The sequence below is a fragment of the Leucobacter massiliensis genome (assembly GCF_002982315.1).
Lineage (GTDB): Bacteria > Actinomycetota > Actinomycetes > Actinomycetales > Microbacteriaceae > Leucobacter > Leucobacter massiliensis.
The window spans coordinates 341,549-396,771 of sequence record NZ_MWZD01000017.1 but is presented as its reverse complement, the minus strand read 5'-3'; the positions used below and the strand labels follow the sequence as shown (position 1 = coordinate 396,771).

Annotated in this window: 64 protein-coding genes and 1 pseudogene (2 of these 65 running past the window's edge); 55 read left to right on the top strand and 10 right to left on the bottom strand. The window is 69.5% G+C overall.

Going from position 1 to position 55,223, the window contains the following annotated elements:
- The 15 genes from B4915_RS14675 to B4915_RS08650 all read left to right on the top strand — a co-directional run.
- On the top strand, positions 1–93 hold the final stretch of the coding sequence (locus B4915_RS14675) for a hypothetical protein (RefSeq protein ID WP_105805411.1). Its footprint begins 147 nt before the window's first position; the window shows 93 of its 240 coding nt (coding positions 148–240); its start codon lies off the left edge, out of view; its stop codon occupies positions 91–93.
- Positions 94–97: 4 nt separating this feature from the next.
- On the top strand, positions 98–475 hold the full coding sequence (locus B4915_RS08715; protein ID WP_181158511.1) for a RusA family crossover junction endodeoxyribonuclease: 378 nt from the start codon (positions 98–100) through the stop codon (positions 473–475).
- A gap of 31 nt (positions 476–506) precedes the next feature.
- Positions 507–842 (top strand): hypothetical protein, encoded by a 336-nt coding sequence (locus B4915_RS08710; RefSeq protein ID WP_105805409.1) that lies wholly within the window; start codon positions 507–509, stop codon positions 840–842.
- Positions 839–1,897, top strand: coding sequence for a YqaJ viral recombinase family protein (locus tag B4915_RS08705; RefSeq protein ID WP_105805408.1), 1,059 nt, complete (start codon positions 839–841; stop codon positions 1,895–1,897). The genes B4915_RS08710 and B4915_RS08705 overlap by 4 nt, the downstream gene beginning before the upstream one ends.
- 538 nt (positions 1,898–2,435) lie before the next feature.
- The gene (bet, locus tag B4915_RS08700) at positions 2,436–3,305 is read left to right on the top strand and encodes a phage recombination protein Bet (RefSeq protein ID WP_105805407.1); all 870 of its coding nucleotides are present in this window, start codon (positions 2,436–2,438) and stop codon (positions 3,303–3,305) included.
- Positions 3,302–3,751: a hypothetical protein gene (locus tag B4915_RS08695; RefSeq protein WP_105805406.1), complete on the top strand. Its 450-nt coding sequence runs from the start codon at positions 3,302–3,304 to the stop codon at positions 3,749–3,751. The genes bet and B4915_RS08695 overlap by 4 nt, the downstream gene beginning before the upstream one ends.
- The gene (locus B4915_RS08690; RefSeq protein ID WP_181158510.1) at positions 3,748–4,134 is read left to right on the top strand and encodes a hypothetical protein; all 387 of its coding nucleotides are present in this window, start codon (positions 3,748–3,750) and stop codon (positions 4,132–4,134) included. Before B4915_RS08695 ends, B4915_RS08690 begins: the two co-directional genes overlap by 4 nt.
- Positions 4,131–4,316, top strand: coding sequence for a hypothetical protein (locus B4915_RS08685; protein WP_105805404.1), 186 nt, complete (start codon positions 4,131–4,133; stop codon positions 4,314–4,316). Before B4915_RS08690 ends, B4915_RS08685 begins: the two co-directional genes overlap by 4 nt.
- Positions 4,313–4,672, top strand: a complete 360-nt coding sequence (locus B4915_RS08680; protein WP_146120054.1) for an HNH endonuclease — start codon at positions 4,313–4,315, stop codon at positions 4,670–4,672. The genes B4915_RS08685 and B4915_RS08680 overlap by 4 nt, the downstream gene beginning before the upstream one ends.
- A gap of 5 nt (positions 4,673–4,677) precedes the next feature.
- Positions 4,678–5,430 carry a helix-turn-helix domain-containing protein gene (locus tag B4915_RS14440; RefSeq protein WP_146120053.1) on the top strand — a complete coding sequence of 251 codons (753 nt, stop codon included), beginning with the start codon at positions 4,678–4,680 and terminating at the stop codon, positions 5,428–5,430.
- Between the two features lie 4 nt (positions 5,431–5,434).
- The gene (locus tag B4915_RS08670) at positions 5,435–5,773 is read left to right on the top strand and encodes a hypothetical protein (RefSeq protein WP_146120052.1); all 339 of its coding nucleotides are present in this window, start codon (positions 5,435–5,437) and stop codon (positions 5,771–5,773) included.
- Positions 5,770–7,086 carry a replicative DNA helicase gene (locus B4915_RS08665; protein WP_181158509.1) on the top strand — a complete coding sequence of 439 codons (1,317 nt, stop codon included), beginning with the start codon at positions 5,770–5,772 and terminating at the stop codon, positions 7,084–7,086. The genes B4915_RS08670 and B4915_RS08665 overlap by 4 nt, the downstream gene beginning before the upstream one ends.
- A 3-nt stretch (positions 7,087–7,089) precedes the next feature.
- A complete protein-coding gene (gene ssb / locus B4915_RS08660) occupies positions 7,090–7,608 on the top strand; it encodes a single-stranded DNA-binding protein (RefSeq protein ID WP_105805399.1) in 519 nt (172 codons plus the stop codon).
- Positions 7,609–7,620: 12 nt separating this feature from the next.
- Positions 7,621–7,866 (top strand): hypothetical protein, encoded by a 246-nt coding sequence (locus B4915_RS08655; RefSeq protein ID WP_105805398.1) that lies wholly within the window; start codon positions 7,621–7,623, stop codon positions 7,864–7,866.
- Positions 7,863–8,507 carry a molecular chaperone DnaJ gene (locus B4915_RS08650; RefSeq protein ID WP_105805397.1) on the top strand — a complete coding sequence of 215 codons (645 nt, stop codon included), beginning with the start codon at positions 7,863–7,865 and terminating at the stop codon, positions 8,505–8,507. The genes B4915_RS08655 and B4915_RS08650 overlap by 4 nt, the downstream gene beginning before the upstream one ends.
- Positions 8,508–8,580: 73 nt before the next feature.
- On the opposite strand, the gene B4915_RS14435 is transcribed toward B4915_RS08650, so the two are convergent.
- Positions 8,581–9,114, bottom strand: coding sequence for a hypothetical protein (locus B4915_RS14435; protein ID WP_146120051.1), 534 nt, complete (start codon positions 9,112–9,114; stop codon positions 8,581–8,583).
- A 248-nt stretch (positions 9,115–9,362) separates the two neighbouring features.
- Between B4915_RS14435 and B4915_RS08640 the strand changes: the two genes are divergently transcribed.
- Positions 9,363–9,833, top strand: coding sequence for an XF1762 family protein (locus B4915_RS08640; RefSeq protein WP_105805395.1), 471 nt, complete (start codon positions 9,363–9,365; stop codon positions 9,831–9,833).
- Positions 9,834–9,841: 8 nt separating this feature from the next.
- Here B4915_RS08640 and B4915_RS08635 read toward each other — a convergent pair whose 3' ends face one another.
- Positions 9,842–10,336: a hypothetical protein gene (locus tag B4915_RS08635; RefSeq protein ID WP_146120050.1), complete on the bottom strand. Its 495-nt coding sequence runs from the start codon at positions 10,334–10,336 to the stop codon at positions 9,842–9,844.
- Between B4915_RS08635 and B4915_RS08630 the strand changes: the two genes are divergently transcribed.
- The 4 genes from B4915_RS08630 to B4915_RS08615 all read left to right on the top strand — a co-directional run bounded on the left by B4915_RS08630 (position 10,317) and on the right by B4915_RS08615 (position 12,190).
- Entirely contained in the window at positions 10,317–10,973 is a 657-nt protein-coding gene (locus B4915_RS08630; RefSeq protein WP_105805393.1) for a hypothetical protein, read from the top strand. The two genes, B4915_RS08635 and B4915_RS08630, sit on opposite strands and share 20 nt — an antisense overlap.
- On the top strand, positions 10,970–11,203 hold the full coding sequence (locus B4915_RS08625; protein WP_105805392.1) for a hypothetical protein: 234 nt from the start codon (positions 10,970–10,972) through the stop codon (positions 11,201–11,203). The genes B4915_RS08630 and B4915_RS08625 overlap by 4 nt, the downstream gene beginning before the upstream one ends.
- Positions 11,204–11,361: 158 nt before the next feature.
- On the top strand, positions 11,362–11,814 hold the full coding sequence (locus B4915_RS08620) for a hypothetical protein (RefSeq protein ID WP_105805391.1): 453 nt from the start codon (positions 11,362–11,364) through the stop codon (positions 11,812–11,814).
- Between the two features lie 76 nt (positions 11,815–11,890).
- Positions 11,891–12,190 (top strand): HNH endonuclease, encoded by a 300-nt coding sequence (locus B4915_RS08615; RefSeq protein ID WP_105805390.1) that lies wholly within the window; start codon positions 11,891–11,893, stop codon positions 12,188–12,190.
- Between the two features lie 27 nt (positions 12,191–12,217).
- Here the strand turns inward: B4915_RS08615 and B4915_RS08610 are convergent, their stop codons facing one another.
- Complete coding sequence (locus tag B4915_RS08610) at positions 12,218–12,676, bottom strand: hypothetical protein (protein ID WP_146120049.1); 459 nt, start codon at positions 12,674–12,676, stop codon at positions 12,218–12,220.
- 319 nt (positions 12,677–12,995) lie between these two features.
- Between B4915_RS08610 and B4915_RS08605 the strand changes: the two genes are divergently transcribed.
- The 23 genes from B4915_RS08605 (at position 12,996) to B4915_RS08495 (ending at position 32,671) form a co-directional block, all read left to right on the top strand.
- Positions 12,996–13,292, top strand: coding sequence for a hypothetical protein (locus B4915_RS08605; protein WP_105805388.1), 297 nt, complete (start codon positions 12,996–12,998; stop codon positions 13,290–13,292).
- Between the two features lie 52 nt (positions 13,293–13,344).
- Positions 13,345–14,787 carry a hypothetical protein gene (locus B4915_RS08600; RefSeq protein WP_105805387.1) on the top strand — a complete coding sequence of 481 codons (1,443 nt, stop codon included), beginning with the start codon at positions 13,345–13,347 and terminating at the stop codon, positions 14,785–14,787.
- A 13-nt stretch (positions 14,788–14,800) separates the two neighbouring features.
- Positions 14,801–16,243 carry a phage portal protein family protein gene (locus B4915_RS08595; RefSeq protein ID WP_105805386.1) on the top strand — a complete coding sequence of 481 codons (1,443 nt, stop codon included), beginning with the start codon at positions 14,801–14,803 and terminating at the stop codon, positions 16,241–16,243.
- Positions 16,240–17,445, top strand: a complete 1,206-nt coding sequence (locus B4915_RS08590; RefSeq protein ID WP_105805385.1) for a head maturation protease, ClpP-related — start codon at positions 16,240–16,242, stop codon at positions 17,443–17,445. The genes B4915_RS08595 and B4915_RS08590 overlap by 4 nt, the downstream gene beginning before the upstream one ends.
- 1 nt (position 17,446) lies before the next feature.
- Positions 17,447–17,812 (top strand): DUF2190 family protein, encoded by a 366-nt coding sequence (locus B4915_RS08585; protein WP_105805384.1) that lies wholly within the window; start codon positions 17,447–17,449, stop codon positions 17,810–17,812.
- An 11-nt stretch (positions 17,813–17,823) separates the two neighbouring features.
- On the top strand, positions 17,824–18,738 hold the full coding sequence (locus B4915_RS08580; RefSeq protein WP_181158508.1) for a phage major capsid protein: 915 nt from the start codon (positions 17,824–17,826) through the stop codon (positions 18,736–18,738).
- Positions 18,738–19,055 carry a hypothetical protein gene (locus B4915_RS14670; protein WP_181158507.1) on the top strand — a complete coding sequence of 106 codons (318 nt, stop codon included), beginning with the start codon at positions 18,738–18,740 and terminating at the stop codon, positions 19,053–19,055. The genes B4915_RS08580 and B4915_RS14670 overlap by 1 nt, the downstream gene beginning before the upstream one ends.
- Before the next feature lie 20 nt (positions 19,056–19,075).
- A complete protein-coding gene (locus B4915_RS08570; protein ID WP_105805383.1) occupies positions 19,076–19,432 on the top strand; it encodes a hypothetical protein in 357 nt (118 codons plus the stop codon).
- Positions 19,433–19,434: 2 nt separating this feature from the next.
- Positions 19,435–19,845 (top strand): hypothetical protein, encoded by a 411-nt coding sequence (locus B4915_RS08565; protein ID WP_105805382.1) that lies wholly within the window; start codon positions 19,435–19,437, stop codon positions 19,843–19,845.
- 17 nt (positions 19,846–19,862) lie between these two features.
- A complete protein-coding gene (locus B4915_RS08560; RefSeq protein WP_105805381.1) occupies positions 19,863–20,153 on the top strand; it encodes an HK97 gp10 family phage protein in 291 nt (96 codons plus the stop codon).
- Positions 20,150–20,569: a hypothetical protein gene (locus B4915_RS08555; protein WP_105805380.1), complete on the top strand. Its 420-nt coding sequence runs from the start codon at positions 20,150–20,152 to the stop codon at positions 20,567–20,569. The genes B4915_RS08560 and B4915_RS08555 overlap by 4 nt, the downstream gene beginning before the upstream one ends.
- A 66-nt stretch (positions 20,570–20,635) precedes the next feature.
- Positions 20,636–21,409 (top strand): hypothetical protein, encoded by a 774-nt coding sequence (locus B4915_RS08550; protein ID WP_105805379.1) that lies wholly within the window; start codon positions 20,636–20,638, stop codon positions 21,407–21,409.
- A gap of 84 nt (positions 21,410–21,493) precedes the next feature.
- Positions 21,494–21,883 carry a hypothetical protein gene (locus B4915_RS08545; RefSeq protein WP_105805378.1) on the top strand — a complete coding sequence of 130 codons (390 nt, stop codon included), beginning with the start codon at positions 21,494–21,496 and terminating at the stop codon, positions 21,881–21,883.
- Positions 21,884–21,948: 65 nt separating this feature from the next.
- A complete protein-coding gene (locus tag B4915_RS08540) occupies positions 21,949–22,242 on the top strand; it encodes a hypothetical protein (RefSeq protein ID WP_245907412.1) in 294 nt (97 codons plus the stop codon).
- A 15-nt stretch (positions 22,243–22,257) separates the two neighbouring features.
- Positions 22,258–25,545, top strand: coding sequence for a phage tail protein (locus tag B4915_RS08535; protein WP_105805377.1), 3,288 nt, complete (start codon positions 22,258–22,260; stop codon positions 25,543–25,545).
- Positions 25,538–26,383 carry a phage tail family protein gene (locus tag B4915_RS08530; protein ID WP_105805376.1) on the top strand — a complete coding sequence of 282 codons (846 nt, stop codon included), beginning with the start codon at positions 25,538–25,540 and terminating at the stop codon, positions 26,381–26,383. Before B4915_RS08535 ends, B4915_RS08530 begins: the two co-directional genes overlap by 8 nt.
- A complete protein-coding gene (locus B4915_RS08525; protein ID WP_146120047.1) occupies positions 26,383–27,246 on the top strand; it encodes a hypothetical protein in 864 nt (287 codons plus the stop codon). The genes B4915_RS08530 and B4915_RS08525 overlap by 1 nt, the downstream gene beginning before the upstream one ends.
- Before the next feature lie 17 nt (positions 27,247–27,263).
- The gene (locus tag B4915_RS08520) at positions 27,264–28,379 is read left to right on the top strand and encodes a hypothetical protein (RefSeq protein ID WP_105805374.1); all 1,116 of its coding nucleotides are present in this window, start codon (positions 27,264–27,266) and stop codon (positions 28,377–28,379) included.
- Complete coding sequence (locus B4915_RS08515) at positions 28,373–28,903, top strand: hypothetical protein (protein ID WP_105805373.1); 531 nt, start codon at positions 28,373–28,375, stop codon at positions 28,901–28,903. Before B4915_RS08520 ends, B4915_RS08515 begins: the two co-directional genes overlap by 7 nt.
- Before the next feature lie 21 nt (positions 28,904–28,924).
- Positions 28,925–30,991 (top strand): right-handed parallel beta-helix repeat-containing protein, encoded by a 2,067-nt coding sequence (locus B4915_RS08510; RefSeq protein ID WP_105805372.1) that lies wholly within the window; start codon positions 28,925–28,927, stop codon positions 30,989–30,991.
- A gap of 213 nt (positions 30,992–31,204) precedes the next feature.
- Complete coding sequence (locus tag B4915_RS08505; protein ID WP_105805371.1) at positions 31,205–31,861, top strand: M23 family metallopeptidase; 657 nt, start codon at positions 31,205–31,207, stop codon at positions 31,859–31,861.
- A gap of 103 nt (positions 31,862–31,964) precedes the next feature.
- The gene (locus B4915_RS08500) at positions 31,965–32,339 is read left to right on the top strand and encodes a hypothetical protein (RefSeq protein WP_105805370.1); all 375 of its coding nucleotides are present in this window, start codon (positions 31,965–31,967) and stop codon (positions 32,337–32,339) included.
- Positions 32,336–32,671, top strand: a complete 336-nt coding sequence (locus B4915_RS08495) for a hypothetical protein (protein WP_105805369.1) — start codon at positions 32,336–32,338, stop codon at positions 32,669–32,671. Before B4915_RS08500 ends, B4915_RS08495 begins: the two co-directional genes overlap by 4 nt.
- Positions 32,672–32,738: 67 nt before the next feature.
- Here the strand turns inward: B4915_RS08495 and B4915_RS08490 are convergent, their stop codons facing one another.
- Positions 32,739–33,026, bottom strand: coding sequence for a hypothetical protein (locus B4915_RS08490; protein WP_105805368.1), 288 nt, complete (start codon positions 33,024–33,026; stop codon positions 32,739–32,741).
- A gap of 56 nt (positions 33,027–33,082) precedes the next feature.
- Between B4915_RS08490 and B4915_RS08485 the strand changes: the two genes are divergently transcribed.
- The 5 genes from B4915_RS08485 (at position 33,083) to B4915_RS08465 (ending at position 41,067) form a co-directional block, all read left to right on the top strand.
- A complete protein-coding gene (locus tag B4915_RS08485; RefSeq protein ID WP_105805367.1) occupies positions 33,083–34,447 on the top strand; it encodes a YifB family Mg chelatase-like AAA ATPase in 1,365 nt (454 codons plus the stop codon).
- Positions 34,444–35,883 carry a DNA-processing protein DprA gene (gene dprA, locus B4915_RS08480; RefSeq protein WP_245907411.1) on the top strand — a complete coding sequence of 480 codons (1,440 nt, stop codon included), beginning with the start codon at positions 34,444–34,446 and terminating at the stop codon, positions 35,881–35,883. Before B4915_RS08485 ends, dprA begins: the two co-directional genes overlap by 4 nt.
- 105 nt (positions 35,884–35,988) lie before the next feature.
- The gene (locus B4915_RS08475) at positions 35,989–38,970 is read left to right on the top strand and encodes a hypothetical protein (protein ID WP_146120046.1); all 2,982 of its coding nucleotides are present in this window, start codon (positions 35,989–35,991) and stop codon (positions 38,968–38,970) included.
- Between the two features lie 102 nt (positions 38,971–39,072).
- A complete protein-coding gene (locus B4915_RS08470) occupies positions 39,073–39,978 on the top strand; it encodes a helix-turn-helix transcriptional regulator (protein ID WP_105805365.1) in 906 nt (301 codons plus the stop codon).
- Positions 39,979–40,053: 75 nt separating this feature from the next.
- Positions 40,054–41,067: a tyrosine recombinase XerC gene (locus B4915_RS08465; protein ID WP_105805364.1), complete on the top strand. Its 1,014-nt coding sequence runs from the start codon at positions 40,054–40,056 to the stop codon at positions 41,065–41,067.
- 140 nt (positions 41,068–41,207) lie between these two features.
- Here B4915_RS08465 and B4915_RS08460 read toward each other — a convergent pair whose 3' ends face one another.
- Positions 41,208–41,828, bottom strand: a complete 621-nt coding sequence (locus B4915_RS08460) for a murein hydrolase activator EnvC family protein (protein ID WP_105805363.1) — start codon at positions 41,826–41,828, stop codon at positions 41,208–41,210.
- 142 nt (positions 41,829–41,970) lie between these two features.
- Positions 41,971–42,294 (bottom strand): DUF2469 domain-containing protein, encoded by a 324-nt coding sequence (locus B4915_RS08455; protein WP_105805362.1) that lies wholly within the window; start codon positions 42,292–42,294, stop codon positions 41,971–41,973.
- Positions 42,295–42,391: 97 nt separating this feature from the next.
- Between B4915_RS08455 and B4915_RS08450 the strand changes: the two genes are divergently transcribed.
- The 5 genes and pseudogenes from B4915_RS08450 (at position 42,392) to B4915_RS08435 (ending at position 49,803) form a co-directional block, all read left to right on the top strand.
- Positions 42,392–43,147, top strand: a complete 756-nt coding sequence (locus tag B4915_RS08450) for a hypothetical protein (RefSeq protein ID WP_181158506.1) — start codon at positions 42,392–42,394, stop codon at positions 43,145–43,147.
- Positions 43,144–43,641: pseudogene (locus B4915_RS14925) on the top strand (Y-family DNA polymerase); the annotation flags it as partial. The gene B4915_RS08450 and the pseudogene B4915_RS14925, both read left to right, overlap by 4 nt.
- Positions 43,642–43,951: 310 nt before the next feature.
- Complete coding sequence (locus B4915_RS14920; protein ID WP_245907410.1) at positions 43,952–44,833, top strand: hypothetical protein; 882 nt, start codon at positions 43,952–43,954, stop codon at positions 44,831–44,833.
- Positions 44,834–44,843: 10 nt separating this feature from the next.
- Entirely contained in the window at positions 44,844–48,383 is a 3,540-nt protein-coding gene (locus B4915_RS08440) for an error-prone DNA polymerase (RefSeq protein ID WP_105805361.1), read from the top strand.
- Positions 48,384–48,480: 97 nt separating this feature from the next.
- Positions 48,481–49,803 carry a nicotinate phosphoribosyltransferase gene (locus B4915_RS08435; RefSeq protein ID WP_105805360.1) on the top strand — a complete coding sequence of 441 codons (1,323 nt, stop codon included), beginning with the start codon at positions 48,481–48,483 and terminating at the stop codon, positions 49,801–49,803.
- A 54-nt stretch (positions 49,804–49,857) separates the two neighbouring features.
- Here B4915_RS08435 and B4915_RS08430 read toward each other — a convergent pair whose 3' ends face one another.
- The 3 genes from B4915_RS08430 to B4915_RS08420 form a co-directional block, all read right to left on the bottom strand.
- A complete protein-coding gene (locus tag B4915_RS08430; protein WP_181158505.1) occupies positions 49,858–50,139 on the bottom strand; it encodes a DUF3039 domain-containing protein in 282 nt (93 codons plus the stop codon).
- Between the two features lie 70 nt (positions 50,140–50,209).
- A complete protein-coding gene (locus B4915_RS08425; RefSeq protein WP_105805359.1) occupies positions 50,210–51,781 on the bottom strand; it encodes a hypothetical protein in 1,572 nt (523 codons plus the stop codon).
- Positions 51,751–52,629 (bottom strand): ABC transporter ATP-binding protein, encoded by an 879-nt coding sequence (locus B4915_RS08420; protein ID WP_181158545.1) that lies wholly within the window; start codon positions 52,627–52,629, stop codon positions 51,751–51,753. The genes B4915_RS08425 and B4915_RS08420 overlap by 31 nt, the downstream gene beginning before the upstream one ends.
- Before the next feature lie 228 nt (positions 52,630–52,857).
- On the opposite strand from B4915_RS08420, the gene B4915_RS08415 reads away from it, so the two are divergent.
- Positions 52,858–53,646 carry an ABC transporter permease gene (locus B4915_RS08415; RefSeq protein WP_245907409.1) on the top strand — a complete coding sequence of 263 codons (789 nt, stop codon included), beginning with the start codon at positions 52,858–52,860 and terminating at the stop codon, positions 53,644–53,646.
- Positions 53,646–54,404, top strand: a complete 759-nt coding sequence (locus B4915_RS08410; RefSeq protein WP_105805356.1) for an ABC transporter ATP-binding protein — start codon at positions 53,646–53,648, stop codon at positions 54,402–54,404. Before B4915_RS08415 ends, B4915_RS08410 begins: the two co-directional genes overlap by 1 nt.
- Positions 54,405–54,496: 92 nt before the next feature.
- On the opposite strand, the gene B4915_RS08405 is transcribed toward B4915_RS08410, so the two are convergent.
- On the bottom strand, positions 54,497–55,223 hold the 3' portion of the coding sequence (locus tag B4915_RS08405) for a hypothetical protein (protein WP_105805355.1). Its footprint extends 497 nt past the window's final position; only the last 727 of its 1,224 coding nucleotides appear in the window; its start codon lies off the right edge, out of view; its stop codon occupies positions 54,497–54,499.

The following is a 55,223-nucleotide window of genomic DNA, read 5'->3' as shown; positions in this document are numbered from 1 at the left end:
GTGTTGCTGCTCGTCGTGGTGGCGTTCTGCGCCGATTGGGGCGATGGCTGCGGGAGCAGTGGCGGGACACCGAGCGAGCATTCGGGGAGCTGAACCCGTGACCTGGGTGCCCCGGTTCGCATTCCGCATCGGAGGCGATCCCCTCCCGAAGGAACGTCCCCGGGCGACAGGTCAGCGGGCGTTCACCCCGAAACGGACCCGGGACGCGGAGCAGCGGGTACTTGCCGCATTCCGCGCGGCGTACCCCGAGGCGGAACCGCTCGCTGGCCGGCTGCTCGTCGATCTGAAGTTCTTCCGCCGCACACGACGCGGATGCGACTGGGACAACCTCGCGAAGCTCCCGCTCGATGCCCTCAACAAGGTCGCCTACCTCGATGACGAGCAGATCCAGAAAGCCACCGTCGAGCGCTTCTACGGCGCCGGCGATGAAGCCCGCACGGAAGTGCGGATCTACGAGAAAGACTCCCCCGCCTGACCAGGCAGGGGCCAACGGAAGGAAACCCATCATGGTGCTCAAGTACACGAGCAAGCGTCCCGACGAGGAACTCGACGGCATCCAGAGCCTCGAGGACCACTTCAAGGGGCCCCAGCCGAGCGACGTGCTCGCGGTCGTGGTCGTCAGCGGTCACAGCATCGTCGAGAGCCTGGCCGACGGCGCCCGGACGGCGACGGTGCGGATCAAGCAGATCGAGCCCGTCTCCGGGGCTGACGCGCAGACGGTGCGCACGCTCCTCGCTGAACGGTACGAGCAGCGCACGGGGAACGCGCCCCTGCCGCTCGAGGACATCGCCGAGGACGCCGACGAGCTGCCCTCGATCCCGTGGGGCGGTGACGACGCGTGAGCCTCACCATCTCAGACCTCGACACGGCGCCCGCGCTCGCGGATCTCGAGGCGCGCGCCGGCGCATCTGACCAGAACCGCGAGGCGTGGCTCGCTGAACGGCGCCAGGGCATCACCGCAACCGAGATCCGCGACCTCTACCTGCGTCGGCTCGGACGCTCCTCCTACGTCTCGCAGGCCGACCTCATCGCACGCAAGCTCGGCCGCATCGACGAGGTGGCCGACCTGTCCCACGTGCCCGTCATCGGCTGGGGGAAGGAGCGGGAGCCGATCATCGCGGCGCGCCTCACCGGCGAGGGCTTCGCCCCCGAGTCGCGCGTGTTCCACCACCCCGACAACTCCCGGTACCTCGCCTCGCCGGACGGGATCGCGGTCACGTTCGACGACGAGCTGCACGTGTCCGAGATCAAGACGGCCGGCTATGACCTGCCGCCGGGCTCGGAGCGGTTCGACGCGAAGGGCTACCTGTTCCAGGTGCAGTGGGTGATGTACGTGATCGGGGCGGCGCGCTGCCGGTTCGTTGTCGAGGAACGCCACGAGGACCCCGACGGGTCGTTCTTCCCGGGCCCCGAGCACCGGCACTGGATCGAGCGGGATGACGCCCTCATCGCCGAGCTCGTGGCCGTAGCGGACGAGTTCCTCGCCGAGCTCGATCGGCAGCGCGAGGAGGGCGCCCCGGCGATCGACGAGGAAGTGGACACGCACGCCGTGAACTACCTCCGCGCGATCGCCGAGGAGAAGGCGTGGGCGGCACTCAAGAAGCACTCATACGCCGCACTGATCGATCTGGGGATCTCGCAGAAGTCCCCGCTCGCTCGCGTGACGATCACGCCCGGCACGCCGGACGAGGTGCTCGAGCTGGAAGAGGTCGACCTCGAGGCGGCGGAGGCCGCGCACCCGAAGGAGGCGCAGCAGCTCGCCCGGGCGAAGGCCCGCGTGGAGAAGCTGCAGGCCGCCTGGGACGAGCTCGCGAACCAACACACGAAGACGGTTCCGACCGTGAAGAAGGGCAAGGCGGCGCGGGCGACCGTGACCGCCGGGAAGGGAACGAAGTAATGAGTGGCAGGAGCGTCGAGGCAAGCATCAGGGGTGAGTCAGAGACGGTCCTCCGCGCTAAGCGTGCACATACGGTCGCGGCTGGTGTGCACGGCGCGGTACTTCCTCTCGAAAGCCAGAAGGCAATCCGGGAGGCAATCGAGCGGGGCATCTGCCCGATATGCGGCAGTGGGCCGTTTCAGAGCCTCGGCAATCACGTTCCACGTACCCACGGCATCTCGGCGAAGGAACTCCGCGAAATCGCTGGGATGAAGCAGCTCGACAGCATCACGTCACCCGAATACCGGGAGCGCAACGTCCGTCGCGGCAAGAACCAGTTCGCATCACGTGAGGGGAGCCTGCGGGCCGGAGCACGGGCTTGGCGTAATGCGGGCGGAACAACCGAACTCACGGAACCGGGTCGAGCAGCTCGCCGCGAGCAGCTCGACAAGGTCCGTCCAACAGGGGCAGGTGCGTATGCACACCTCGACCCAGCCGTGCGTTCCGAGCGAGCACGTCACGCGGCATCTATTCGACACGGCGTCAAGGAGCAAAAGTAATGAGTGCAGCAGTCACAGAACGCGAGACGAGCACGAACCTCGTCATCGCGTCGGAGCAGACGTTCTTCAACGATGCGCAGCAGGCGGCCCTCGTGCAGATGGGCCTCGGGGATGCGCCTCGGGGTGACATCGAGGCGTTCTTCCACCAGGCGAAGCGGTCGGGCCTGGACCCGTTCGCTCGGCAGATCTACATGATCGCCCGCCGGAGCAAGGTAAACGGGCAGTGGGTGACGAAGTACACGATCCAGACGTCGATCGACGGGTTCCGGGTGATCCGGGATCGCAAGAACACCTTCCGCGGGATGGAGGAGCACTGGTGCGGGAAGGACGGCGTCTGGCGGGACGTATGGCTCGAGAACGAGCCGCCGGCCGCCGCCCGCATCACGCTCTACCTCGAGGGTTTCGTGAAGCCCGTCACCGCCGTCGCGCGGTACGACGAGTACGTCCCTCTGAAGGACGGCCGCCCGACCGGTCAGTGGGGCAAGATGCCGGCGCTGATGACGTCGAAGGTCGCCGAGGCGCTCGCGCTCAGGAAGGCGTACCCGCAGGACTTCTCGGGCCTGTACACGGCGGACGAAATGGCGCAGGCCGACAACGGCCCGCGCGCTCAGAGCGTTCCGCCGCAGCCCGCCCCGGAGCCCGAGCCGGAGACGGTCGAGGGCGAGCTCGTCGGGGAGAACCCGGCGCCGTCGTTCGATGTCGAGGCCTGGGCCTCTCGGATCGCGGATGCCGCCAGTGTGGACGAGCTGCGCTCGGTCTGGGAGGACGCGCAGCGGGAGCAGGTGCTCTCGGAGCCGGTGGACGCGATCGGGACGCCGCTGAGTGCGATGATCCAGCGCCGCAAGGCGCGCCTGCAGGAGCGGGCATGAACGCGCCGACCCCGCACACCGCCGCCGAGGTCGAGGGGTGGGTGGCGAAGATGCGGAAGGAGATCGCGATCGAGCCGCCCGCCCCGGGCGAGGTCCGCACCCCCGACGAGATCGCGAACCAGCTCGAGCTCGTCGAGTCGGTCGCGAACAAGGCGCTGTGGATCGTGAAGGAGGCCGACAAGGTGCGCGCCGACGCGGCCGAGGTGCTGCTGCGCGCCCGGTCCAAGGCGCAGGTCGCCGCGGAGGGCAAGAACGCCGCGGAGCGTGCGGCCGCCGTGGACCTCGCCACCGAGCAGGAGCGGGCGGAGGAGGCGGCCGCGCAGATCGCCTACCGGTACGCGAAGGGCCTCGCTGACCTCGTCGACTCGCGGAAGTCGAGCTTGCAGACGCAGTCGAAGCTCGTGCTCGCCACCTACCAGCTCGCATCGAACCCGAGGAGGGCATGACAGACATGAACGACAACGAGAAGATGCGGGCGGGCGCCGAGCGGCTGCATCAGTTCGCCACGGGGTACGCGCGCGGCGCCATGGACGTGACGAACGCCCTCACCCGCCACTGCGAGGAAGCGTTCGCAGACCTCGGCGAGGAGCCCGACTGGTCGGACGTCTCGCGGCACGCGGGCCTCGTCGCCGAACGTGACGAAGCTCGGGCCGAGGCCGCGGACCTCGGGCGCCGGCTCGAGGAGAAGGAGCGGGAGCTCGACGAGACGAGGCAGCACCTCATCAAGGGCGTGCTGCTCGAGGTCGTGCGGCTCGGCCGGGAGCGGTTCGAGCTGGCCGGCGATGGAATCGCGGAACTCGCAGCCGAGAAGTTCGGGGTGACGCTGTGACGCTGCAGGAGATCCATGTCGGCGACATCGTCCGCGTGGACGGCGAGCCGAAGGCGTACCGGGTGGAGGAGCGGAACGCGAAGACGGGGATGCTCGTCCTCGAGTCGCTCCACGCTTACCCACGCGTGGTCTGGTCCGGGGTCCACGAGTTCCGTGTGCAGAAGTCGAGCGTGTACGGATGAGCAATCGGAAGAGCGGGCCTATGCCGGCGGCCACGGTCGAGAAGCTCGAGGACCGCTCCGGCGGCATGTGCGAGGCCGGGTGCGGGCGGCCGGCGACGAACATCCACCACCGGCGATTCCTCGGCCGAGGCGGGCGCCACAACCTCGCGAACCTGCTCGCGCTCTGCGGGTCGGGGAACCACACCGGCTGCCACGGGAAGGCACACCAGGGGAACCCGCCGGACGGGTGGGCGATCTCCCGGCACGAGCGCCGGCACGAGTCCGAGGTCCCGTTCGTGGATCTCGGTGGCCGGTCGTGGTGGCTCGACGACGAAGGCGGCAAGCACGTCCGTCCAGCAGTAACAGGAAGGAGTTGAGAGAGATGGCTGAAGGATTCGCCGCGATCCCCACGTGGATGTTCCGCGAGCACGAGCGAGTGTCGCTGTACGCCGTGATGGTGTTCGGCGCCCTGGCCACGCGGGCAGGTCTCCGAGGGAACTACCCGTCACAGGCCACGCTGGCCGATGAGGCCCGGTGTTCGGAGCGGAAGGTGCGGGATGCGCTCGCCGAGCTCGAAGCGCTCGGCGTCGTCGAACGCGTGCGGCGAGGAGGCGCAGGAAACGGACGCCTCCCGGACGGGTATCGCCTGATGGATCGGCCGCTGCGCACCGACGAAGAGCTTCCGGCATCAGGTGCCGGTAGGGGTGCTGGGCAACCGGCACCTCACGACAGGGCAACCGGCACCAGCGAGCATTCGTACCTCTCTATAGAGGTAGATAGTTCTGAGGTAGATACATGCGCATCTGCGCATGCGCAGAGTGCGCACTCCTTCGACGAGTGGTGGCAACTCTATCCCCTGAAGAAGGACAAGGGCCGGGCCCGGACCGCCTACAAGGCCGCTCTGAAGAAGACGACGGCCGAGGTGCTCGCTGCTGCGGCGATCGCCTACCGCGATGATCCGAACCGGGTTCAGGCGTTCACGAAGTACCCCGCGTCATGGCTGAACGCTGAGGCGTGGGAGAACGGGCCGCTGCCGCAGCGCTCGGGTGCCGGAGGCGGGACCGCGGTGGAGCGCATGGCCGAGCGTGCTCGAGCGATGCAGGCCGGGGAGGTGCATCGTGCGCTCGGAGCGTGAGGGCATGACCCAGGCGGAGCGCGCCGCAATGGGGCGCACCGCGGGCGATCAGGAGCGCGTCGGCCAGTCGGTCGTCCTTGCCGATTCTGAGGCCGCAGATCGCCGTCCACGGATCGCGACTCGGATCGACGCGTTCAACCTGCTCGCGTACGTCGCGGCTCTCGACAATCGCGAGCGCGGCGAGCACGAGGCGCAAGCATGGCTTGACGCGCTCGGCCCGTACCGGATCGCGATGGAAGACGCGCGCGCCGCGGTGTCGGCGTACTTCCTCGGCCCGAACCGGCACCGGTGGATCACTCCGGGCGACATCGTGCAGATCCTCGAGGACGGAGAGCTCGCGTGACCGAGATCCAGTACGACCCCGCCACGGAGGGCTTCCTCCTCTGCGCGATCTTCGCGGAGCCGTCGCGGATCTGGCAGGTGCGGCAGGTGGTCCGCGCGACCGACTTCGCGGTCCCGCGGAACGCGGCCGTCTACGAGGTGATGTGCGACGTCGCGGACCGCGGGGGCATCGTGTCCCCGATCACCGTGAACGACCGCGTCATAGCGGCGGGCCGCACGCACGAGATCCCGCCCAGCTACCCGCACGAACTGAACGGGCTCGGCGCGTACGGCATCCAGGCGCCGCAGTACGCGGAGATCGTGCGCCGGCACGGCGAGCGCCGCAAGCTCGCCGAGGCCGCGCTCGCGGTACAGCAGCTCGCAGCGGCCGGTGACAACGACGGTGACATCGTCGAGCGCGCGGCCGGCATCATCGACGAGCTGCGGGGCGGGACTCTCCGACAGTCCCGCCCCATCGGGTCGGTGTTCGACGAGCTCGTCGAGGAGATGCGCACGCGGGCGCCGTTCACCCCGACGCCGTGGCCGTCGCTGAACGCGATGATCGGCGGGATCCGGCCGGGCAGCCTCTACACGGTCGCGGCGCGCTCGGGCGGCGGGAAGTCGATCTTCGGTCTGCAGCTCGCGCTTCACATCGCCGAGCTCGGGAAGCGGGTCGGCTACGTGTCGCTCGAGATGACCGAGAAGGACCTCTTGAAGCGGCTGATCTCGATGATGCGCGGCATCCACCAGTCCGCCCTGCAGAATCATCAGCTCACCGAGCAGGGCTGGGCGTCGGTGCGGGAGGCGGAGGCCGCGGTGCAGGCCCTCCCCCTCGAGGTGTACGACCGGCCCGGCGCCCGCTGGGAGGACATCGTCGGCTTCGCCCGCGCCCTGCACCGGAAGGGCGACCTCGGGCTCCTGGTGATCGACTACCTGGGCCTCGTGAAGTCGCCGCCGTCGTCAGCGTCCCGGCAGCAGGATCTCGAGGACTGGGCGAACGGCGGGAAGCAGCTCGCCAAGGAGCTCGGCTGCTCTGTCCTCATCCTCGAGCAGCTCAACCGCAACATGACCAACCGGCCCAACCCGCGCCCGATCCTCTCGGACCTGCGCGGCTCGGCGGGCCTTGAACACGCATCCGACGCCGTCGTGCTCATGCACCGCGGCGAGAAGAAGGTCGGCGGCCGCGTCGTCAAGACGTCCGACGTCGACTTCATCACCGCGAAGAACCGGCAGGGAGACACCGGGACGCGAACGCTCCGCTTCGAGGGCCAGTTCGCACGCATCGTCCAGAAGGAACACGAGACCACGGCTCTCCTCGAGCCGGGAGAGGTATAGATCATGGCCGGAGAGCCGCTCATCACCATCATCGGGAACGTCGTCGCGGACCCCGAGCAGCGTGTCAGCCAGGCAGGGAAGCCCTGGGTGACATTCCGCATCGCTTCCACGCCCCGCGTGAAGGACCGCCAGTCCGGCGACTGGGTCGACGGCGAGGCCCTCTGGGTCGGGTGCCGCGCGTACGGCGACTACGCCGAGAACATCGCCTCGTCGCTAACGAAGGGCATGCGCGTCATCGTGCAGGGGCTACTCTCGCAGCGCTCCTACACCGACAACCAGGGCCAGCAGCGCACGTCCCTCGATCTCGAGGTCGAGGAGGTCGGCCCTTCGCTGCGCTTTGCGACGGCGTCGGTCGCGCGCGCCGGGTCCGGGGGCCCCGCTGGCGGAGGGTACGCGCCGTCCGGCGTCGGCCAGCAGCCGACCTACGGGAGCACCGAGGGCGGCGGCTTCGGCGCCCCGCAGGGTCAGCCGGCGTGGGGTACGCCCGCCGCGGGCGGCTTCGACGACGAGCAGACGTTCTAGGAGGCGGACACCATGAGCATCCAGGAGAGCCGCACCGTCGAGCTCGCGACCGTCGGGTTCACCGACGAGTACCGCGTCGAGCTCCGGCAGCGCCGGAAGCGGCAGGACTACTCCCCCGCGCAGGCGCGCGCCCTGGCGGCCGAGCTCCGCGAGCAGGCCGACGCCGCGGAGGCGGCGATCGACGAGGACATGCACGAGCGGCACGCCCGCCTCAGCGAGTACCAGATCCGCACCGAGGCTGGGGAGGTCGTGCTGTGAGCGCCTGGCCGGACACCCTTCGCACCGGACCCCTCCGCGAATGGCCGGGCACCCTGAGCACGCAGCGGCGCCCCGCGCCGTTCAGTGCCGGGCTCACCGATACCCTGCGCATCCTCGACCGCGAGATCTACAACCTCGTCGATACCCGCGCGCAGCAGGACTCTGCCGAGCTCCTGATCGCGATCCCGGCCGGGGCATTCCGCCGCGACGGGAAGCCGTACGCGAATGCGCGCGCCGAGCACCCGGGCGTGATCTTCTCGCTCGACTCCCGGCACGGGCACCTCTCCTACCCGTGCGACACGTTCACGACGTGGCAGGACAACCTACGCGCAATCGCACTCGCGCTCGAGGCGCTGCGGAAAGTCGACCGATACGGAGTGACCCGGCACGGCGAGCAGTACCGCGGGTTCCTCGAACTCGAGGCAACCGCGGTACCGGCGAGCTTCTCCTCGTGGAGTGCTGCACATGAGTGGCTGGCAGACACCTACGGGTACGAGTACCGCGCGGGTGACCATGAGCAGGCGCGCGGACTCCTGCGCCTGGGTCAGCGCAAGTCGCATCCTGATCTCGGCGGCGACACGGAGCTGTTCCAGCGGGTCTCGCTCGCTGAGGCGAAGTTGCGAGAGGCGGGTTTGCTGTGACCACGTCATCGAGCCGACTGCGGGAACTTCTGGGTTGCGTTCCGCGCGGACGAAAGAGTTGTGAAGTGAACGTTCAGTCTCGCGGTTCAACGCCCGAGTCGGGTGGGACCGTGATTTCGGCGGCAACGCTCTTCGGATCGTTTACCCAACGATTCAGAATCTCCCGCACCCGCTCAATCGTTTTCTCCACATCTGCATACTCAGTTGCGTCGACGGTGGAAGCTTCGAGCACTGCCCAGGCGCGTGGGAGTGGGAGCCCTCTCGGACCGAGTTCATCGCGTAGCTCTTCCAACTGCTCGAAAACAACGGACTCTTCTTCGCTATCGAATGACCGAAGAGCGTTACTGTCGTACAGAACATTGGCGACGTGGACGCGAAGTATCGAAGCATATCGGCGTCGCAGTGCTCGGTACTTCTCCTCGATGATTTCTGCCTCGAAGTCGTTCTGCCTGCGTAGCAGCCGCAGGTTGAGCCATGCGATCCAGAGCGTCCCGATCGCGGCACATGCCGATACCACGAGCGCGAGCCACTCGATCGCCGACGGTTCGTTCATGCGGGCGGACAACTGGTCGATAGCGCAGGCGATGCCGTTCGTGTCGCAGTCCATGAGAGAGAAGCGTACCCCGGCGGTCGGCAAGCCGATGATCGATGGCGGTGCGATGTGAGCGCCCCGATAGCGGTCGAGGCAGCGTCCGGCGCTCAGCTCCTACCGAAGCCTCGCGTTCAGCATCCGCGTCAGACCGTCACGGGCTGGTCGGCGCATCTCTGTGCTGATGCTGACCATCGCACGAATCACAGCGTGTACCGAGTCCTCGCGGCGCGCATCACCATCACCCAGACCGGAAGGAGGAGCCGATGCTGAAGATTGAACCGATCACGCTGAAGGCAGCGAACGCGTACGTCGAGCAGCATCACCGCCACCACAAGGCGAGCCGCGGGCACAAGTTCAGCGTGCGCGTCGTCGACGAGGCGGGACGGATCCGCGGGGTCGGGATCGCGGGGCGGCCAGTGTCTCGGGTGCTCGATCAGGACCAGCACCTTGAGGTCGTTCGGGTCTGCACAGACGGCACCCGGAACGCATGCAGCATGATCTACGGCGCGCTCCGCAGGGCCGGGATCGCGCTCGGCTACGAGCCGCACAAGATCATCACCTACACACTCGCCACCGAGCCGGGTGGGTCGCTCCGCGCAGCCGGGTGGCACGACGACGGACTCGCCGGCGGCGGGGAGTGGGGGCGCACGGGGCGGCCTCGTGAAGTCGTAGCCCCGACCGAGACGAAACGAAGGTGGCGCGCTGCGCTACCGGTAGGAGTTGAGGAGCGATGAGACAGGTTTCATTCCCAGTCATCAGCGACGAAGTCGGAACACGCCGGACGAGCTTCCTTCCCTCTGCAGTAAGACGAGAGGAACCACTTCTTCTGATCTTCTATCTGAAGGTGCTCCGATTCCTTGAGGGACCAATCAGCGTCATCTCGGTGTTGGTACGCCGCCAGGTAGAACTCCTCTACTCCGTGGCAGGCATCGTAGGTGGGATCAACCGCGGCCTCGTATTGGGCGATCTCATCCAATTGCATCGCATCAAGCGTGGCTTGCTCCTCGCTCGTAACCTCACCGTCGGAGTACAGCATGTCGTACTCGGGTCCGTAGAAGGGGTGGTGCGTGTAGAGGTAGTTGATCGCCTCGCTCGCGGTGTCGAATGCGCTCGCGCAAGCCTCGCTGACGACAACAGCAGGCTTGCTTATCGCCACGGGACCGGATGGAGCACATGCTGCGAGAGAAGTCATCCCGAACAAGACAAAAGTCAGGGCGATGCGATTCTTCGAACTCATGATCGAACTCTACCTGGAGGCAAAGATGACTATCGCTGAGCAGTCCCGTGCGACCTGGCTAGAGCTCACCTTCGACGAGGTACCTTCCTTGCTCAGGCGCATGCGCGAGGACGCCGAGTCCGTACTGGGCGCGCAGGACATGCGCACCGGGAGGATCACCGGCTCGAAGGAGCGCGCGACGCTCCCCTACCGCGTAGACGCCGCCGACGACGCGGACGAGCTCTGGTCGGCCCTGGTCGAGTTCGCCCGCGAGGTCGAGGAGCGCACCCAGAACCCCGCTCCCCGGCCCGTACGCGAGTTCGTACGCTCGGGAAGGCTCGGACCCTGGGCGCTGCCGTCCTGCACACCCAGGGAGGCGTTCACCGCAGGGCAGGACGTCGCCCGCTATCTCAAGGCCTGCGCGCACCAGATCGCCCACGACGGCGCCTTCAACGACGCCCCCGACCAGACCGCCGCCCTCGTCCGCAAGATGCGCAACCGCTACCCGAACACCCCACCTCCGGCGCGCCGCTACCTGAACCGCCCGTGCCCGACCTGCGGGGAGCGCGGACTGCACCTCGCCGTCGCCGGTGACCACCTGATCGTGCGCTGCGAGGAATGCCGCGACCGTTGGGCCTTCGAGGAGATGTTCCCGTGAGCGAGTGGCTGACCTATCGCGAAGCCGCCGCGAAGGTCGGCCGCTCCAGGCGGGCGCTGCAGCGGTGGCGCCGCCGCGGCATGCCAATGCGAATCGACGACCGCGGCCGCAAGATCGTCCACGAGGTCGTCCTGTACGCCTGGTACCGGAAGAACCTCCAATCGTGGCCAGCACACCAGGCCAAGATGCGCAGAATCATGCGCGACACGCCGACAGACACCAGAGCTTGACCGCCCCCTAGTGTCACCCCCTACCTTGAGTGTTGAGCAAGTGGGCCGGGAACGCAGAACATGCGCCCCCGGCCCTTTCTCATTCCTGCCGAACGTCGACGGTGTGCGTCGGGCAAGGGCGCCCACAGCCCGCGCACACCCTCGGCTATGGTGAGAGCATGAAGAAGCTCCTCCCGATCGCCGCAATCACCCTCCTCGCCTTCACCGGCTGCTCCTCCTCTGACACCGGCACCGACGCCGCACCCGCCGCCGAGGAGACCACCGCCGAGGAACCAGCGACCCCCGCCGACCTCACCGGCTCCTGGAAGCAAACCAACTCCAACTCGCCGACGAACTACCAGCAGGCGACCATCACCGCGGAAACGATCTCGATCGACTGGGTGAACGAGGAGAACGACAGCACCTCGATCTACTGGGTCGGCACCTACACCGCCCCTACTGAAGCCGGCGACACATGGACCTGGACATCTACCCGCGACGCGGCCGCGACTGACACCGCTATGATGGCATCCACCGACGACACCAAGGATTTCACCTACGCCGACGGCGTCATCAGCTACGAGGTCACGGCGATGGGCACCACCGTCACCGTCGAACTCGAGAAGCAGTAGCCGCCCCACGACCCGCACCTGCAGAGCCCCGGAGCCCAACAGCTCCGGGGCTTCGTCGTTCCCGGGAGGAGAGACGGTGGGCACGCAGCATATCCGCAACGGCGCCGGCCACCGCGCGTACCGCCGCAAGCAGGCCGCCCTCAAGCGACGCACCGCCCGAGAGGGCCTACCCTGCGGATGGGGCAGCGACTACGGCTGCGGCGACCCCATCGACACGACGCTCCCCCATACCGACCCGATGTCGTTCACCGCGGACCACCCGACCGCGCTCGGGAACGGCGGCCACCTCGTCCGGCAGGACCTTCACCCGTTCCACCGACGCTGCAACACGATGAAGGGCGACGCCGCCCAGGTCGAGATATGGGAGGCCACGTGACGTACTTAGCAACGCCTCCTTGCACGGTTAGTGCTCCGAGTATGTAACCCTCTCGGTGCGAAAAAGAGGATTCGGATGCTCGTGGCGCACCCATCCCAGACTGTCCCAGAACCCTCTGGATTCTTCACTGTCATTCAGCGCCGTCAATCTGGGCAGCGGATATACCTCACGGATCATCGCGACTATGGCGCTCCCCACACCTCTCCCGCGCACCGACAGCGCCACCTCAAGCGCAAGGATGTCAAGCTGCCCATGGGGCATATCACCCAGCAGCGGATGGGACATGAATCCTTCATTGAGGGTGAACTTACAGCGCCCCACTTCCGAGCCATCGCGCTGGACCGATACCCAGTGGTCTGCCTCCGAGACAAAGTCCTCCCGTTGCCACCAAGGCTTCTCGAACTCACTAGATGCCTCAAACACATACCAATACACGCGCTTCTTACGCGGACGAAGCTCAACGAGCGACAGCGGAGAACTTTCCATAGCCAGACCGTACACGGTCCCCGACCACCCCAGCCATGACCCCCGAATAAAATCCAGGCTCGCCCTCCCCCTGCCAGCTTCCCGCGCGGCCTTGGCGCGTCTCTCTCCCGGATATTTCGGCGCTTTTCGCATTCGCATTGGGTTCGTAATCGGATAGGAGGTCGAAGTGCCTCGTCCTCCTGCTCCGTGCGGTACTGAGTCGGCCTACAAGCGGCACAAGCGCAAGGGCGAGCCGGTCGACGCTGCCTGCATGAAGGCGATGCGTGACGCTTCTCGGAGACGTTCGGGTCGTGCATCAGACGAAGCGGATCCGCGGCCAGTGGTGGCGCTTCCTGGCGGCGCAGTCGAGTTCCCCGAGGAGCCGAAGGGTGACGTGGATGCGCGTGCCGAGTTGCTCGCGAATATGGCGCTCGTGAAGCGGGCGATGGAGGCGATCGCCGAGGCGGATCCGCTGAAGATCGTGCAGCTGTCGAAACGACACTCCGAGCTCGTTGAGGAGCTAGTCAAGGTGAGCGGCTCCGCGCCGGCCTCGGGTGATGACGGGGAGGGAGATCCGTTTGCCTTCCTTGGAGACGCTGCTCGGGGACCAGCGCCCGCGCCTCGAAAGTCGTCCTGAATCAGTCGGTTCCTGGGGTGAGCTCGCTGTCGACTTCGCGACTGCTGCGGGGATGAAGCTCGAGGATTGGCAGGAGTACGTCCTGTGGGCATGGCACGACATTGATGACGCCGGGAAGTGGGCGGCATCGGAGTGCGGCCTGTTGGTCTCGCGGCAGAACGGAAAGAGCGAAGCGCTCGTCGCATTCGATCTCGCGCGGCTGTTCCTGTTTCCTCTGCCGGACAAGCGCCGGCGCACGGTGCTACATACGGCCCATGAGGTGAAGACGGCCACCGAGACATTCGAGAAGTTGGCGTCGATCATCGAGGCGAACGACCGGCTGATGTCGCTTGTTGACCACGTCTACACTGCGAACGGCAAAGAGGCGATCGTCCTGAAGAAGCGCCGTGGGCAACTGCTCGGGGACCGTGTTCGATTCGTCGCGCGGTCGAAGAAGTCCGGCCGAGGGTTCGCGGCGACTGACGTCGTGTACGACGAGGCGCAGGAACTCCCAGTGTCGGCGCGCAAAGCGCTGACCTACACCCAGTCAACGATTCCGAATCGGCAGGAGATTTACGTCGGCACCGTCCCTTCCGATGAGAACGACGGTGAGGTGTTTGAAGGGGTGCGCGACCGAGGTCGTCGCGGCGCCTCGCGCGTCATCTGGCAGGAGTGGTCGCCGGAGGGTGCTGAGGACCCGAAGCTCGCGAAGCTGATCGACGTCGAGGATCCAGAGGTGTGGAAGCAGTCGATCCCTGCGATGGGGACGTGGATCCACCCGACCACCGTCGCCGAGCAGGTGGACCGCGCTGCGGATCGGGACGAGCTCTTGCAAGAGCGCTTCGCGGTCTGGCCGAATCGCGCCGAGGAAGTAGCCGAGAAGCTCTCGGAGCTCGACCTCGAGATGTGGAAGCGGCACGCAGGCGACTATCCGGTGCAGGGCGACGGCGGTGTCATCGCTATCGCGGTCGGCCGGGGCGGCGGGTACGCGACGATCTCGAAGGCTATCCGCCTCGACTCCGACCACATTGCCGTCGAGCACCACAAGACGGACCGCAAGGTGCGCTGGGTGGCCGACGAGGTGAAGGCCCTGAAGGCCGGGCTCGGGAACGCGCTCGTCGTCGTTGATCCGAAGAACGCCGCGATGATCCTCGCGGATCTCGACCGCGCCGGCATCAAGTACTTGGCGATGCATCTCGACGAGATCGCCGCGGCGCACTCGATCTTCATCGAGATGTCGAACGACGGCCTCGTGCTGCACCGTGACCAGCCCGAGGTCACGAAGTCGCTCGAGCTCGCGACGACCCGTGCGATCGGTCGCGCCGGGTTCACGTGGGAGCCGTCCGATCCGACGAAGCCGATCTCGCACGCTCAGTCAGTCACCTGGGCCGTGTGGGGCGTCATCAAGTCCGAGGCGTCACCGAAGAAGCGAACGCCGCCGCCACCGAAGGCCGCGGTTCTGACCCGCGACAGCGTCGCACGAGATGAAGTGGACCTCCGATCTGCGGGGTTCTGAGAGGGGGTCCGCCTTGGCTGAGATCGGATACCAGGCGGACGCCGGGGTTCTCGGATGGGGGAAGCTCACGGCGGAGACGCACGAGGAGAACCCGGACCTGCAGTGGCCGCATTCCATCGACGTGTTCGACCGGATGCGCCGCGCGGACCCGCAGGTGAAGTCGGTGCTGCGCGCCGTCACGCTCCCGATCATGCGCACAGAGTGGGTCATCGACGGCACGGGCTGCCGGCCTGAGGTCGTCGCCCACGTCGCTGGCGACCTCGGTCTTCCGGTGAAGGGCGAGCCGTTCGTCGCTCCGCTGCGGACGAAGGGCCGGTTCTCATTCAAGGAGTTCCTGCGGCTCGCGCTGCTCGAGCTGGTCTACGGACACAGCTTCTTCGAGCAGGTGTACGACCAGAGCTCGGGCGCGACGCATCTCGGGAAGCTCGCGTGGCGGCCGCCGCGGACGATCGCCGACGTCGAGGTGGCGAAGGACGGCGGCCTCGTCGCGATCAAGCAGCACGGCCGCGATGGGCGTGCCGAGGTCGAGATCCCGGTCGATCGTCTCGTCGCGTTCGTCAACGAGCGCGAGGGCGCGAACTGGATCGGTGAGTCGCTGCTGCGGTCGGCGTACAAGATGTGGATCCTCAAGGACCGCGTACTGCGGATCCAGGCTCTCGCCGCGGAGCGGAACGGACTCGGCCTGCCGGTGTTCACCGCGGCCGCTCCTCCCGAGGGCGCCTCCTACGAGGAGATCGTCGCCTGGGCGGATCAGGAGATCGCGCGCGGGCTGGACATCGCGAAGGGCGCGCGCGCGGGTGACGCCGCCGGCGCATCTCTCGCGCACGGCTCCACGCTGCAGTTCGTCGGCGTCACCGGGAAGATCCCTGACCTCGACAAGCCGATCCGGTACTACGACGAGCAGATAGCTCGCGCGGTCCTCGCGCACTTCCTGAACCTCGGCACCGAGACCGGGTCCTGGGCGCTGGGTTCGACGTTCGCGAACTTCTTCACGGACTCCCTGAACGCCGTCGCCCAGCACATCGCGGACGTGACCAACCAGCACGTCATCGAGGACCTCGTCGACCTGAACTGGGGAACCTCGGAGCCGGCGCCGCGCCTGGTGCCCGCCGCGATCGGCGAGCAGCAGCCGGTCACGGCCGAAGCGATCCGGGCCCTCATCGACTGCGGAGCGATCGAGGCCGACGAGCCGCTCGAGGCGTGGATCCGGGAACGCTTCGGCGCCCCCGTCAAGGCGGAGCCCGCCGTCGGCCGCGAAAAGGACTCGGACGCCGATGCCGCCGCGCGAGCACGCGCCGCGGCGGAGATCGCGCAGAAGGTGTACCTCGCGACCGACAAGGTCCCGCTGCGGCAGGACGAAGCACGCGAGCTCATCCGGCTCGCCGGCGCGGACCTGACAGGAGACGGTCCAGACGTGAGTCGGATCCCGAACAACGAGCCCGAGGAGGCCGCATGAACCCCTTCCGACACGCTGCCCGCGGAGACGTGCAGCGCACCCCGATCCGCGCCGAGGCGCCGACGTCGCGCTCCGACGGGACCGTCGCGACGCTCCGCCTCTACGACCCCATCGACAGCTGGGGCGAGTGGTGGGGCGTCTCCGCAAAGGAGTTCGCGCGCGTCCTCGACGAGCTCCCGGCGGAGACGACCGAGATCCGGCTCCTGATCAACTCCCCGGGCGGCGAGGTGATGGAGGGCATCGCGATCATGAACGCGCTCCGCGCCCACCCGGCGCGCGTCGTCGCGGTCGTCGAGGGCATCGCGGCTTCGTCGGCGTCGTTCATCGCCGCGGCGGCCGACGAGCTCGTGATGATGCAGAACACGCAACTCTACATCCACAACGCGTGGGGCGTCGTCATCGGCGATGCGGCGGATCTGCGGGCGGTCGCCGACGAGCTCGAGAACCACTTCGACCGGAACATCGCGTCGATCTATTCGGCGAAGTCGGGCGACCCGGTCGAGCACTGGCTCGCCGAGATGGACAAGGACCGGTTCCTCACCGCCGAGCAGGCGGTCGCGGAGAAGCTCGCCGACCGGATCGAGGGCGTCGGTGACGCCGAGGCCGCGAAGGCGAAGTTCGACCTGTCGGTGTTCGCGCGATCGGACGGCCGCCGCGCCGCCGCGCGCGCGGATGCCCCCAAGCCCCCGAGCTCGTCCGAGCCGGGTGACCCCAACCGAAAGGAGAACGTCGTGGCTTACGACGATCTGACGGCTGGCATTCGAGAGCGGCTCGGCGTGACCGATGCCGACGCCTCCGACGAGACGCTGCTCGCGGCGCTCGACGAGGCGCTCGAGGAGCGAGCCGAGACCCCGGCGGCGCCGTCCGCCGCCATCCCCGAGGGCGCCGTCGTGATGGACGCCGCCACCCTCGAGGAGCTGCGCCAGAACGCCGCGCTCGGCGCGCAGGCTCGCCGCGAGCAGGAGTCCGCCCGGCGCGACGCTATCGTCGCCGCGGCGCTCCGCGACGGCCGCATCGCGGCGTCGGCCCGCGACAGCTGGCGCGCGCAGCTCGACAAGGACGAGGAGGGCATCGCGGCGCTGCTCGAGTCCTTCCCCAAGAACGCCGTTCCGGTGCTGGAGGTCGGTCACTCCGACACCCTGACCAGCGCCGACGACGCCCTGTACGGCGCCGTGTACGGCTCGATCGAGAAGGGGGCCTGAGATGGCTGACTACCTGCCCAAGTTCAAGCCCGGCCAGTCGGTGACCTTCACCGCCTCGGCCGACGTCACCGGCGGGCGCCTCGTCGAGGTGACCGGCAACCGCTCGGTCGGGCCGGCGGGCGCCGACTCCGCGAGCGTGGTCGGCGTCGCGGGCTTCGACGCGAAGGCCGGCGAGCGGGTGACCGTGTTCACGCGCGCCGGCGGTGTGCAGCAGCTCACCGCGAGCGGTCCCATCGCGGCCGGCGACAAGGTCTCCTCGGCTGCGGCCGGGAAGGCGCAGACGCTCGGCACCACCGAGAACCCCATCGGCCTCGCCCTCGAGGCCGCGGCCGCCGACAACGACGTCATCGACGTCCTGTTCATCTGAGAGGAGATGACATGGCCTACACCTACCCCGTGAGCCACCCCTCGGGGACGCTCACCCCGGAGCAGCTGCACCTGTTCCTGTCCCGGCCGAACCTCATCGCGCGCCGCGTCGCGGACATCACGAAGATGCGGTTCATCGCCGACTACCTCCTCCAGGGGCGCTTCGACGCCACCGGCGGGGGCATCTTCTACGAGACCGGCGAGCCCGTCGACGCGGGCGCCGATCCCGAGTCCATCGCGCCGCTCGGCGAATTCCCGCTCGTCGTGCTCGACGAGGGCGAGGTCGTCTCGGCGAAGACCGACAAGTGGGGCCTGGACACGATCGTCTCCGACGAGAAGATCGCCCGTCAGGGACGCACCCCGGTCGACCGCGGCATCCTCCGAGTCAGCAACTCGATCGTGCGCTACGTCGATTCCGTCGCGATGGCCGTGATCGCGTCGCGCGTCTCGAGCACCTTCAACGCGGGCGCCTGGGACACGGCGGGCGCCGCGGTCGAGTCCCTCATCACGCTCCAGGCCCAGCGTGAGGAGCTCGGCCTCGGGCTCGAGCTCGACACGGTCGTGCTGCGTCCGGCGCAGTACGCGAAGGTCATCGGCATGCTGATCGACGACAAGGCGCTCCCCCGCGAGTCCGGCGCGACGGCGGTGCAGGGCAACCTCCCGGTGGACGCGCTCGGGCTCACCTGGGCGACCACGCCGCACTTCCAGGGCCCGAACCCTCTCCTGGTGGATCGGGACCAGCTGGGCGGCATGGCCGACGAGAAGCTCAACAGCCCGGGCTACGCCTCGGCCGGTGACTTCGGCGTCGAGGTCAAGAGCATCCGCGACGACGACACCGAGGGCTACAAGCTCCGCGGGCGCCGCGTCACGGTGCCGGTCGTGACTGAGCCCCTCGCGGGCGCGCAGCTCGTCGGGACGGGCCTCTGATGGCCGGCCAGAGCGCCGCCGAGAAGGCGGCCGAAGAGCAGGCGGCAGCCGAGAAGGCAGAGGCCGACAAGGCTGCCGAGGCCAAGGCTGCCGAGGAGAAGGCGGAGGCCGACAAGGCCGCGGCGAAGCCCTCGCAGGCGAAGCCCACCACTCCGAAGGCGCCGGCCCTTGTCGTGACCGCCCCGGTCGCGGTCCTCCCGCTCGCCGCTGGTGGGGAGCGGTACGTCTACCGCGGGACTCCCGTCGGCGACGAGTTCACCAAGGAGGGCGTCAAGCACGCCCAGGCTGTCGGCCTCGTCGGCAAGCCGAAGAAGTAAGAGATACAGGGGGCGTTGACGTGATCACGCACGACATGGTCGGCACCGAAGAAGACCTCGCACGCGAGGTGCTCATCGTCGCTCGCGGCATCGCCCCCTGCATCTCCTCGTTCGCTGACGGCAGCGAGGAGCAGAAGGACGCGCTCGCGATCCTGCGCCGCGTCTACAAGGACATCACCGCGCGCGGGCTGCGGTTCGTGAAGTCGCAGCGGATCGGATCGTCAGCCGTCGACTACGGCGCGATCACGTCCGCCTTCGACGGCGACCCGACCCGCGCGCTGCGCGCGCTCTGCTCGAGCTCGAACGGCCAAGGGCTGTCGGTCGGCAGCTTCCCGAAGGAGCGGCCGGTGTCGCGGATCTGGCCGGAGAGGTACTGAGCATGGAGTTCCCGTACGGCAGCACCGTCTACCGCCTCCGCGCCGGCCTCGTCGACGACGAATACTCCGGCGGCCAGGTGGCCGGTGACTGGGATCGCGCCGACGTCCTCACGATCCCGGGCGCGTTCGTCGCGCAGACCTCGACGTCGATGCTCGCCGACGCGACCCGCGAGCAGGCGCTCGAGGCGAAGTCGCTCTACTGCGAGGGCGAGTTCGACGTCCAGAAGGGCGACCGGGTGTTCACCGGCACCTTCGACCCGCCACTGCCCGAGGGCGTGCGGAGTATCCCGGCCGGCACGGAGCTGCTCGGCGAGGTCTATTCGATCGACGGGATCCCGCCTGCCGCGGACACGAACCCGTTCACGGGGTGGACGCCGCCCCGTGAGATCCCGCTGACCCGCGCGGTCGGCTGACCGGAGAGGACCGCATCATGGCACGCAGCGGCGACACCGAGATCGAGTTCAACCCGCGATTCTTCGAGACCGCGATGCGGCAGCCGAAGGTGCAGCGTGTCACCGACGCCGCCGGGCAGCGCGCGCTCGCGAAGGCGAAGGCTGGCGCGCCGGTCGACACCGGCGCCTATCGCGACAGCTTGCACATCGAGCACCACGAGTCCCGGTACCGGCGCACGACGCGCGTCGTCTCCGATGACCCGAAGGCGCTGCTCGTGGAGTCGAAGACCGGGAACCTGGCGCGGAGCGTGAAGGGCGCGAAGCAATGAGGGTCACGCCCCCGGACCTCGAGCTTTGGATGACGGGCTACGTCCGCCGGGAGGCGGCGGCCGCGCGGATCCCTGTCGAGGTCGGCAACAAGGAGCCCACCGACCTCGAGCTCCCGCTGCGCCGCCCGCTGATCGTCATCCGTGACGACTCCGGGACCCGGCTCGACTGGACCACGTTTGACCGTTCGCTTGGCGCGTCGGTCCTCGCCGGCACCCGCACGAACGACAAGCCTGCGAACGACATCGCCCGCTGGCTCGCGGGCCTCATGTTTGACGACGCGCTCCCCCTCGTCCACGGATCGCCGATCGCGTCCGTCGAGTGGGGCGGCTGCAACGGCCCCTATGCCGTCCCCGAGAACCTCGATGTGGCGCGGCGTTATCTGACGGCGCAGTACGTCGTTGCCGGCTCCTGGTGAGCCACCCCCACCACCACCGAAGCCCCGCAGGTCGCGGGGCTTCCGCATTTGCGAAGGAGTACACCCATGGCTGCTGATGAGCAGGGAAACGACCTCGGGGCCGTCGCCGTCCCGATTACCGGCATGGCGGCGTACGCGCCGCTGAGCCCCGAGAACAAGATCACCGAGGCCGAGCTCGCCGCGTCGCCGCTCGTCCTCCCCGCCGCGTTCAAGAAGCTCGGCCTGTACAAGCAGGATGGCGGCCCGACGCCGACCCGCGAGACCGGTGACCCGATCGAGTTCTTCCAGATCGGCTACAAGCTCTCCGGCGAGGGCACGCGCGGACTCACCATCGGACTCGCGGAGAACAACCCGACCGTGGTCGCCCTGATCGAGGGCGTCGAGCCCGATGAGCACGGCGTCTACAAGGTGTCCTCGACGCTGCCCGACAACCGGTTCATCCTCTTCTCGTCGCTGCGCTACCGCGGCGGCCTCGAGGAGCGCCAGGTCGGCGTCGCGTCGATCACCGCCGTCGAGCCCGACCAGGCCGAGCGCGGCTCTGTGAAGGGCGCCGCGGTGACCTTCACCTGGCAGGAGCACGACCTCTTCGACGGGTCGCCGTTCTGGCAGTGGGGCCCCGCGGTCCCCGGCGGCGCGGTCACCGTGACCGGCGTCACCGCCGGCACGCCGGGCACGTTCTCGCCGGCGGGCGCCACCCCGCCGTCGAGCATCGCCGACCTGCGCGCGCTCGGATCGCTCGGCCAGACGACCGCCTGGGCCACGGGCCAGTACGTCGAGTACGGCTCCGGCCCGAAGGCGCACTGGAACGGCACCGACTGGGCGACCGGCGAAGCCGCGTAGCCCCCGAGACGGCTGGCCGGGGTGTTATCGGGTCGCCCCGGCCGGCCTCACACCCGAACCCGAGAATCCCGAAGGAGGGCCACCGTGGCCGCAACCAAGAGCAAGAAGGCCGATACGGCCGCCGACGTCGTCGAGTACGACTTCGACAGCTGGTCGGAGGAGGCTGAGGAGAAGGCGATCGCCAGCCTCGCCCCCGTCGTCCAGCACATCATCGTCGGGAAGGACTTCATCGGCCGTTTCGAGGACGGCACGATCGTGAAGCTCCCGCTGTCGATCACCCTCGACGAGATCGACGAGCTCACCGAGAAGACCGGCAACCCGGTCGATCAGGTGAAGGTGCTGCTCGAGCAGATCGGCGGGAAGGACGCCGTGCGCGAGTTCACCCGTCACAACATGACCGAGACGATCGCCATGGCGGAGCGATTCTTCAAGGTGTTCGCCCGCATCGCCGGGGCCTCCGTCCCGGAATCCTGAGCGTCGTCCGGTTCATCCGAGAGCGCCGCGCCGTCGTCGCGCGCACCCTGCGCGAGCGGTTCGGCGTGGGGCTCTCGGACCTGGGCGGCGCCGTCACGTGGGGCGAGGCCCGCGACCTCATCGAGGCCGCAGCATCCGACCCTTCGACCGCGCTCGGCGCGGAGCTCGCCGGCTGGGCCTACTCGGCATCCACTCTCGAGCTCCTGTCGCTGATCGCGCAGGTCGGGGATCCGAAGGCGTCGAAGCGGCTCATGCCGTGGGCGCTCGAGACCCCGCGCCGGAAGAAGTCGGACGCATCGGCGGAAGAGATCGCCGAGGCGACAGCAGCACTCGAGAGCGGGATCGTGTTCTCGTCCTGACCTGAAGGGGGTGCCATGTCGTCCGAGGTCGGCTCCGCCCACATCAGCATCTTCCCGGTGATGACGGGCTTCAAGTCCCGGGTCACGAAGGGCACGAAGGACGCGGGCGCCGCCGGCGCGAAGTCGTTCGAGGGCGGTTTCAAGGGCGCCGGCGCGAAGGCCGGCCGACAGATCGGCCGCGACCTGAAGGCGTCGATGTCGTCGGCAGCGAAGGGCCTCGGCGCGGCCGAGGTGAAGGGCCTGAACCGGCAGGTCTCGGCGGCCTCGGCCGCGCTCTCGCGGGCTCGGCTGAAGCAGCAGGACGAGGCGGGGCGTGTGCGCGTCGCCGAGGTGAAGCTGCAGGAAGCGATCGCCCGCTCCGGCGCCGGGTCCTCTCAGGCTGTCGCCGCGGAGGAGCGCCTCGCGGCAGCGCGCCGCAACCACGCGGCCGCGACCGAGGGCGTCGCCGCCGCCTCCTCGCGTCTGCAGGGCGCACAGGCCGCGCTCGCTGCGGCATCGGCCGCGACCGCCGTCGCCGCCGACCGCGGCAGCAACGGCCTCGCCGGGTTCTTCACGAACCTCCGCGCCGGCTACGCCGACGCGCGCGCCGGCAAGTCCGCGTTCACCGGGATCGCGGGATCCATCGGCGGGGTCGCGAAAGAGATGACGGTCCTCGCCCGGAACACGAAGCTCGGGAACTGGGCGTCGCTGCAGGCGCAGGCCGTGTCGAAGTCGTTCGGCTCGCTCGCGTCGATGGTCGGGGGCGGGCTCGCGAGGAGCCTGACCTCCGTCCGCACGCAGCTGTCCTCGCTGGGCTCCTACGTCGGCAGCGCGTTCGCTCCGATGGCGCAGTACGTCGCTGCCGCGGGCACCCTGCTCGCGTCGCCGTTTGTGCGCCTCGGCCAGCGCGTCTCGACGTGGCTGTCCCCGGTGTCGACGCAAGTCGGGGCCCTGTTCTCGAAGCTCGGCACCGCCGGCGCAGCGGCAGCGGGCCGCCTCGGGTCGACGTTCGCCACCGGCCTCGGCCGGCTCGGCTCTGCGACGGCCAGCGCCTTCCAGTCGGTCGTCTCCGCCGCGTCGCGCGCGGGCTCCGCTGCCGGCCAGGCGCTCGCCTCCGGCATCCAGAACGCAGCGACCGCGGGAGTCGCGGCCGCAGGCGCGGCGATCGGTGTCTCTCTCGGCGCGGGCCTCTCGCGTCTGACCTCGATCGACACGGCGCGCGCGAAGCTCACGGGTCTCGGCCATGACGGTCAGGCCGTCGCCTCGATCATGAACGACGCGACTGCGTCGGTGAAGGGCACGGCGTTCGGCCTCGGCGAAGCCGCGACCGTGGCCGCGTCAGCGGTGGCTGCCGGCATCGGACCCGGCGAGGCCCTGCAAGGGCACCTGAAGCGGATCGCGAACAACGCCTCCGCGGCAGGCATGTCCATGGAGGAGATGGGCGGCATCTTCAACCGTGCCGCCACGCAGGCGAACGGCGTCCAGAACGACGTCATCTCGCAGCTCGCCGACCGCGGCATCCCGATCTACCAGGCGCTCGCCGACCAGATGGGCGTCACCGCGGGCGAGGTCTTCAAGATGGCCTCCGAGGGCAAGGTCGACTTCGAGACCTTCTCGGCCGCCGCGGAGGCTGCCGCCGGCACCGTCGCGGACGAGATCGGCAAGACCGTCCCCGGCGCGTGGAAGAACATGCTCGCGTCCCTCGGACGTTCGGGCGCCGGGATTTTCGGCGGCATCAACAAGGACACGGGCGAGATGTACGGGCTGTTCGCCCGGATCGCTCCCCTCCTGCAAGCGATTACCGCCGCGATGGCTCCGCTCGAGGAGCGGGCCGCCGCGTTCGGGGAGAAGCTCGACGCCGTCGTGGGCCCCGGCATCCAGCGGGTCACCGACTTCCTCACCAAGCTGAGCGAGGGCGGCGGGATCGCGGGGACCGCTCTTGAGGGGCTATCCGGCATCATCGGTCCCCTCGCGGGAGCGATGACCGCGCTCGGCGCCGGCGGGCTCGCCTCGGTCCTGGCGCGGCTCGGGCCGCTGGGGGCGCTGCTTCCTGGTTTCGGCGGGGCGCTCGCGGCGCTGGCATCCCCGCTTGGGATCGTGGCCGCGGCGTTCGCCGGGTTCGCACTCTCGGGCGGTGACCTGTCCGGGCTGGTGTCCAGCATCACGGGAATCCTCAACCAGGTCGTCGCCGCGCTCCCCGGGATCGTCTCTCAGGTCGCGGCGTTCGTGCCGCAGCTGGTGGAGTCGATCCTCGCGCAGCTGCCCGCGTTCCTGCAGGCGGCGACGTCGATCGTGACGGCGCTCGTGCAGGGTCTGGTGGCCGCGATCCCTGTGCTCATCGAGGGCGGGGTCGCACTCCTCCAGGGGCTGATCAGCGCGATCGTCACGAACCTGCCGATGATCATCGAGGGCGCGCTGCAGCTGATGTCCGGGCTGCTGACGGCGATCGTCTCCGCGCTCCCGATGATCATCGAGGGCGGGATCCAGCTCCTGATGGCGCTGGTGCAGGGCCTGATCACGGCGCTGCCGACGCTGCTGCAGGCGGCCCTCGACCTGGTCATGGGTCTGCTCTCGGCGATCATCGAGAACCTCCCGATGATCATCCAGGCCGGCATCGACCTGCTGCTGTCCCTGGTGAAGGGCCTGATCCAGGCTTTGCCGCAGCTCATCACCGCGGCGATCAATCTCATCATCCAGCTCGTCACCGGGCTGCTGACGATGCTGCCCGAACTCATCAAGGCAGGTATCGAGCTGATCGTCGCACTGATCAAGGGACTGGTCGGCGCGATCCCGCAGATCATCGAGATGCTCCCGCAGATCGTCTCGGCGATCTGGGACGGGCTGATGGGGGTCGACTGGCTCGACCTTGGCGTGCAGATCGTGATGGGGATCATCAACGGACTCGGTTCGATGGCCGGCGCCTTGGTCGACGCGATTGTCGATCTCGCAGGCTCCGCGTTCCAGGGGTTCAAGGACTTCTTCGGGATCAAGTCGCCAGCCAGGCGGATGATCCAGCCGGGCCGCGACGTTGTGCGCGGCGCCGTCGCCGGAGTGGACCGCGAAGCCCCGGAGCTCGGCGATTCCCTGGTGGAGATGGCTCAGAGCGCGGCGAAGCGTGCCCAGGACGCTATGGAGACCGTCACCGCGACCGTCACTGCATCGTCCGACATCGGCGGCCGCGCGCCGGGCGATGGCCCAACACCCGAGGGTGCCGGGTCGGCCCGCACCGTGAATGTGAACACCGAGGTCAAGATGTACGACCGCGATCCCCGGATCGTCGGCAAGCAGATTGGCCGTGGCGTCGAGGAGGTAATCGTTGGATGAGGAAATCATCTGGGTTGACCTCCTCGGCGTCACCCTCGCCGGTGCGAAAGAACCCGACGCCGGTCTGATCTGGTCGAACCTCGAAGGCTGGTGGGGCCTCCCGGACGTACGCGGCACGGCCGACAGCATCCCGGGAGGCCACGGCCGATTCCCGCGCTCCAAAGTCCTCCGCGACTCCCGCGTGATCACCCTCACAGGCCACATCTACACCGGCAGCAATGCCGAACTCCACGCCGTACGCGACCGCCTCGAGGCCGCGCTCGCCGCCGGCGCCGGTCCGATGCGCGTGTCTACAGTCGGGGGTATCTGGGAGCGGTGGGTGGAGATCGACACGCTCAAGATCGACCCCGACCGGGGACGGAAGTGGACGCGGTTCATCGTCGACATGGTTGCACCTGATCCGCGTCGCTACGGTCCGCAGCAGCGCCTGGGTCCGGTCGGATTACCCGTCATCGAGGGGGGTCTGCGACTTCCCAAGCGCACTCCGTGGAACACGGGTCGAACCTCGGAAGCGGCTCGGCTGCTCGTCCCGAACCCGGGCGCGATAGCCCTGAATCCCGTGATCACGGTGTCAGGTGGTTTCGACGCGGTCACGGTGCGCGACATCACCGATGGCAGACGGCTCCGCTTGGAATGGCCGATCCCCGATGGGGAGTTCGTCACGCTTGACTCCCGCATCCGCCGAGCCCAGATGGGTGCGGCGGAGTTGACGCGTTGGATGACGGCGAGGCAGTGGTTTGCGATCCCCGCGGGGGAAACGCACGAATTCCGGTTCGACGTGGAGGGGCGCGCTGGCGACCCGAAGATGTGGGCCGACTACAGGATTGGAGCAATGTGATGCCGATTCCCGGGTTTCTCTCGGACGACTACGACTGGCAGGGTGCGGAAGTTGGGGCGGCACTTGCGGGCCTCGTCGTTCGAGATGCTGTCGGGGTTCCGCTGGCAGGGGTGATGCCCTCGCGCGCGGATCTTGTGCGCGGCCGCTCCGACTGGTACTACGACGTTTCCCCTTTCGTTGCGGTGCGTGTGGAAGGAAGGACCGTCCTCATCGGTCCCTCACCGGAACTCGAGTCGGTGGCGACCTCGCCGGCTCCGTCTTCGAACGCTCGCATCGACATCATTTACTCACGTCCGGCTGATGTTGGCGCTGGCGAGACGGTCGAAGCTGTGTTCGTCGCGCAAGGGCTCGCGAGTTCGGTCCCACAGCCTCCCGCGCTTCCCTCCGGTGCGGTTGAACTGGCGCGCTTCCGGGTTTCCGCAGGGAACACGAGCACGAGTGCAGCGGTCGGCACTCAAACGTTCCAGACGACCGTGTGCGCTGGAGGCGTCCTCCCGTTTCGCACGGCCGCACAGCGGGACGCCTTCCTTGCCACCCCGGGGCAGCTTGCGATGGTCGCGGATGTGCTCTGGCAGCGCACCGCGACGGCATGGAAGCGCGTCGCCCCGGACCAGACCATCACCTACCGGCGCGAGCTCGCAGTGCGTTCCGTGCCTGCCAACTCGACAATCTCTGAGCCCGTCGCGTTCCCGGCCGGCACGTTCTCTTCGGCTCCGGTGATTGCGATCGCATCCCCGCGCAGCGGAAGTCGTGGAGCGCACGCGACCGTGAACAACCTCACGGCCAGTAGCTGCACCGTGCACCTGCACAACGACACGTCCTCGGCGGTCAACATGGGCGTTTACCTGTTCGTCTCGATGTAACACGAAGGAGGGTGTCGATGCGCGCGCTACTCCACGAAACGACCACAGGTGAGATGGTCACCGAGCTCGACTTCTCTGCGATCACTTGGTCGACGGGGGTGTGTCGGGCTGACGAAGCAGCCGTCACGATCCCGGGCTACACCGGGCGCTCCTGGTGGCAGTTCATGGTGCCGCGGAAGTACGCGGTGTCGGTGTCTGAGGATGACGGGCGAGTGCGAGCCGCTGGGATTCTCTCGATCCCGGAAGGTGACACTGACCGGGACGGCACTCATCACGTTGTCTTCCCCTTCCGGGGCCCGGAGTCGATATTCGACCGGCGTTACGTTTTGCCCTACCCCTACTGGCCGCTGGTCGACGCTGACGGCCTACCGATCGCATCGCGCGATACCCGTGTTTCCGGGGTGGAGTACGGGACCATGATGAAGCGTCTCATCCAGCAGGCCCTGTCGCACCCCGGTGGGCAGCTCCCGGTCAGTTTCGAAGCGGACCGTTCCGGCACCCGAGAGAAGTCCTGGACAGCGGTCTCGGGGAAGCCCGTTCAGGACGCGATCGAGGATATCTCAGAGCTCGAGGGGGGTGTCGAGTGGGACTGGGTACCGAGCGTCGACGAGAACGACAGACTCAGGTGGACCTTCGTCACAGCCACCGACACCGCACGAGAACTCGTCTCGGCGTTCTGGCACACCTGGCAGTCAGGCGGCGCCGAGCCTGACATCAAAGACCTGAACGCGAAAATCAGCCCCGAGTTCCTTACCCAGACCGCGATCTTCACCGGCGGCAAAGACGATGACCGCGTACTGGTGGGTCGAGCTACAGGCACGTCGCTCATTGAGGCTGGAGTGCCACTATCCGAGGTGTGGGATTCATCCCACTCCTCGGTGTCCGAACAGGCCACTCTCGACGCCTGGGCTCGACGCAGACTCGAAGATGGTGCAAGCCCGATTCAGTATTGGAGCTTCGCGGTTCGCGCTGAACGAGCAGACGGACTCCGCCATGGCGATTGGTGCACCATCGAGGTCACTGACCACTGGCTGATCCCTGACGGATCGTACCCTCGGCGCATCCTCGAAGTCTCCGGGTCGCACGACAACGACTGGTACGGGGTCGTAGTCGCGGGGATGACGTCATGGTGACCCGCTTCTACACGCCGGCCGACAAGCGTCTCCCCACCGAGCTGCGCCGCATACAGCGATCACTCGCGGACGTGCAGAGCCCCACCGGGACAGAACGCGACCGCGTATTGATGCGGTTGCAGGAGACGGTGGAGAAGCTCGAGGACGCCGCCAAGGTGTTTACGAACTCGACCGGCGCAATGCACACGGGAGCATCGTGGATGCCCGCACCACCTTCCGTGGAGGCGTCCTCCCTGTCTCGGAAGTTTCGGGTCACGGTCACGGGGGGTAGTACCGGTGGCAGCACGATTCTGACCTTCTCCGCGCCGGGATTCACTCGTGACCGCGCGCTCGGGGGCACACCCGATGCCGTACTTGCACGAGCTATGGCGCTCGGCGGCGCCTCAGATGCAGGCACCGCTCAACGGTCGTGGATCGTGATGATGCCTGGGCCTGGACCCTACACATTCACCGCGCAAGCCCACCCCACCGACGGGTTCGCGACCGCAGTCGGACTGCAGATTGACGTGCAGCCCGTCCTCTAAACAGACCCCAAGGGAGTTGAGATGACGATCATTTCCGGCACCATCGCCGACAGCGCCGGCCAGCCGGAGAACGGCAGAATCGAGTTCGCACAAGCCCAGCGCATTGACACCGGAGACCTGCTGGTCACCCGGTCAATCGCCGTAGCCCAGGTCGTCGAAGGTGAGCTGCGCGCGCTGGACGGCGCCGCGTTCGCTCTTCCTGCGAATCCGCCGACGACGGCGGTGCGTGTAAGGGAGATGTTCGGAGGACGTACCCACGATTGGTGGACCGCAGTTCCCGATCAGGAGGCTGTCGAGTACCGCAGCCTTCCTGTGGTGGAGTCGGCTGGTGTACCGGCGTCACCGTGGGGGCCGCCCCCGTGGCTCGTCGCGGTCGAGTCCGCCCGAGACGACACCGTAGCCGCGATCGATAACGGTAAGGAACTCGTCGACGCGCTCGGTGGCCTCGTGGGCCTGAATCAGGCCGTCGAGGACGCGGAAACCGCCGCGACCACGGCCGGCGCTGAGGCGGATCGTGCGGTCGCCGCGGCGGACTCGATCGACCCGGCCGTGCTCAACGGCCGCATCGATGGGAAAGCCGACAAGGTCGCAGGGAAGGTGCCTCTCGAGCAGCTCCCCACCGCGGGCACCGCGACCGCATCCACGATCCCTCTGCGCGGCGCGGGCGGCGTTCTCCCCGGCATCGCGACGCCCGCCGCGGACACGGACGGCGCGAACAAGGCGTACATCGACCGCCGCGTCGGCGCGGTCGCGAACATCGTGAGCTTCGGGGCGACACCGTCGCTGACGATCTCCTCGAGCGCGGCGATCGCGGCAGCGCTCGCGTATCTGGCGGGTCTCGGCGGTGGCACCCTCATCATTCCCCCGGGCACGTGGGGGATCTCGGAGACGATCCGAATCCCCGCCTCGAACATTCGCATCGAGGCCGAGGGCGCAACGATCCGCAAGGTCAGCAACTTCGGGAACATGCTCACCAACTTCAACGGGGCCGTCGCGGGCGGCTATGCCGGGAACTCGGACCTGGCGATCGTGGGCGGCATCTGGGATGCTCGCGGCCACGACGAGGCATACAACGCCGGCGGCGACGGGTTTTTCTTCGCATGCTGCCGGAACGTCCTGATCGAGGGGGTCACGATCCGCAACGTCCGCGCGCACCATGTTGAGGTTCTCGCGGTGAACGGGGCACGGATCCGTGACTGCCGTTTCGAGGGCTTCTTCCGGACCGCGTCTCCCGTGCCGGGCGAAGCCATCCAGATCGACAGTAATTTCGACGGCTCAGGATCCCCTGGTCCGTTCGATAACACTATGTGCAACGACATCGTTGTCGATTCGTGCGTGTCCCGCGCCTCAGCCAATGCTGGCGCACCGGGAGCGATCGTCGGCACCCACGATCGGGCGCCAGGGTCGAGCGCGCTACACACGAACATCACGATCCGCGACTGCGTCGTCGAGGCCACCACCGGCTCCGACTACTACGGCAACGGCATCGGCGCGATCTACTGGATGAACGTCCTCATCACAGGCTGCAGCATCAGCAATGTGGTCGGGGCGGGCATCCGCATGGAGACTTGCACGAACGCGATGATCGACCGCTGCGTGATCCGGAACGCCGCTCAGCGAGGCATCATATGCTCCTCGAACCCGGTCACCCTTTCGACCTACGGACTCACCATCTCGTCGTGTCGGATCATCGGGACCGGGTTGGAGGCGATCCTGCTGTACGGCCGCCGCCGCAACGCCGTGATCTCGAACAACGTCATCACCAACGTCGCGGACAGCAAGGCTGCGATCTGTGTGGACGCCGCCGAATCCGAGACAGCGAACGCGGAGGTCCTGATCACAGGCAACTCGATCATGGACTGGTACGCCGCCACGAATACCGAAGGCTGCATCCGCGTGACAGGCTATGCCCGCCGCATCGGCATCACCGGCAACCACGCGACGAGCCGTCCCGGCAATCTAGGCGTCGGCGTCTACGCGAACGCCGGCACCTCCGAGGTGTGGATCTTCGCGAACATGTTCCGAGCCAACTTTTCGGCAGTCAACGGCGGCACCGGAACGATCAGCACCACCCCGAACTACGTCTGATCGACCACTCCGAAGGGAGCCACAATCTGGTGGCTCCCAACCTCCTCGCTTTCCCAGGAGAGGAGGCTGGGAGCGGCGAGCCTTCGCCTCCGGAGCGGTCTCCGCGTGCCGGTGCCAGACCCGACGTGATCACCGATGCGATGATCCTCGCCGGCGTCCAATCCATCCTCGGCCCCTCCCCGTGAGGGGCTTGCACCTGTGAAAGGAGGGGGCATGGCGACAGATCAGATCGTGCTCTGGCCGTCCCTGAACCCGGTAATCACCGAAGAGGCCGGCACCCGCGGCGGAACCCACATGGGCATCGACCTCGCCGCCCAGAGAGGCGACGCAGTGATCGCTCCGTTCGACGGGGTCGTGATCTTCGCCGGCGGCGACGGCGCGTCAGGACGCCTGCCCGGAACCGACATCTGGGCGAACGGCCAAGCGAAAGTCGTCAGGATCCGCCGCGCAGACGGCCTGATCGCGCACCTCGCGCACCTCGACACGATCGAGGTCGCTGCGGGGCAGGTAGTGAAGGCCGGTCAGCGCATCGGCGGGGCCGGTGACACCGGCTGGTCGACCGGCGTGCACATCCACTGGGAGCTGCGCTGGGACGAGTACTGGAACGGCGGCAACTGGATCAACCCGAGAACCATGAACCCGGTGATCTTCACCGGCACCACCGAAGGAGAAGAAGACATGCGCGGAATCATCTACCGCTCCACCGAGCACGGCAAGCACGGCGTCTACGCGGGCCCCACTGGCGGGTTCGTGATCCTGCAGAACGCAGAGGAAGCGGCGAACCTCAAGGCGATCGGCACCCCCGAGGTGTGGCTGACGCCGAAGACGCTTCAGGAGCTCATCGCCGACGCACGGAAGATGCAGCGGTGAACGACCTCGCGGTGATCCTCGCCGGCGGCGGCGTAGCGCTCGCGATCCTCGGCGCGATCACCGGCGCGAAGTGGCTGGCCGACCGCTACGGAAGGCGAGACGAATGAGCGAACCCGTCATGGTCGCCGTCATCGGTGCCGCGCAGGTCGTCCTGGCAGCCCTCATCGGGAAGATCAGCTTCGATACGCGGCGCGCGAAGAAGGCCGCGGAGTCCGCAGAGGAGCAGGTAGCGAACTCGCACACCCTCCCGACCGGGGAAACCTACAACCTGCGCGACAACATCGACCACAACCAGGCTGCGGTCATGGCAGAGTTCCGCGGCATGCGCCGAGACCTGGGACGAGTCGACAGCCGAACGATCGACCTGGGTCGGGAGATCGGCGAAGTGCGGCGCACCCTGAACAAGCACCTCGACGACTCCGCCGAATGGCGTGAAGAGATCGAAGACACCCTCAACCCTGCGAAGGAGAAACCGTGACCACCAAGACGACCGACACCCGCACCGCCGTCGTGCGCACCGTCGTGCCCGCCCTGATCGGTGTGCTGCTCGCGCGCCTGATCGCCGCAGTCCCGGGGATCGCCGCGGCCCTTGCCTGGATCGATGGCGTGCTCGTCGAAGCCGCGGCCGCCGGCGGTGTCCCGCTCGTCGGAGTCACCGCGGCGTGGCTGATCCAGGCAGCCCTCACCGCCCTGGTGATCTGGGCCTGGTACGCCCTCGCCCGCCACCTCGGCCGCCGCTGGCCCTCCTTCGAGAAGTGGATGCTCGGCAGCGAAGCCACACCCCACTACGAACCCCGCTACGCACGCTGACAGCCCTACCCCACACGACTACACCCCCTCCTAGCCCTTCGGGCCGGGAGGGGGTGCTTTCGTGCGTCTACGGCGCATTCAGGCAATCAGCGAGCATCATTCGCGTCACCGCAAGGTCGAGCTGCGCACCGTGGGCACTGCGCAACCGATCGAGCTCCAACGGCAGGACCTTGCGGCGGACCACTGGCCCCTCCCGGTCCGCGACGTGGATGAAGTACACCCTGCCCGGCTCTCGTCCGTAGACCTCGTCGATGTAGCGCACGGTCGCGGTCGGGCTGCCCAGGACCGCCCGCGCAAGCGCGCAGGCAACATCGTCGGCTACACGCCACCCGACTCGAGGACTGAAACCAGGCATGCGGGAACCCTACGCCCTACCGCCGACGGAGACGACAGGCTGGCAGGTAACGATGCCTGCTGACCATCAACCTCAGCCCGGCGTCGCTGCCCAAACAGGGCTCCGGCTTCGACCTCGCGATCGCGCTCTCAGCTCTGGCCGCCTCGGAGCACCTGCCCGCGCGGCGGCTGCCCGAAGTGGCGCACCTCGGCGAACTCGGGCTCGACGGTGAGCTGCGCCGCCCCGCAGGCCTGCTGCCCGCCGTGCTCGCAGCCCGTGAACTCGGCTTCGAACGGGTGATGGTGCCGGCGGCAAACGGGGCGGAAGCGGCGCTGGTGCCCGGCATCGAGGTCGTCGCCGTGCCCGACCTCGCGAGCGCCGTGGCGTGGCACCGCGGCGAGCGCGGCGCCGCAGCCGCGACCCCGGCCGCGGCCCCGGACCCGTCTCCGGAGACGCGGCAAGCCGGCGAGAGCGACGCGCTCGACATTGCAGACGTGGTCGGTCAGCCCGAGGCGGTCGAGGCACTCGTGGTCGCGGCGGCCGGGCGCCATCATCTCTCCATGCTCGGCCCGCCCGGCGCCGGAAAGACGCTGCTGGCTTCGCGTCTGCCCTCGATCCTTCCCGATCTCTCCCCGAGCGAATCGCTCACCGCGAGCAGCATCGCCGCGCTCGGCGGAGTGCCGCTCACCCGTCTCGTACGGCGCCCGCCATTCGAGGCACCGCACCACACCGCGTCGGTGGTCTCGATCGTCGGCGGCGGCGACGGCGGCGGAGTGCGGCCTGGGGCCATCACCCGCGCCTGCCACGGCGTGCTCTTCCTCGACGAGGCGCCGGAGTTCCCCCGCAGCGTGCTGGATGCGCTGCGCCAGCCGCTCGAATCGGGGCGGATCGAGATCCACCGCGCCAGGCTGCGCACCGCGCTCCCCGCGAAGATCCAGCTCGTCCTCGCCGCCAACCCCTGCCCCTGCGGCAACGCGGGCTCGCCCGACACCGCCGAGCAGTGCCGCTGCTCGCCTGGCACGCGCATCAAGTACCTGCAGCGCATCTCGGGCCCGCTCCACGATCGCATCGACCTGCGACTCGGCGTGCGGCGGGTGTCGAGCGTGCTGCAGCTCGACGTCGGGGGTCCGGCTCCCACCAGCCTCGAACTGCGCGAGCGCGTCGCCGCGGCTCGCAGCCGGGCGGCGGAGCGGCTGCGCGGCACGCCATGGGAGGTGAACTCCGAGGTGCCCGGCAACTGGCTGCGCGGAGGCAGCGGCAGACTCCCGCGCGCGGACACCGCGGTGCTCGACCGTGCGCTGGCACTCGGCTCGCTGACCCTGCGGGGTTACGACCGGGTCCTGCGCGTCGCTTGGAGCATCGCGGATCTCGCGGAACGAGATCGCCCGGGCCGTGCCGAGATCGCGCAGGCCCTCGTGCTACGCGGGGGTGATGCACCGTGAACGCTGCAGAGCTCCGGATCCGGGCGGATGCCGAGATGCGATCGCTGCTCGAGCGACTCACGCACGGCATCGCGATGCCCGGCTGCTCCCGAGACGATCCCGAAGACCGGGGCCGGCCCGCCGACGGCGCCCCCGGCACGGTCGCTACGGCGAGCGCCGATCCGTCACCGGACGCCGGAGACGTGCTGCTCGCCCGGATCGTCTGGTCCCGGCTCGTCGAGCCCGGCGATTCGCTCGCGGGCGGTCTCCTCCGCGCGCTCGGCCCGGTGACGGCGCTGGAGCAGCTGGCGGCGAATGCCTCGGCCGCGCGGGTGCGGGATCTCGTGCGGGAGCGCACGGGCGAGGAGCCTGCCGGCCCGGCGCTCCGGCGGGGGCTGGAGCGGTGGCGGCTGCGCCTCGACCGCGCGGCGACGCTCGCAGATCTGCAGGCGGGCGTGGAGCGCGGAATGCGGGTGGTCACGCCGGAGGCGAGCGACTGGCCGAGGGCGATCGGCGACCTCGGTGACCACGCTCCTCCGGCGCTCTGGGTGCGCGGAGACCCCGCCCTGCTGGGCCGCGCGGCACTCGCGGTCGTGGGGGCCCGGGCCTGCACCTCCTACGGTTCGCACATCACGGCCGAGCTCACCGAGGCCGTCTGCACGCTGGGCGCGACCGTGGTCTCGGGAGCCGCCTACGGGATCGACGCGACCGCGCACCGCGCGGCGCTGGCGCTCGACTCCCCCACGGTCGCCGTGCTGGCCGGGGGCGCCGATGTGCCCTACCCGCGAGCGCACGAGAGCCTGCTGGACCGGATCGCGGCGTCCGGCGCGGTCTGCTCGGAGATGGTGCCGGGCTCCACTCCGACGCGCTGGCGCTTCCTGCAGCGCAACCGCTCCATCGCCGCGCTCACCCGGGCGACCCTCGTGACCGAGGCGGGGGCGACCTCTGGCAGCATCAACACCGCCGGGCACGCGGCCGAGCTGGGGCGCGGTCTCGCGGCGGTGCCCGGCCCCGTCACCAGCGCCGCCTCAGCCGGCTGCCACCGGCTGATCCGGGACTACGGTGCGACCCTCGTCACCAACGGTGCCGAGCTGTGCGAGTTCCTCGAACAGCTCGACGGGCCGGCCTTCTTCGCACCGGAGCCCGGCAGGCCGTCGGCGGGCCCGCACGACGGCGAGCGCCAGCCGACCGGCCGGGCCCCGGATGCGGGAGCCGCGGGCCCTCAGGATCAGAGCGGAACGGGAGGATCGGCGCGGCCGCCAGCGGATCACCGGCGCGCACTCGACGCTCTGCCCCTGCGCGGTGCGCGGACCGCGCTGGACGTCGCCCGCCGGGCGGGGCTCACCCTCGCCGAGGCACACGCGGCCCTCGTCGAGCTCGAGCTGCTCGGGACGGTGGAGCGTCGCGAGGCCCGGGGCAGGGCGGAGACCGGATGGTCGCTGATCCGCAGAGGCTGACAGCGCCGGATGGCGACTATGCGCCATCCGCGCGGACCACGCCGCGCCGCGCCATACGATCCTCGGAGTGACCACAACCGGCGCAGAGATCAAAGGAGTATCGACGTGACGCAGACCCACCGGGGACGAGGCTCGAGACGAACGGCACGCCTGCTGCTTTCAGTCGCGATCTGCGGGGCATTGGCGCTGCCGCTCACCGTCTTCACGGACGCCGGCGACGCGCAGGCCGCGGACGGGCAGGGAGCGGGCAGGGCCTTGTCCATCGGCGTGGGCAGCGACGGCTTCGCCGCCCCTCCGGGAAAGAGCTGGAACCTCGTCCCGAGTCCGGTGTACCCCGGCACCGTCCGCATCGAGGGGCCGCGTGGGACCAGCTGTCTCGCCACGGAAGGCGGCAAGAACGACGGGCACGAGCACGGCGTGCAGTGGACGAAGTGCAATAACGATGCCAGTAAGAACTGGGTGATCGAGCCGCTGTCCACCGCCCCCGCGAGCACCGATCTCACCGCGCAGCGCGACGACACCGATCCGGAGGCCAATCTGAGGGACGACCACGACTCCCCGATCTTCATCCTGAGGAGCTGGAAGTACCCGCAGCACTGCCTGTTCAGCCAGGGTGCCGGATTCGACGGCGCGGAGCCGAAGAACCCGAACGGACGCACCCGCGGCATCACCCCGGACTGCGCGGGCGATGCCGCCGAGCGGAACCCGAGCCTGCAGTTCTCGGTGCTGAACGACACCGAGGACCGCACCGAGTGGGGGTTCCTGCGCGAGCGCATGGCGCTCGGCGCTGCCGCCTTCCACGGACGGGCACCGTTCAAAGCCTTCACCGGGAAGAACCTCTGGACACGGCCGCTCGACCTCGCGATGAACTACGTCGGCAAGCACAACGAAGCGACGAGCGACGGGTACTTCCTTCCGGATGCCATCGCTCTCGACCCCGCGAAGGAGGCGACGGTGTTCTCCGAATCGACGGTCAGCCTCGATTGCGTGGCCGGCGGCTGGTGGCAGGGCATCGACAACTCGAACGGTTCGGGAACCGTCACCCAGAGCGTCACGACCGAGCAGCAGCACACCGACCAGTGGGCGGTCGGCCTGGGCATCGAGGGCAGCATCGAGCAGGAGTCGAAGGAATCGGGCACCAAGGTCGGCGTGAAGATCAACGGCCACGTCGAGTACGCCAACACGAACAGCAGAACCGACTCGCGCACCATCACGATGGAGGTTCCGGCCGGCAAGTGGGGTATGGCCGTCGTCAGCGTGCCCGCGGTGACCGCGTTCGGCAACTGGAAGAGCGGCACCGCACTCGGCCGGGTGTGGAAGTTCAACGGCCCGCTCACCGTGGCGAAGAAGAACAGTGCAGGCCAGCCGGTCTCGACCACCGTCGCCAATGTGAACAGCCGCGAACGCAAGTCCTGCATCGCCCAGGGCGCGACCGTCCTCGAACCGGGTGCTCCGTTCCGCGTGACGACCCGGCCAGGCAGCCTCTCCCCGCAGCCCGGCGACACCGTCTCCGCCGAAGTGCACTTCATCGAGCCCGCGGGCGACCCTCCCCTCGACGTGCGCTACCAGTGGTTCGCGGACGATCGTGAGATCGCCGGCGCCACCGACCGCGACTACCGGATCACCGAGGACGCGGTCGGGCGCAAGCTCAGTTTCGCCGCCTACGAGAACGGCGGTGCCATGAGGTACGAGAGCCAGACGTACCTATCGCAGCAAACCGCACCGGTCGCGGCGGCCTCGCTCGCAGGAAAGAGCGCGGACGAGAGCCCTGAGCTACCGGAAGGATTCGCGGGCCGCCCGTACTCGGTGGTCCTCGCCGGCACCAGCGAGTTCGGTGACGCGGTGACCCTCGCGAACGGTGAAGTTCCCGGACTCGCCTTCGACCCGGCAACCGGCACCCTGGCGGGAATCCCGACGGAAGTGGGAACCTTCACGCTGAGCTTCACGGGCGAGGGGGCGGCGCCCACCGAGGCGAAGATCCAGATCGACCCCGCCCCCACGGTATTCCCCTCAGCTGCGGGATACTCGGTGCGTGTCGGCGACCCCGTGTCGATCCCGCTCGTCGCCGAACCCGGCACCGACGCGGCCTACTCGGTCGAGTTCTTGGACGAGCACGGAGGCGCCCGAGATAAGCCCGGCGGCCTGCGCATCGAGCACGACCAGGACGGTTCGCCCCGGCTCCTGGGTACCCCGACGGCAGCAGGTGTGACCGTGATCCGCGTCTCCGAGCAAAGCCCCCACCCCTCCGCGGAGGATGCGCGCGAAAGCTCCTCCGAGCTGCGGCTCGAAGTGAGCGGCGATCCGCACTTCGCCTACCACGACGGCGAAGTGCTGCGTATCCCGCTCCAGCAGCACGCGGAACTGAGCATTGCCCAGATGGCACCCGGCGGCGATCCGCTCGCGATCGCCGGCGAGCTTCCCCCGGGACTGAGCTTCGACGGCGCCGCCGCTTCCCTGAGCGGCGTTCCCGAGGCGGAGGGATCGTGGGAGATCACCGTCGGTCCCTCAGCCGAGGGCGAATCGCGCACGCTCCGCATCGAGGTCTACGACGCGCCGTCCATCACGCTCGAACGACTCGACGACGCAGCAACAACGCCGGACATCCGCGTCGGCGCACCGGTCGCGTGGCTCGTGCGCGCCACCCCGTCAGACGACATGCAGGTAACCGTGACCTCCGTCGGCTCCGACGCCGAAGTGGACTGGGCAGAGCTGAGCTCGGCTCTCCGCGAGGAGATCGCGATCGACGGCACGCCGACCGCAGCCGGCGCCTACCGCATCACGGTGCGCGCGCAGAACGCCGCAGGGGAGAGCACACGGGAGTTCCCCATCGAGGTCCTGCCGGATCAGGCACCCGTGCCCGAGGAGACCGAGCCCGATGAGGCGGACGACGCCCCGCGGCCGAGCGACGAGCCGCCCGCAGACACGCCCCAGGCGACCGGCGGACTGGCACGGACAGGCGCGCCTGAAGCGGCCCCGGCACTCATCCCGGCGGCCCTGCTCGCGCTCGCGGCCGGCGCATGGGCGCTGGCACGCGCGCGACGTGCCACCCCCTCGGCGCGGGCCGCCGATCGGCACGACACCCCATAGCTCGCGCCCACCGCACATCGGCCGGTTGCGCTCCCAGGCCCGTCCGGCGAGCACAACCGGCCGATGAATATTCCTGGACTCCGTCTGTGTTACCGTTCCTGCGTGGATGAGATGCACGCTCTGCCCATCAAACTGCACCGCGACTACGAGGAAGTGAGCCGGCTCGGTCTGCGGCGCTACCCGGCGGACGCACGGCACCGGCGCATGGTCGACGCACTGGTCGATGCGGGACTCGGAATGATCGAGAACGGATACCTCACGCTGCAGCGGCCGGAATACGGATCGGTGGACTTCCCGCCCGAGTCGCTGGCGATCCTGCAATCCCACTACGAGCAGTGGCTCCACGCGGAAGGGCTCGTCACCGGCGAGCAGGTGCTCTACGGCTACAACGGCTTCTGGCAGCACTGGTGGAATCTGCTCCACGAGCGCGGCTCGGCACCGCTCAGGATGGACCTGGTCGTTCCCGACCTCCCCGAACTCGACACCACCGACTGGAGCAGCGAGATCGAGTCGGAGCTGCTGCATCACGTCCTGAGCACCGGCACCGTGCAGATCCGACTGTTGCTCCCTCCCCGCGACGCCGAAGGACCGCTGCACGAACTCGCGCGGTTCGTCGCCGGGGAGGGAGTGGATGTGCGCGTACGCTCATCGCCGTTCCTCTTCGCGGTGTACAACCGCTCCGCAGCGGTGCTCTCGGCGGCAGAGCCCGACTCGAAGGAAGAGAGCTACTTCCTGACGCGCCGCTCCTCGATCGTCGCCCCGCTGCAACGGGTCTTCGACGACCACTGGGTCTCGGCGCTCCCATGGGAGTCCTACGCGCGCGGAGCGGCCGAGGTGCTGAGCCTCATGTCGCTCGGGTGGACCGATGCGCGGATCGCGGAGGCACTGGGGCTCTCGATGCGCACGGTGAGCCGGCGGGTCTCCGAGGCCATGTCCGCCGCAGGCGTGGCGTCACGCTTCGAGCTCGGCATCAGATACGCCCAGAGCATGAGCCTGGCCGGAAGCTGAAGCGGCACCCGCCGCCAACGCGAAACACCGGCACAGGCCCTGCCCGCACAAGGCCGACTCGGCGAGAATGAGCACATGCAGTTGACAGCGGCGATCGCAGCCTTCCTCGACGCCGTGCAGTACGAGTACGGGTACTCGGAGCACACGGTGCGCGCGTATCGGCGCGACCTGCTCGACCTCGCTCGTTTCGCCCGGGCGTCGCTCGCGGCAGTGCCCGGGGCGGCGCACGGGTCCGCGTCACGTCACGCCGCAGGCGACAGCCCGCTCTCGGCCCCCGAACTCTCGGGCGACACGCCCGAACGCGAGCCCGCGGTCTCCGACTGCGACCTCGAGCTCTTCCGCGGATGGCTCTGGGATCGGCAGCAGCGCGGCCTCGCTCCGGCAACGCTCGCCCGCAACGTGGCGACACTGAAGTCCTTCGGCGCGTGGCTCGAACGCCGAAGGCTCGTGCCCGGCAATCCCGCCTCACGGCTCCGCACGCCCAAGGCTCCCCGCGAACTGCCCCGCGTGCTCGCAGACGAGCAGATGACCCGCATCCTGGACCGCGCCGCGCGCCGCGCCGAGTCCGGCGACCCCGCGCAGATCCGCGACCAGGCCGTGCTCGAGCTGCTCTACGCGACCGCTCTGCGCGTCTCGGAGCTCTGCTCACTGCCCATCGCCGGCCTCGATCGCAGGGAACGCACCGTGCGGGTGCTCGGCAAGGGCGGCAAGGAGCGCGTGGTGCCGCTCGGCGCACCCGCGGCCCGGGTGCTCGAACGCTACCTCGGCGAGGCCCGGCCGGCGCTCGCCGCCCGCGCCGAGCCCGCTGACGGCGTCTCGCTCCTCCTCGGGAACCGGGGCGGCAGACTCAGCCCGGGCGCCGTGTACCGGCTCGTGTCCCGGGAGCTCCAGCAGGAGCCCGGCGGGGGTCCGCGCGGACCGCACGCCCTGCGGCACACGGCGGCCACGCACCTGCTCGATGGCGGTGCCGAGCTGCGAGTCGTGCAGGAGATGCTCGGGCACTCGAGCCTCTCGAGCACCCAGATCTACACACATGTCTCGGCCGAACGGCTCACAGAGAGCTACCGGAGAGCCCACCCGCGCGCCTGAGCCCCGCGCGCGCCGCCGGCCCCTGCGCCGAGCTCTCAGAGAGAGCTCCACGGCGACAGGCGCACCTCGGAGGACCGCGGCCGCGCTGCAGGGCCTTGGAGTTCACCGGTCGAGCCGGGCACCGCTCGTCCCGGCACCGGTCACGGGGGCTCGCCACCCGTCGGGAGCAAGCGGGGCCGGGGCAGGAGGTACCGCAACGGGGTGACGTACTCCCCCTCCACCCGCACCCCGAGATGCACGCATTCCGTGCCGCAGTGCCCGCCCCGGTCCACCTCGCCGAGCAGCGCGCCAGCCGCCACCTGGCTTCCGGCCACGACGCCGCCGCGCACGGGCTCCAGCGAGTACACGGTGCGTTCATCGACCCGGACCGACACCACTTCCCGATCGACCACCCGGCCCGAGAAGGTGACCGTGCCGGCGGCCGGGGCGACGACCGAGTCGCCCGGACTGGCCCTCAGGTCGATGCCCCGGTGGCCGGCCCCGTAGCGATGGGGCGGAGCCCGGTACGGTCCCGTGATGTCGAGTCGCCCGGAGAGCGGAGGCACCCAGAGCGGGGTGGCCGCGGGCGCATCAGCCGCGAAGGGCGTGAGCTCGCCGAGCACCGGGCGGGGATCCGCGAGAAGCACCGGGCGGGGATCCGCGACGGGAGCGGACGCCGTCGCTCCGGGCGCGAGCAGCGCGGGCGCGAGCAGCAGCGGCGCGAGGCGGCCGGGCAACAGCCGGAGTCGGCCGAGCAGCAGCCGGAAGCGTGTGGTGAGCATGCACCGACTCTCGCACGGGGCCGCGCTGCGCGGGACGCCGCTCCCGCATCTGTTGAGAGGTTTCCGGCGGATCCCGGATCATCCCCGCTGTGGACGAAGCTCTGCCTCCGTGCGGAGCACCGCGCACACCGCGGAGCGGCCGCTACTCGTCGAGCGCCAGCTCTTGGGGCAGCGAGAACTCGCGAGCCGAGAGCTCCTCCACGTTGACGTCCTTGAAGGTGAGCACGCGGACCGACTTCACGAAGCGATCGGCGCGGTAGACATCCCACACCCACACATCCGTCATCGAGAGCTCGAAGTAGAAGTCGCTTCCAGCGTCCCTCCGCTGCAGCTCGACCTCATTGGCGAGGTAGAACCGGCGTTCGGTCTCGACCACGTAGCGAAACTGGCTGGCGATGTCGCGGTACTCCCGGAACAGCGACAGCTCGGCCTCGCGCTCGTAATCGTCTAGCTCGTCCTCGTTCATCCCTCCCATCCTACGACGTATTCGCACGCCGCCGGACGTGCTGCGCGACGCCTCGCACCGGCTTGACTTATTCGAACATATGTTCGAATATTGCTCCATGTCTTCCGCAGCGACCGTCCGCTCGCTGCAGCAGCGCATCGCCGAGATGCAGCCGCTGCGGCTCGACGATCGCGCCCTCCCCACGGCTCCGGGGCTGCGACCCCTCTTCCCCGACGGCGCCCTGCGCCGCGGTGCGAGCTACGCGGTGCAGGGCTCGCAGCAGCTGGCCCTGGCGCTGCTCGCAGACGCCTCTGCGGCGGGCTCCTGGTGCGGGGTGATCGGCTGTCCGGCATTCGGGGCAGAAGCCGCCGCCGAGCTGGGGCTCGCACTCGACCGTTGCGTGCTCATCCCCCATCCGGGCGAGGACGCTCTGGGGATCGCCGGAGCGCTCAGCGAAGTGCTGACAGTGGTGGCGCTGCACGCACCGGCGCAGCCCAGGCCAGGAGAAGCGGAGCGCATCTCGGCGCGGCTCAGAGAGCATGGTTCGACCCTGGTCGCGCTCGGGAGCTGGCCACGCGCCGAAAGCACCCTCCACGTGGTGTCCTCCCGCTGGCACGGCCTCGGTCGCGGGAGGGGAATGCTCGAAGACCGTGAGCTCACGGTGCAGAGCCGTGACCGACTGGGCACGCGCGAGCACGTCGTCCGCTTCGCGGGCGGGACGGTCGCGGACGGGACCGCCGCCAGCGGGACGATCGCACGAGGCAGCCGCGCCGCGAGCCGCACGACCCCGAGCCGCACGGCGCCGGGCCGCACGGTCGCCAGCATCTCGCCCGATCCCGCCGTCGCCGGAGTACACCGGCTGGTGCCACGATGAACGGCCGGGCGGCGGTCGCCGCCGGCGCGCAGACCGAGCCGGCCACGGCCGAACGGGTGATCGTCTTCTGGATCCCCGACTGGCCGGTGCACGCTCACCGCATCGAGCATGCACAGTCCACGGAGCAGGCGCAGTCCACGGAGTCTCTGCGCTCAGTGCCGCGCGGAGCCACGGACGCGGAGGCGAGGGCACCCCTCGCGCTCATCGCCAAGCGCCGGGTAGCGGCCTGCTCGGTCGAGGCCCGGGCCGAGGGCGTGCGCCTCGGCTTGCGGGAGAGCGAGGCGCAGGCGCGTTGCCCCGAGCTGCGCATGCACCCGCACGATCCGGAGGTCGACGAGCGGCGCTTCGCGCCGGTGCTGGCGGCCCTGGAGCGACTGGTGCCGGGCGTCGAACCGCTGCGTCCGGGCCTGTGCGCGCTCCGCGCGCGCGGTCCGGCCCGCTACTACGGCGGCGAGGACGAAGCAGCCGAGGTCATCCTGCGCCTGGCAGAGCAGTCGGCCCTCCCCGAGGCGCGAGTGGGGATCGCCGATGGGCGCTTCGCCGCGGAGCAGGCGGCCAGGGCGCTGTCGACGGATCCGGGCATCGTCTCACCCCGGCCGGGCGTGCATATCGTGCCGCCCGGCACCTCCCCCGCGTTCCTCAGCCCGCTGCCGGTGGCGCGGGCCGCAGACCCGGACTTCGCGGAGGTGCTGCACGGTCTCGGCATCCGCACGCTGGGTGCGCTCGCCGCACTGCCAGAGGAGGCGGTGCGCGAGCGCTTCGGACCCGCCGGCGTCTCTGCGCACCGGCGAGCGTCCGCCGCCGGTGCGCAGAGACCCCGCCCAGGAGCTGCACGCCGAACTCGCCCTCGAACCCCCGCTCGACAGCACCGAGCAGCTCGCCTTTGCCTGCATGTCGCTCGCCGAACGCATGCTCTCGGGGCTGACGCGGGATCGGCTGGTGTGCACCGCCCTGCGAGTCGAGCTCACCGACGACATCGGCGTGCGCCACGAGCGGGTCTGGAGTCACCCGCGGCACTTCACCGCTCCCGACGTGGTCAACCGGATCCGCTGGCAGGCCTCCGCGATCTCGGCACCGTCCGGAGCAGCGGGAGCCCCGGACGGGGACGGCCGGGAGTCGGCCGGCATCGCCCACGTGCGCCTGGTCCCGGTCCACACCGACCGTGCGGCAGCGCACGAGCCGGGCCTGTGGAGCACCGAGCCCGACGAACGGGTGCACCACCACCTCAGCCGAGCACAGAGCCGGCTCGGTCACAGCGGTGTCGGCACCCAGGAGCTGCGCGGAGGGCGGCTGCTCGCCGAACGTCAGCGTTTCGCCCCGTGGGGAACCGAGGCTCCGCGCGATTCGCCGAGCACGGCAGCGGGTCCCTGGCCGGGCGCCCTCCCCGGGCCGAAACCCAGCAGCGTGTTCCCGCAGCCGATTCCAGCGCGACTCAGCGACGCGGCCGGCCGGCCGGTCCACGTCGATGACGAAGACCGTCTCTCCGCCGATCCCGCCAGGCTCGGCATCGACGGCACCACGCTCCACGCCCCGGCGCTCGGCTGGTCGCGCCCCTGGGCGATCCGCGAGCGCTGGTGGCGAGGCACCCCGGCCCGCTTCAGGCTGCAACTGCAGCTGGAGGACGGCGATGCCTGGCTGCTGCTCTACTCGGGCGGAGAGTGGTTCGCCGAGGGACACTACGACTGAGGATCCTGCGATGAAGTGGAGCAACTCCCCCCTCCCGTGGCACGAGTTCGAGCGACGGCTCTCACTCCGCGGCCCCGGCCCCGAGCCGACGCCCGCGCCGCCGGCCGGCACAGGTCCCGAGAGCGGCCCCGCGGCGGCCGCTGATGCCGTGCGCGGGCCGGTCTCCGCCCCCACGCCCGTCCCGGTTCCCGCCCCCGGCACGGTGCCGCGGGCACCGGCAGCAGGCCCGGTCGCCGAGGCCGACGCAGAGGCCGAGGTGCCCTATGCCGAGCTTCACGCCCACTCCCACTACAGCTTCCTCGACGGCGCCTCCTCACCCGAGCAGCTCGTCGCCGAGGCCGCGCGGCTGGGTCTCGACGGTCTCGCGCTGACCGACCACGACGGCCTCTACGGCGCGGCCCTGTTCGCCGAGGCCGCCGAGGCGCAGGCGCGCGCGGCTGCCGAGTCCGGCGGGAAGCCTCTGCTCACCGTCTACGGCGCCGAACTCTCCCTCGGACTCGACGCCCCGCAACTGGGGGCGGCCGATCCGGCGGGTGCGCACCTGCTGGTCCTCGCCCGCGGCACGCAGGGATACCATCGCCTCGCGGGCGCCATCACCGAGGCCCAGCTGGCGGGCGGGGAGAAGGGCCGGCCGGTCTACACGCTGGAAGAGCTCGCCGAGGCAGCCGCAGGCGAGTGGGTGATCCTCACCGGCTGCCGCAAAGGCTCCGTGCGACGCGCGCTCGAAGCCGCGGGCGCCTCACACCCTGCCCCCTCGAATCGAGCCGATGCCGAGACCGCCGCACGGGCCGAGCTCGACCGGCTCGCCGCACTGTTCGGCGAGGACAACGTCTACGTCGAGCTCAGCCACCAGGGTCACCCCGGTGACGACTCGCGCAATGCCCGGCTCGCCGCGCTCGCGGCGGACCGCGGGCTTCCCGCCCTCGTCACCGGCAACGTCCACTATGCGAGCCGCGCTCAGGCGCCGCTCGCCGAGGCCATGTCGGCCGTGCGCGCACGACGCAGCCTCGACGAACTCGACCCGTATCTGGCCGCCACCGGGTCCGCCCACCTGCGCAGCGGGGCCGCAGTGCTCCGCCGTTTCCGCGACTACCCCGATGCCGTCGCCCGCACCGTGCCGCTCGCGCGAGAACTCGCCTTCCCGCTCAAAGCCGCCCGCCCTCGGCTGCCCCGGCTCGACATTCCCTCCGGCATCACCCAGATGGAGTGGCTGCGCCGGCTCGTCTGGGAGGGCGCGGAACGCCGCTACGGCTCCCCGCTCCCCGAGTCGAGCCGCGCGCGGCTCGAACGGGAACTCGGGGTGATCGCGGAGAAAGACTTCCCGGGCTACTTCCTCATCGTGCACGACCTCGTTCGCGAAGCCCGCGAGCGCGGGATCCTGTGCCAGGGGCGCGGCTCTGCCGCGAACTCGGCCGTCTGCTTCGTGCTCGGCATCACCGCCGTCGACTCCATCTTCTACGACCTCCCCTTCGAGCGCTTTCTGTCGAGCATGCGCGACGAAGAGCCCGACATCGACGTCGACTTCGACTCGGAGCGGCGCGAGGAGATCATCCAGTACGTCTACGAGCGCTACGGCAGGCGCAACGCCGCCCAGGTCGCCAACGTCATCAGCTACCGGCCGAAGGCAGCGATCCGCGACGCCGCGAAGGCCCTCGGCTTCGGAGCCGGCCAGCAGCGCGCCTGGACGAAGAGCGTGGAGCGCTGGAGCGGCATCGAGGAGGACCCCGAGAGCCCGATCCCGCTCCCCGTGCAGCGGCTGGCGGGCCGCTTCCTCACCGCGCCCCGCCACCTGGGCATCCACTCGGGAGGGATGGTGCTCACGGAGCGCCCCGTCGGCGAAGTCTGCCCGATCGAGCACGCGCGCATGGACGGCCGCACCGTGCTGCAGTGGGACAAGGACAGCTGCGCGGCGATGGGCCTCGTCAAGTTCGACATGCTGGGCCTGGGCATGCTCAGCGCGCTGCAGAAGACGATGGACCTCGTCGCCGCCGGCACCGGCGAGCGGTGGACCTTCGAAACGATCCCGCGCGAAGAGCCGGGCGTCTACGACATGCTCTGCCGGGCCGATGCTGTCGGGGTCTTCCAGGTGGAGAGCCGCGCACAGCTGAACACGCTGCCCCGGCTGAAACCCCGCCGCTTCTACGACCTCGTCATCGAGATCGCGCTCATCCGCCCCGGCCCCATCCAGGGCGGAGCGGTGCACCCCTACCTGCGCCGGCGCAGCGGACAGGAGCCCGTCACCTACCCGCATCCGCGGCTCGCTCCGGTGCTCGAACGCACGCTGGGCGTACCGATCTTCCAGGAGCAGCTGATGCAGATGGCCACCGCGATCGGTGGCTGCTCGGCGGAGGACGCCGACCTGCTGCGCCGCTCCATGGGGTCCAAACGCGGCCAGGAGCGCATCGACAGCCTGCAGGCGAAGCTCTTCGCGGGCATGCGGCGCAATGGGATCTCCGACGAGGACGCGGCGCGTCTCTACGAGCAGATCCGGTCCTTCGCCGATTTCGGCTTCGCCGAGAGCCACTCCCTCAGCTTCGCGCTGCTCGTCTATATGAGCTCCTGGTTCAAGCTGCACTACCCGGCCGCCTTCCTCGCGGGCCTGCTGCGTTCGCAGCCGATGGGCTTCTACTCGCCCCGCGAACTGGTGCAGGACGCCCGCCGGCACGGAGTGGAGGTGCTCCCGCCAGACGTACAGCGCTCGGAGGCGCACGCCGCGCTCGAACCGTTCCACCCCGCGGCGACTCAGCCCACGGGGCCCGATTCCTGCCTCGCGCGGGAGCAGCCGCCCGTGGGACCCTTCGCGGAGGGCACACGGGACACCAGCGCCACGCATCGCCGGGATGGCGCCTTCGCGACCCGCCTCGGCCTCACCGCGGTCCGCGGCATCGAGACCGCCGCAGCCGAGCGCATCGTGCGCGCCCGGGAGCGCGGCCCGTTCGAGAGCCTCGCCGACCTCGCCAGACGCGCCGACCTCGACCGTACCCGGATCGAGGCGCTGGCCGCTTCGGGAGCCTGCGAGAGCCTCGGGATCGGACGCCGGGAGGCGCTCTGGTCCGCCGCTCCCGCGGCCGACAACAGAGAGCGCTTCCTGCCCGGCATCGCGGTGCACATCCAGCCCCCGCTGCTGCCCGTGCTCGATCCCGCCGAGCAGACCGCCCTGGATCTCTGGAGCACCGGGATCCCGCTCACCGCCCACCCCCTGGCGCTGCTCCGGGACACCCTCGACGCGCGCGGCGTCGTGCGCTCCGATCACGTCGCCCGCGCGCGCCCCGGCACCGTGGTCGAGGTCGCCGGCCTCGTGACGCACCGCCAGCGACCCGGCACCGCCGGCGGCATCGTCTTCGTCACGCTCGAGGACGAGGCCGGCAGCGTCAACGTCGTCACCTGGCGCGACGTGTGGCTTCGCAACCGTCTCGTCGCCCGATCCGCTCCCGCCCTGCTCGTGCGGGGCATGCTGGAGCGCTCTCCCGAGGGGATCGTCAACGTGATCGCCGAGAGCTTCGAACCGCTCGCCGCCCCAGCCGGCACCGCATCCCGCGACTTCCGATGACGTCTCCCGGTGACGCCGCGGCGGAGCAGCAGCACAGCGGCGAACCCCGGCCCCGAACGGCCCCCGGCACGCCACCGCGACCGGATAGGCTGTCCGCGTGAACACCTCGACGGCCCTGCTCACCGACCACTACGAGCTCACCATGGTCGACGCCGCGCTGCGCGCCGGCACCGCCCACCGGCGCAGCGTCTTCGAGCTCTTCGCCCGCCGCCTCGCGGGGGCGCGGCGCTACGGCGTCGTGGCGGGTACCGGCCGCCTGCTTGAGGCGATCGAGCGCTTCCGCTTCGCGGAACCGGAGCTCGAGTTCCTCCGCGAACAGCGGATCGTGAGCGACGAGACCCTCGACTGGCTCGCCGACTTCCGCTTCGGCGGCACGATCTGGGGGTATCCCGAGGGCGAGGTGTTCTTCCCCGGCTCGCCGCTGGTGATCGTGGAGTCCAGCTTCGCCGAGGGCGTGCTGCTCGAAACGCTGGCGCTCAGCATCCTCAACTCCGACTCCGCGGTCGCCACGGCAGCCTCCCGCATGCGCCACGCCGCCGCCGGCAAACCGCTCGCCGAGATGGGATCGCGGCGCACCGGCGAGCGCAGCGCCGTGGCGGCCGCCAGGGCCGCCTACATCGCGGGCTTCAGCGCCACCTCGAACCTCGAGGCCGGACGCAACTACGGGATCCCGACCATGGGGACCGCCGCGCACAGCTTCACCCTGCTGCACGAGACCGAACGCGAGGCCTTCGAAGCCCAGATCGCCGCGCTCGGCACCGGCACGACCCTGCTCGTCGACACCTACGACATCGAGCAGGGCGTGCGCACCGCCGTCGAGGTCGCCGGTCCCGAGCTCGGCGCGGTGCGCATCGACTCCGGCGATCTCCCGGTCGTCGTCGCCCGCGTGCGCCAGCTCCTCGACGAGCTCGGCGCCACCGGCACCCGCATCACCGTCACGAACGACCTCGACGAGTACACGGTCGCGGCGCTCGCGGCCTCCCCGGTCGACAGCTTCGGCGTCGGCACCTCCGTCGTCGTCGGTTCAGGATCCCCGACGATGGGCATGGTGTACAAGCTCGTCGCCCATGAGAACGCGGCGGGCGAGTGGGTGTCGGTGGCGAAGAAGTCCGCGGAGAAGGCCTCGGTCGGCGGCCGCAAGAGCGTGCGTCGCGCCTACGACGACCGGGGCGTCGCGACCGCCGAGCTGATCTTCCTGGGAGACGGTCCTGGCGGCGAGCCGGAGGGCGCGGAACTCGCCGGCATCACCCGCGAGGTGCTCGCCCCGCTCGTCGTCGACGGCGTCGTCCAGCCCGGCAGCACCGGAGCCGCGGGAATCGCGGCCGCCCGGTCTCGTCACGAAGCGCGCACGCGGGAACTGCCCATCGTCGCACGCAGCCTCACCCGCGGCGATCCCGCCATCCCCACCGAATACCGCTGATCCCGAGCGGCCGCCCGGCCACCCGGCCTCGCGCGGAAGCAGGCTGAGGGCAGGCTACTTGCGCATCCGCTCGTAGACGCGCTTGCAGTCCGGGCACACGGGAAACTTCTCGGGGTCGCGCGAGGGAGTCCACTTCTTTCCGCACAGCGCCCGCACCGGCTTTCCGGTGACCGCTGATTCGAGGATCTTGTCCTTCGGGACGTAGTGCGAGAAACGCTCGTGGTCGCCGTCCTCGATCTGCGCGTCCTCGAGCAGCTTCTCGAGCTCTCGATCGAGGACGTCCGTTCCTCCGGCGGGAGCGCCGGGGTCTGCATCGCGTCGCATGAACATTCCCATGCGGCCAGTCTACCCCCGCCGCCAACGGACGAGGCGGCCACCTCCCGGGAGCTGCCGGGGCCGCCCATCCTCAGTCGAAGACCTGGGTGACCGCGATCAGCTCGGGGCCGCTGCGATCGAAGAGCCAGCCGCCGAGCAGCACGCCGAGCGCGAGCACCACGGCGCCGTAGCCGACGCCGAACACGAGCGCCCAGATGTTCTCGACGAAGGCGACGTCGATGATCGCGAGCACGGAGAACCACACAGGAGGAACCGACAGCGCGAGCGCGATCAGCATCGACAGCGTCTGCGCCAGACCCGAGCCCGAACCCGACCACTGCGGCTGCACGAAGGGGCTCTCTCCGGGACGGGTCGCCGGATACGGCATCGCGACCGAGAAGACGCTCGAGACGGCGCAGGCCACGAGGAGGACCGCGAGGTTCATCCCGATCACCGCGGGCAGGACCCGCCAGTCCCCCAGCACGGTCACCGTGATGCTCGACCCGATGAGCGCGAGCGGAACGCCGAGCATCATCACTGGGGCGAGGCGCCCGGTGCGGTCGGCGCGGCCGCGCACTCCGCTGGCCACGTGCTCCCAGATGGCGGTCGAGTCCATGGAGACGTCGTTGTGCTGCGACCATCCGAGCAGCAGGAGGATCACGGGCAGTGGCACGAGCGACAGGGCGTTCAGCTCGGCTCCGGCGATCCAGAAGGCGAGCATCATCACCGCTGGGGCGATCGGGATCGCGAACAACGCCACCCGGTATCGGGGATCCCGCGCCCAGTAGGTGAGCTGGCGCGCCGCGATCACCTGAGAGGGGCGGGCGGCGAAACGCTCGAACCACCCGAGACCGGTGCGCGCGGCCCCGGGATCGGCGGGGCGTTCGACGCTCTGGGCGGAGACCACCGCAATCGGGATCCAGGCCGCGAGGAGCAGGATGAGCCCGCCGGCGAGCACGGCCAGCCGGACGAGGGCGGCGTCGAGCTCGCCGTCGGCGGCGAAGGCGAGTGCCGCGAACGGCGCACCGAACGGCGTCCACCCCACGAGCTGCGCGGCCTCCACCGCCGCAGCCCGGCCCTCAGCACGGATGATCGAGGCCCCCGCGAACACCGCCACGGGCAGGAATGCGACGAGCAGCACGGCGCCGACCGTGCGCACGGCCCCAGCGAGACGACGGCCCACGAGGAGCTTCGAGAGTGCGGACGCGAGCCGCGCCGAGGTGAGCGCGAAGAGGGCAGCGAGCCCCAGTGCGAGCGGCGCGAACCATCCCGGGTCATGCCACTCGGGGCGCAGCGCCCCGAGGGCACCCAGCCAGACGAGCAGCAGCAGGAACGGCCAGCTGACCACGGTGGTGATCAGCAACGCACAGGCGATCGCGGCCGGACCGGCGGGGAGCTGCGCGAACTGCCGCGGTTCGAGATGCCGTCGATTCTCGAAGAACGGGACGAGCAGGACGGCGAGGAGGACGAGCGCACCGATCAGCTGATCGGCGATGGCCCGGTCCGTTCCCGCCGGGAGCAGCAGAACGGGGAGCAGCGCGAGCGCCACCGCTGCTGCCGTGAGCAGGAGCGCACCGAGCGCAGCGCGCAGACCGCGGCCGAAGGAGCCCCGGAACCTCCCGCCGAGAAGCGCTAGTCGGAGTCGGAAGAGCCGTGCAACCACTCGAGCCCCTTCCTGCTGTCGTCAATGCCGGTGAGCAGCGTGAAACGCTCTTCCAGGCTCACTCCGTCGCGCACGGCATCGACGGTGCCCTGCGCGATCACGCTGCCATCGACGATGATCGAGACGTGATCGCAGACGCGCTGAATGAGGTCGAGGCTGTGACTCGACATGATCACGCTGCCGCCGCCGCCCACGAACTTCTCGAGGATCTCGGTCACGTTCGAGGCGGACACGGGGTCGATGGTCTCGAAGGGCTCGTCGAGCACGAGCACCTCGGGAGCGTGGATCATGGAGCAGGCGAGCGCGATCTTCTTCTGCATGCCCGCCGAGTAGTCGGACACCAGCCTGCCGAGCGCCGACTCCAGCCCGAATGCCTCGGCCAGCTCAGCCGAGCGCTCCGCGACGGCCGCCTCGGGCACGCCGTAGAGCACCCCGGAATAGTAGAGCAGCTGCGCCCCGGTGAGCCGGTCGAACAGGCGCAGGCGATCGGGAAGCGTTCCGATGAGACGCTTCGCCGCGGGACCGTCGGCCCACACGTCGACCCCGCCCACCGTCACGCGCCCGGAGGTGGGGCGCAGCAGCCCGCTGATCATCGAGAGCGTCGTCGTCTTCCCGGCGCCGTTCGGGCCGACGATGCCGGTGAAGGATCCGGCGTGCACGTCAATGGAGACGTCCCCGGCGGCGACCAGGTTGCCGTAGGTCTTCGTCAGCATCTCGGTCCGCAGCACGACCGGGTTCTGCTCGGCGACGCGGCCGCGCTCGCGAGCCCGCACGACAGAGGGAACCGGAACCTGGATGCGGCCCGTTCGCGGGGTCCGGGCCTCGGCTTCCGCTTCGGGGGCGGACATGGCGGATGAGGTCTCGGGCGGCACGAGTCCAATTTAGCAAATCATCCGAGTGACGTCGGACGCCCCCTCGGCGCGTCCGGCCCGCAGAACCGCACGGACGACGAAGAGGGGCGCGTGCGGCACCGGAGCGCCCGGCGGCGCCGTCTTTGGCGACCGCCGCCGCCCGACCGAGGCGCCGCGTGTGCGCCGATGCGGGCCCACACCACCGGAGCGGGCAGAATAGCTGTCGTGACTTCCTCCTCCGAGTACCGGCCGCTGCGCTCGAGCGCGTGGTCGTCGCTGTGGCTGCTGAGCCGACGCGACCTGAAGGTGCGCTACTCCACATCCGTTCTCGGCTATCTGTGGTCGATCCTCGACCCCCTGCTCATGAGCCTGATCTACTGGTTCATCTTCACCCAGGTGTTCTCCCGCACAGTCGGCGAGGCTCCCTACATCGTCTTCTTGCTCACCGCCATGCTGCCGTGGGTGTGGTTCAACGGCGCCGTCTCCGATTCGACCCGCGCCTTCCTGCGCGACGTGCGGCTCGTGCGCTCGGTGTCGCTGCCGCACTGGATCTGGGTCGGCCGCATCGTGTGCTCGAAGGGAGTCGAGTTCCTGCTCAGCCTGCCCGTGCTGGCGGTCTTCGCCTTCGCTTCCGGCGCCCGTCCGGGCTGGGGACTGCTCCTCCTGCCGCTCGCGATCGTGCTGTTCACCGCGCTGATCCTGGGTATCGGCCTCATCATCGCTCCGCTCACGGTCTTCTTCCGCGACCTCGAACGTGCCAGCAAGCTCGTGCTGCGGGTCCTCTTCTACGGCTCCCCCGTGATCTACGGGGCCGCCGATCTCCCCGCCTTCGCGCAGCCGCTCGCCTGGCTCAACCCGCTCTCGGGGATCTTCGCGCTCTTCCGCGCCGGCTTCTTTCCCGATCAGCTGAACTGGCCGCTCATCGGCGTCTCTGCGGCGCTCTCGATTGCGATCCTGCTGATCGGCATGCTCGTCTTCCGCCGGACCATCGGCGGCGTCCTGAAGGAGCTGTGATGACCGGCCAGACGACGGCACACGACGAGGCGATCATCTCCGCCCGTGATCTGGGCGTGCGGTTCCGGCGCAATCGAGGTTCGCGGCGCAGTTTCAAGGACCTGCTCTCGAGTCGCGCTCGGCGCAGCCGGCCGGGCGAGTTCTGGGCGCTGCGCGGCGTCTCCTTCGAGGTGCGCGCGGGCGAGGCGATCGGCGTGGTCGGGCGGAACGGCCAGGGCAAGTCGACGCTGCTGAAGCTCGTCGCCGGCGTGCTGTTCCCTGACGAGGGCCGCGTGCGGGTGCGCGCCGGGGTGGCACCGCTGATCGAGATCACCGGCGGTTTCGTCGGCGATCTCACCGTGCGCGACAACGTGCAGCTCGCGGCAGGGCTGCACGGCCTGAGCAGGCGCCAGATCGCGGACCGCTTCGACGAGATCATCGCTTTCGCTGAGGCCGAGGAGGTGGTCGACACTCCCTTCAAGCATCTGTCGAGCGGCATGAAGGTGCGCGTCGCATTCTCGCTGATCTCACAGCTGGACGAGCCCGTGCTGCTCGTCGACGAGGTGCTCGCGGTGGGCGACCGGGCTTTCAGGGCGAAGTGCTACCGCCGCATCGAGCAGTTGCTGGCCGAGGGCAAGACGCTGTTCCTGGTTTCGCACAGTGAACGAGATCTGCGCCGCTTCTGCAGCCGCGGACTCTACCTCGACGGCGGCCGGCTCGCGCTCGACGGCCCCATCGACGAGGTGCTCGAACGCTACAACCGGGACCACCCGGCGTAGCGACGACGTCGGCTCCGGCTCCCGCAGCGGGGCCGGCACGTCACCAGGCCGTCTCGCGGACGCGGGCGAGCCCCGCCCTGTCGTTCCGCCCCTCAGCCGCGCGAGCGCCACTCCTCGGCGCGCGCCAGCAGCTCACGGATCGCCGCGTGGAAGCGGGCAGTCGGGGCGCCCGGACTGGTGTCGCCGAAGTAGTGCCGCGACCAGGTGCCGAGCCGTTCACGCGCCGCGGAGTCGCCGATCACCCGGTCCAGCTGCGCGACGATGTCCGGCGCCTCGGCGGCTCCCAGCCACTCGCAGACGCTGAGATAGCCGCCCTCGTCGACGACCGCATCGGGCGCAGTCGGCCTCGTCACCATCAGCGGCTTGCCCGTCGCCAAGCGATCGTAGACCATCGCCGAGATGTCGCAGATCGCCACGTCCGGGAGGCTGAGCTGCCAGCCGAGCGTCGGGGCGTCATCGAAGACGTGCCGGGCGGCGGGATCCTTCGCGTTCGCCTCCTCGAGCATGGCGATGATGCGGCGATTGGCCGCACCGAAGGCCGGATCGACGACGCCGCTGCGCGGGTGGGGACGGTACACCACGCGGTGCCTGCCGCTCGCGACGAGCGCGCGCACGAGCGTCTCGCCGTGCGTGAGCACGGAGCCGTAGCTGGCCGCGGGCCGGTCCCCCTCCCAGGTCGGCGCGTACAGGACCACGGTGCGCCCGTCGGGCTCGAAGGGCGGGCGCCCACCCAGGTGATCGGCCTGCGGCCGTCCGATCGGGATCGTGCGCCGTTCCACGTCGTACTCCCAGAGCGCGCGCGACAGGCGCTCGCGTGCC

Bases quoted from the DNA above. Each gene is read 5' to 3' on its own strand.
- B4915_RS08580 (WP_181158508.1), top strand. From the start codon at position 17,824: ATGGCCTACACCTACCCCGTGAGCCACCCCTCGGGGACGCTCACCCCG.
- B4915_RS08565 (WP_105805382.1), top strand. From the start codon at position 19,435: ATGGAGTTCCCGTACGGCAGCACCGTCTACCGCCTCCGCGCCGGCCTC.
- B4915_RS08420 (WP_181158545.1), bottom strand. From the start codon at position 52,629: ATGTCCGCCCCCGAAGCGGAAGCCGAGGCCCGGACCCCGCGAACGGGC.
- B4915_RS08630 (WP_105805393.1), top strand. From the start codon at position 10,317: ATGCGATTCTTCGAACTCATGATCGAACTCTACCTGGAGGCAAAGATG.
- B4915_RS08410 (WP_105805356.1), top strand. From the start codon at position 53,646: ATGACCGGCCAGACGACGGCACACGACGAGGCGATCATCTCCGCCCGT.
- B4915_RS08620 (WP_105805391.1), top strand. From the start codon at position 11,362: ATGAAGAAGCTCCTCCCGATCGCCGCAATCACCCTCCTCGCCTTCACC.
- B4915_RS08640 (WP_105805395.1), top strand. From the start codon at position 9,363: ATGCTGAAGATTGAACCGATCACGCTGAAGGCAGCGAACGCGTACGTC.
- B4915_RS08690 (WP_181158510.1), top strand. From the start codon at position 3,748: ATGACAGACATGAACGACAACGAGAAGATGCGGGCGGGCGCCGAGCGG.
- B4915_RS08430 (WP_181158505.1), bottom strand. From the start codon at position 50,139: ATGGGAATGTTCATGCGACGCGATGCAGACCCCGGCGCTCCCGCCGGA.
- B4915_RS08610 (WP_146120049.1), bottom strand. From the start codon at position 12,676: ATGGAAAGTTCTCCGCTGTCGCTCGTTGAGCTTCGTCCGCGTAAGAAG.
- B4915_RS08555 (WP_105805380.1), top strand. From the start codon at position 20,150: ATGAGGGTCACGCCCCCGGACCTCGAGCTTTGGATGACGGGCTACGTC.
- B4915_RS08695 (WP_105805406.1), top strand. From the start codon at position 3,302: ATGAACGCGCCGACCCCGCACACCGCCGCCGAGGTCGAGGGGTGGGTG.
- B4915_RS08655 (WP_105805398.1), top strand. From the start codon at position 7,621: ATGAGCATCCAGGAGAGCCGCACCGTCGAGCTCGCGACCGTCGGGTTC.
- B4915_RS08465 (WP_105805364.1), top strand. From the start codon at position 40,054: ATGCAGTTGACAGCGGCGATCGCAGCCTTCCTCGACGCCGTGCAGTAC.
- B4915_RS08585 (WP_105805384.1), top strand. From the start codon at position 17,447: ATGGCTGACTACCTGCCCAAGTTCAAGCCCGGCCAGTCGGTGACCTTC.
- B4915_RS08510 (WP_105805372.1), top strand. From the start codon at position 28,925: ATGACGATCATTTCCGGCACCATCGCCGACAGCGCCGGCCAGCCGGAG.
- B4915_RS08450 (WP_181158506.1), top strand. From the start codon at position 42,392: ATGTCTTCCGCAGCGACCGTCCGCTCGCTGCAGCAGCGCATCGCCGAG.
- B4915_RS08515 (WP_105805373.1), top strand. From the start codon at position 28,373: ATGGTGACCCGCTTCTACACGCCGGCCGACAAGCGTCTCCCCACCGAG.
- B4915_RS14670 (WP_181158507.1), top strand. From the start codon at position 18,738: ATGGCCGGCCAGAGCGCCGCCGAGAAGGCGGCCGAAGAGCAGGCGGCA.
- B4915_RS08505 (WP_105805371.1), top strand. From the start codon at position 31,205: ATGGCGACAGATCAGATCGTGCTCTGGCCGTCCCTGAACCCGGTAATC.
- B4915_RS08710 (WP_105805409.1), top strand. From the start codon at position 507: ATGGTGCTCAAGTACACGAGCAAGCGTCCCGACGAGGAACTCGACGGC.
- B4915_RS08490 (WP_105805368.1), bottom strand. From the start codon at position 33,026: ATGCCTGGTTTCAGTCCTCGAGTCGGGTGGCGTGTAGCCGACGATGTT.
- B4915_RS08525 (WP_146120047.1), top strand. From the start codon at position 26,383: ATGCCGATTCCCGGGTTTCTCTCGGACGACTACGACTGGCAGGGTGCG.
- B4915_RS14440 (WP_146120053.1), top strand. From the start codon at position 4,678: ATGGCTGAAGGATTCGCCGCGATCCCCACGTGGATGTTCCGCGAGCAC.
- B4915_RS08560 (WP_105805381.1), top strand. From the start codon at position 19,863: ATGGCACGCAGCGGCGACACCGAGATCGAGTTCAACCCGCGATTCTTC.
- B4915_RS08535 (WP_105805377.1), top strand. From the start codon at position 22,258: ATGTCGTCCGAGGTCGGCTCCGCCCACATCAGCATCTTCCCGGTGATG.
- B4915_RS08455 (WP_105805362.1), bottom strand. From the start codon at position 42,294: ATGAACGAGGACGAGCTAGACGATTACGAGCGCGAGGCCGAGCTGTCG.
- B4915_RS08440 (WP_105805361.1), top strand. From the start codon at position 44,844: ATGAAGTGGAGCAACTCCCCCCTCCCGTGGCACGAGTTCGAGCGACGG.
- B4915_RS08635 (WP_146120050.1), bottom strand. From the start codon at position 10,336: ATGAGTTCGAAGAATCGCATCGCCCTGACTTTTGTCTTGTTCGGGATG.
- bet (WP_105805407.1), top strand. From the start codon at position 2,436: ATGAGTGCAGCAGTCACAGAACGCGAGACGAGCACGAACCTCGTCATC.
- B4915_RS14435 (WP_146120051.1), bottom strand. From the start codon at position 9,114: ATGGACTGCGACACGAACGGCATCGCCTGCGCTATCGACCAGTTGTCC.
- ssb (WP_105805399.1), top strand. From the start codon at position 7,090: ATGGCCGGAGAGCCGCTCATCACCATCATCGGGAACGTCGTCGCGGAC.
- B4915_RS08680 (WP_146120054.1), top strand. From the start codon at position 4,313: ATGAGCAATCGGAAGAGCGGGCCTATGCCGGCGGCCACGGTCGAGAAG.
- B4915_RS08460 (WP_105805363.1), bottom strand. From the start codon at position 41,828: ATGCTCACCACACGCTTCCGGCTGCTGCTCGGCCGACTCCGGCTGTTG.
- B4915_RS08670 (WP_146120052.1), top strand. From the start codon at position 5,435: ATGACCCAGGCGGAGCGCGCCGCAATGGGGCGCACCGCGGGCGATCAG.
- B4915_RS08550 (WP_105805379.1), top strand. From the start codon at position 20,636: ATGGCTGCTGATGAGCAGGGAAACGACCTCGGGGCCGTCGCCGTCCCG.
- B4915_RS08500 (WP_105805370.1), top strand. From the start codon at position 31,965: ATGAGCGAACCCGTCATGGTCGCCGTCATCGGTGCCGCGCAGGTCGTC.
- B4915_RS08600 (WP_105805387.1), top strand. From the start codon at position 13,345: ATGAAGCTCGAGGATTGGCAGGAGTACGTCCTGTGGGCATGGCACGAC.
- B4915_RS08590 (WP_105805385.1), top strand. From the start codon at position 16,240: ATGAACCCCTTCCGACACGCTGCCCGCGGAGACGTGCAGCGCACCCCG.
- B4915_RS08520 (WP_105805374.1), top strand. From the start codon at position 27,264: ATGCGCGCGCTACTCCACGAAACGACCACAGGTGAGATGGTCACCGAG.